The sequence below is a fragment of the Serratia sp. M24T3 genome (assembly GCF_000257645.1).
Lineage (GTDB): Bacteria > Pseudomonadota > Gammaproteobacteria > Enterobacterales > Enterobacteriaceae > Rouxiella.
Window position 1 is genome coordinate 1 of the sequence record NZ_AJHJ01000024.1, and the last position, 57,671, is coordinate 57,671.

Sequence of the window (57,671 nt, forward strand, 5' to 3'; positions counted from 1 at the left end):
AGAAGGGTTTAAGCAGGGCGCTGTTCTGGTCATCGACCGGTCCAGAACGGCAGTAGACGGCAGCCTGGTAGTGACCACGGATACGGGAGAGTTTGAGGTTAAACGCCTCAAGCTTTTCCCGACTGCGTGTCTTGAGTCTTTGGATAATGTCGATGATGTTAGATTGATTGAAGGCGGCGACCTGGAAGGAGAGGAAACGATAGTGTGGGGCGTGGTGACGTACATCATTAACGATGCGTGCACTGAGGAGTTTGATGACTGCCGATTTATTTAAACGAAAAAAACTTCTAGGTTAGCAGAGGTTTTTTCCTTCAAAACGCGCTCAGCCATCACTTCCTCCAGATTACGAAGGCTCCGGGCGTAAGCCAGATACCAGAGAAAGCATTGAGCGATGATATCTGTAAACGTTTAAAGGCTTTTCGGATCAGCGGTATAAGCAGGTAACATCGTCAAAAAACAGTGTGTTACCTGGAGCCTTACTGCGATAGAACTAAACAAATAGCCGCCGCAGGATATCCGAAACAACACCCAATGCCCAGTGTGGGGGCAGATAAACTTTGGGAAAGGCAGCTTACCGATTTTCGGTCATTCCGGTAAATCTCTCAATAAACGATGGTGGTCAGTGATTTCTTCGTATTTACCAGTCAATATAGTCTCATTTAATGTGCATGACATTATAATGTCATTGGTATTATGATGTGCATATCCCCTTAAATTACGATACGGACTTGGCCCTATGGGAATACATGAATTGCCTCTGCGCCCGGAAGATATTGCCCAGATCCTGCCACACCGCTACCCCTTTTTGCTGATTGACCGGGTGATATCGACCCGAGGTGAATTGGCAGAAGGGCGGGTACAGACGCTGAAAAACATCAGTGCCAATGATGGCATGGTTCAGGATGGATCATTGACTGGGGGAACACTGCCTTCCGTCCTAATACTCGAAGCTATGGCACAAGCGGCAGGCGTATTGGCGCATTATTGTTTACTCCCCATGGATAACGGGCAATTGTGCTATTTTGCAAGCATTGAACGTGCCCGTTTTTACGGGACCGTGTCACCTGGCGATCCGCTGTTACTGGATGTTCACTTGCGCCGACAACGCCGCAATATGGTGTGTTTTTCAGGTATGGCGACAGTCAGCGGGACGCGTATTTGCACCGCCGACTTCATGTGTGCCAGATCATAAACATCCGGAATGAAAACACGATGAATTTAGTTGATGATATCTTGGTAAAATTGTGGGACATGGATCCATTGGGCACAGAGATCGCACGTGAAACGGATGACTATGGCGACATCATTGTTTCTGAGTACAAACACTACCGCATGTTGCGGTTTGATCAGCTTTATGAACAAAGCAAGATGAGCATGAAGGCACCGGCTGCACCAATACATCACTATATCAAGGCGATGCTGATGGCCATCTCTTGGTGCGAAGGGAAGTCTGCCCTGCTGCTGGGGTTGGGCGGCGGGAGTTTATTACGGGCACTGCATGCGCATGATGCCAATATGCAACTGGATGTGGTCGAGCTTCGTCCTAAGGTACTGGACATTGCCCGTCGTTATTTTACCTTGCCGGACGTCCCACACATCACCTATTACGTGGAGGATGCCGTGGATTATTTAAGGCGTGACACAGGGCAACGTTATGAATTCATCTTTTCTGACTTGTATTCTGCATTCTGTATGGATCCACTGCAAGGCACTGAAGCGTTTCTCAAACACTGCAAAGCGTCATTGTATGAGGGCGGGTGGTTGATAATGAATTTCTTAGAAATGCCACACAGTCACACGTTGCTGCATCACGCCTTATACCGGGTATTCACTGATGTTTTTTTCTGTCTGACGGGCAGCGGTAACGTAATAATTTATGCCACCAGTTCCCGTTCCGGTTATCAGCTGAAATCAATGCAGATACAGGCGGCCCGATTGAAGGGAGAAGGGTTAGGGGAAATGGGACACTTGTCAGGGCGACTAGAGAGATTGCTGTAGTCTGGCGAAACGTGACAAGCATGATATTATCATTAGATTATCATTAGTCAGGACGATAACACCATGGAAAAGAAAACTGCGAGACTGACCATACTGATTGACCCAGAGAAAAAGAAGGCACTGGAAACACTCTGTCAACAGCAGGATTTAACCCCTTCACAGGTAGTCAGGCAACTCATTCGAGATTATTTGCAAAAACACGGGGTTGAGTATGCGACTCAAACACCGTTAACGAATACCAAAGTGGAAATGAACTGAGAATACGGTTCTGTCGCATTAAGGCTCCAGGGAACATACTGTTTTTGGGAATTTACCTGCTCAATCCTCTAATCAGAAAAGCCTTTAAACGTTTACAGATATCATCGCGCAATGTGTTCGTTGGTATCTTATCTGGCTTTAAGGCATTTCACCGACATAAGTGCCCCGCTGGATTGGATGAAACCTACATCAAATTCAGAGGAAAGTGGAAATATCTGTATCGGGTGGTCGACACTGGATGTCAGATGCTCGACTCTTTGTTGACTGCCCGGCGTGATGCGGCAGCGGCGCTTCTTTTGCAAGGCTATCCGTTCCCCACGGCGAACTTGAAGTGGTGACGATAAGGAAAAGTGGCTCCCATACCCTCGCTCTGGCAACACTCAATGCCGACAACCCTAATGAGGAAAACATCATCGTCAGGTAAAGCAAGTAACTTTAAAATCTTGTTGAGCAGGACTAACGTATTATCAAACGGCTAATACGACAGATGCTGGGGGTTCAAATCGTTTAGCCGTGCACAGACGCAGCTGCCGGCATCGAGCTGCTCCACATGAAACTTAAAGGGCAGTATCAACATCCGCAAAGTGATGCTACGTTATCTGGAATGCTCAGATTTGGATTTATTAAGAAAAATCACTCCCCAAAATGATAAGTAAGTTGTTGATCTAATTGAAATGGATTGTGAACTCGGAAACCAATAAAAACAGCCGGTAAAGGTTACTTAACCGGCTGTTTTTAAATACTAAAGATTGCTAATCCTGCACCTGCTTATGGAACAGTTCGCGGAATACAGGATAAATATCTTCCTGCTCGCGAATATGTTGCATCGCAAAGTTCGAGAAATGTTGCTGTAAAACTTCATACTCGCGCCACAGAGTCTGGTGCGCGCGGCGGGTTATTTCGATGTAGCTATAATAACGCACCATTGGCAAGATCTTCTGAGCCAGCAGTTGGTGGCAAAGTGGCGAATCGTCTGCCCAGTTATCACCATCGGAAGCCTGCGCAGCGTAGATATTCCACTGAGCAGGGTCGTAGCGTTCCTGAATAACTTCATCCATTAGCTTCAATGCACTTGAAACAATGGTGCCCCCGGTTTCCTGAGAGTAGAAGAACTCCTGTTCGTCCACCTCTTTTGCCTGGGTGTGGTGGCGGATATAGACAACATCAACGTTTTTATAAGTCCGACTCAGAAACAGGTAGAGCAGAATATAGAAACGTTTAGCCATGTCTTTGGTTGCCTGATCCATGGAACCTGATACGTCCATCAGGCAGAACATCACCGCCTGGCTGGAAGGTTCGGGACGGCGCTCGTAATTTTTATAGCGCAAGTCGAAAGTATCGATAAACGGAACCTTGGCAATTTTCTGCCGAAGTTCGGCTATCTCTTTACGCAGCCGCTCCTCCTCCAATAGTTGGGCAGGCTCAGTGTTTTCAACTTCATTGAGTGTGTTTTCAAGCTCACGCAGTTCGCGCTTTTTACCCGCAGACATCGCGGTACGACGAGCCAGCGAGTTTTGCAATGAACGCACTACGCTAATATTTGCCGGCACGCCGTTTGAGGTGTATCCGGAGCGGTGGGTTTTGAATTCGGTAAGCTGCTTGTACTGATTCTTTTTCAGATTGGGCAGCGCAAGGTCCTCGAATAACAGATCGAGATATTCATCTTTTGAAATCTGGAAGGAGAATTCGTCCTGACCTTCACCGTCCTGACTGGCATCCCCTTGACCACTTCCGCCGCCACCGCCGCCCTGAGGACGCTCGATACGGTCGTTAGTGATGAAGTGATCGTTGCCGGGATGAACACGGTGACGCAAGCCACCGCGGCCCTGGTGGAACATGGGTTCGTTGATATCTTCATTGGGGATTGAAACAGACTCCCCGCTGCTCACGTCGGTTACCGAACGCTTATTGATGGCTTCGGCGATCGACTGTTTTATTTGCGACTTATAGCGGCGCAAAAAGCGCTGGCGGTTAACCGCGCTTTTATTCTTGCCATTCAGTCGACGGTCAATAAAGTACGTCATATAGCCCCCAAACAACGTTGCCAACGATCCCCGCTTTACTGAGATTGCCTTTTACGATGACTTCCTGACACGCAGATACCACTCGCAAAGCAGGCGAACCTGTTTGCGCGTATATCCTTTTTCCATCATTCGATCGACAAAGTCATCATGTTTTTTCTGTTCATCAGTCGATGTCTTGGCATTAAAGGAAATAACAGGCAGCAACTCTTCGGTATTGGAGAACATTTTCTTCTCGATAACCGTGCGCAACTTCTCGTAACTGGTCCAGTTCGGATTACGGCCACTATTATTAGCACGGGCACGCAGCACAAAGTTGACGATTTCGTTACGGAAATCTTTAGGGTTACTGATACCCGCCGGTTTCTCGATTTTTTCCAATTCCGCATTCAGAGCCTCGCGGTCGAAGAGCTGACCGGTGTCTGGATCGCGGTATTCCTGATCCTGGATCCAGAAATCGGCATACGTGACATAACGATCGAAAATGTTTTGTCCGTACTCGGAATAGGATTCCAGGTAAGCGGTCTGGATCTCTTTACCGATAAACTCGGCATATTTAGGGATCAGATAGCCTTTCAGGTGCTCAAGGTATTTTTCGGCTATGTCCTGCGGGAACTGTTCGCGCTCGATCTGCTGTTCAAGAACGTAGAACAGATGTACCGGGTTGGCGGCAACTTCTGCATGGTCAAAGTTAAATACCCGAGACAGAATTTTAAAGGCAAACCGCGTTGACAGGCCGTTCATACCTTCATCGACGCCTGCGTAGTCGCGATACTCCTGGTATGACTTGGCTTTCGGATCAGTATCCTTGAGGCTTTCACCGTCATAAACCCGCATTTTCGAATAGGTGCTGGAATTTTCTGGTGTTTTCAAACGTGAAAGGATAGAGAATCGTGCCAGCGTTTCCAGAGTTCCGGGCGCGCATGGGGCGTGTACCAGCTCACTGTTGCTAAGCAGTTTGTCGTAAATTTTGATTTCTTCCGACACGCGCAGGCAGTAAGGCACCTTCACAATGTAAACGCGGTCAAGGAATGCTTCGTTGTTCTTGTTATTACGGAAAGTCACCCACTCGGATTCGTTGGAGTGAGCGAGAATGATCCCGTTGAACGGCAGGGCGGAAATACCCTCGGTTCCGTTATAGTTACCTTCCTGAGTAGCGGTTAGCAGCGGATGCAAGACCTTGATTGGTGCCTTGAACATCTCGACGAATTCCATTACCCCCTGGTTGGCACGGCACAGTGCGCCGGAATAACCGTAGGCATCCGGGTCGTTCTGGGCGTGATTCTCGAGTTTACGAATATCGACTTTACCGACCAGCGCAGAGATATCCTGATTATTTTCGTCACCCGGCTCTGTTTTGGCGATTGCAATCTGCTCGAGAATACTCGGCCAGACTTTAACCACTTTAAATTTGGTGATATCGCCGCCAAATTCATGCAGACGCTTCGCGGCCCATGGCGACATGATAGTGCCAAGGTAGCGGGTAGGGATGTTGTATTCTTTTTCAAGAATATGGGCATCCTCCTGAGGATTAAACAGGCACAGAGGATGATCATTCACCGGGCTGCGTTCGCCGTTGGCACTCAGTACGTAAATGGGTACTCGTTGCATCAGAGCTTTAAGTCTTTCAGCCAGAGAGGACTTACCGCCACCGACCGGACCCAGCAGATAGAGGATTTGTTTTTTCTCTTCCAGACCTTGAGCGGCGTGTTTGAGGTAAGAGACAATCTGCTCGATTGCATCCTCCATGCCGTAAAACTCTTCAAAGGCAGGATAGCGTGCGACGACGCGGTTGGAGAATAGACGCGACAGGCGTGGTTCAAGCGCGGTGTCGACCATGACGGGTTCACCTATTGCCATCAACAGGCGTTCCGCGGCGTTAACATAAGCACTGCGATCTTGCCGAGCGATGGTAAGAAATTCCTGCAGTGTGAACTCTTCATCCTTGGCAGCTTCATAGCGCTGGCGATAATGGTCAAATATGTTCATAGATGCCCGTCCTTCGTTATTTAGCACAGGTTAAAGAGAGCTTGAAATGCGGTGGAACAGCTCCCGGAAGAAAATTTCCCCAACTGACTCTGTCATACAGATTTAGCAACCCTTATGCCAACTTACTTGTTGCTCTATTTAATTTAAGTAGAGTCATGTTTACGGTCATGAGCAACACGAACAGGTTACTTTGCCAGCAGTTTTTTCTCCTAATATTAAGCGTAGTTTGACCTGCGAAAAATTTCCTGTGTTAAATTGCAGTTTTTTAAGCCATATCAAGGACTCAGTTGTTGTGAGGTTACCTACAGGCCTTGCAGCACGGGGGATACGGCGATAATGAGTACTTTTTAGACATAATTATTTCATAATCCGCATATAAATTATCTGGTTGCTTTAGGTTTATGTGCGCTATACATGAAACTTAATTACGATTCATTTACACTACGTTCGATTTTATTTTCTTACGGATGAACACATGAAAACCAACATGATTAAAGCTTTGCCAGTAGCTGCCATTATGGCCTTGCTGAGTCAGACCGCACATGCGGATACCTTTTCAGTCGGGGCCGGAGCATTGGCGGCAACTAGCCCTTACCGTGGTTACGACACCAAATATTATCCGCTCCCGGTCATCAATTATGATGGAGACACGTTCTACGTTCATACGTTAGTTGCGGGTTATAACCTATGGAAAGACCAGCAAAATCAGTTGAGTATCATAGCGGGTTATAATCCGCTCAGTTTCAGGCCTGGTCATAGCGATAACGAACAGTTAAAGCGCCTGAAAAAACGTCACGGCACGCTGATGGCGGGTCTGGCTTATTCTTATAACGCCGAATGGGGTACTATTCGCACCACGCTGACTGGCGATACTCTGGACAACAGCAATGGTATCGTAGGTGATGTTGCCTACCTTTACGCTATCAAAGGCGATAACTGGGCAGTCGTGCCGGGCGTCGGTGTGACGTGGGATAGCGCGAATCAGAACAAATACTACTACGGCATCAGCAACAGAGAATCTTACCGCAGCGGTCTTGAGTCTTATAAGCCTAACGATAGCTTCACGCCTTATGTTGAAGTCTCTGCTAAATATAGCTTTAACCCCCAATGGCAGGCATTCGTTACCGGTCGCTATACCCGTCTGACCAACGAAATCAAAGACAGCCCAATGGTGAATAAATCTTACACTGGCCTATTAATGACCGGCGTAACCTATACTTTCTAATCGCGGCTTAAACAACGCATGCATCTAATTGGTGCATGTGTTGATTGCTAATGGGGCATTTCGCTCCATTTGCACATTTAAAGAGCAGCCTGACTGACGGCTGTATTTTGAGATGTGCATCACACTATTCAACCGAGTTAATTCATTTACTTCATGGTAACGAGTTCAATCCGTGCTGATTGAGCTTGAGACTACCGCATAAAATGACCTAAACAGGAGCAGAAGATGAACGCGAAAACCGTACAGTTTCCAGATGGAACTCGGGTTCCCGCAGTCGGACAGGGTACCTGGTTTATGGGCGAGCGAGAGTCTGAATTTCGTTCAGAAGTCAAAGCGTTGCAACAGGGAATTGACCTGGGTTTAACGCTGATTGATACCGCCGAGATGTACGCAGACGGTGGGGCAGAGCGCGTAGTTGGCGAAGCGATTGCAGGGCGTCGAGACGAGGTCTATCTGGTCTCGAAAGTCTATCCACAAAACGCCGGTGGCGATCGTGCCATCAAGGCCTGTGAACAAAGTTTGCAGCGTTTAAAAACGGACAGTCTCGACCTCTATTTATTGCACTGGCGTGGATCGATACCTTTAGAAGAAACAGTGCGCGCCATGGAGTCTTTACAGCAAGCCGGTAAAATCCGTCGTTGGGGGGTATCGAATCTGGATACTGTCGATCTTGAGCAACTTTGGCAAACTCAGGGCGGTGACGCCTGCCTGACAAATCAGGTGCTTTACCATGCCGCGTCGCGGGGTATTGAATATGATTTGCTACCTTGGTGTCGTGAGCATGAAATGCCGATTATGGCTTATTGTCCACTCGCGCAGGCCGGTAAACTGCGCCAAGAAGTGCTTAATCATCCGGTCATGCAGCAACTGGCTCGGGCCAGAGGGGTTAGCAGTGCGCAAATTGCCCTGGCTTGGGTAACACGTTGGGACAATGTGATTGCCATTCCGAAAGCCGTTCAGCCTGATCATATCAACGACAACGCCGCAGCATTAACCCTGAAATTGACGCCAGAAGAAATTGCGCTTATCGATCATGCATTTCCGCCGCCTAGTCATAAAACATCCCTCGACATCGTTTGATCAAAACGCGTATTCGCTGCATCTAGTTTGAATCAAAATAAAGGGACAGCCTACGCCGTCCCTTTAATATTTTCGTCTGCGAAAGCGATTGGTTGATCAATGATTGATTAACAGGGCTACTCGATTTCGAAAGTGATCGATAAACGCGCCGGAGCAGATTCAGTGCTGATCTGTGAATGTGAAACCGCGGCTGTTTCAACGCAAACCATGGTTTTGTAACCATCGTCTGCCATGTCTTTCATTGCCGCCGAGTTTTTAGCGCCTGGATTCCAGCTCACTACGTCGCTATTACCATGATGTTTAACGCGAAGCTTGCGTTTGAAAACCGGATCAAAGATCAGGCTTTCGGCTTCAGGCTCGACAAAGATGCGATCGGTTTCGCCATCGAAAGTCAACGCGCCAGTCAGCACCGCTTTTTCCCCGCCCAACACTTTATCAATGTAAGGTTTACCCAGACCTTCAACAGACACATGGCTAATATCGCCGATTTCAAAATAGGCGTGCAGCGCGCTGGTGGTCTCAAAATCACCGTGCGACTCAAGCTCGATGTGGCATTGATCACCCAGAGTGAAGTGCGCGTGCAGAGTAAAGGCGTGTGGCCAGTGCTTGCGCGTTTCTTCGCTGTCTTTCAAAGTCAGAGTGAGTTTGACCGACTCGTCAGTTTCGCTTTGTGCGGTGAGCTGCCAAGGCAGATTGCGCGCAAAACCGTGCGATGGTTTACCCGCCGGACCAAACCACGGCCAACAGACCGGCACTCCGCCGCGAATCGCAGTTCCTGGTTCGAAAGCAGTTTCACTGCTCAGCCAGATGACCGGTTTTTGCCCCGTAGGTTGCCATGCCAGCAAATGCGCGCCCTGTAAAGCGATAGCGGCCCGTCCTTTCGGATGCGTGATAACCAGCACTGGCAGCTCTGCCATTTGACATTGGCTCACCGCAGGAGACAGTTGTTTTAGTACCGGTAGGGAGAAGAGATGTTCAGTCATTATAAAGTCCTATGCAAAGTATATGAACTCAGACAGGGAGGAACTGACCGGATTTTTATCCAAAAAGAAAAGGGCGACACAATGTCGCCCTCTGTCAGTTCGCCATAGCGCTTGCCGTTAACTTCCAGGTTGCCCATGAAAGCGTAGTGGCAAAAACTTATTTGTTAGCGATATGAGTAATCAGATCCAGAACTTTATTTGAGTAGCCAGTTTCGTTGTCGTACCAGGAAACCAGTTTCACAAAGTTGTCGTTCAGAGCGATACCAGCTTTAGCATCGAATACTGAAGTCAGTTTTTCGCCGTTGAAATCGGTAGAAACAACTTCATCTTCGGTGTAGCCCAGAATGCCTTTCAGCTCGTTTTCTGAAGCGCGTTTCAACTCGGCACAAATTTCTTTGTAAGTTGCTGGTTTTTCCAGACGTGCAGTCAGGTCAACCACTGAAACGTTAGGAGTTGGTACGCGGAAAGCCATACCAGTCAGTTTGCCGTTCAGAGCCGGGATAACTTTACCTACTGCTTTGGCAGCACCGGTAGAAGAAGGAATGATGTTCTGAGATGCACCGCGGCCGCCGCGCCAGTCTTTGTGAGACGGGCCATCAACAGTTTTCTGAGTAGCGGTAGTTGCGTGAACTGTGGTCATCAGAGCTTCAACGATACCAAACTTGTCGTTGATAACTTTAGCCAGCGGTGCCAGGCAGTTAGTAGTACAAGAAGCGTTGGAAACGATTTCCTGACCATCGTAAGAGTTGTGGTTAACGCCCATGACAAACATAGGGGTGTCATCTTTAGATGGACCAGTCAGAACCACTTTCTTGGCGCCAGCAGTAATGTGGGCACGTGCGGTTTCATCGGTCAGGAAGATACCGGTCGCTTCAGCGACAACGTCAACGTTCACTTCATTCCATTTCAGGTCAGCTGGATTACGCTCTGAAGTACAACGGATGGTTTTGCCATTCACAACCAAGTGACCGTCTTTAACTTCAACGGTGCCGTCGAAACGACCGTGAGTTGAGTCATACTTCAGCATGTACGCCATGTATTCCGCATCTAACAGGTCGTTGATTGCAACGATTTCGATGTCAGAACGTTCCTGCGCAGCACGGAAAACGATACGGCCGATACGGCCAAAACCGTTGATACCTACTTTGATAGTCATATATTCCACCAGCTATTTTTCAGTGAATAAAAGGTTGGTTGTAAAATTACAAAAACCTTGGTGAGCGTCAAGCGGAATCGTGTCAATTGTTGCGGTAGGTCAATCCTTGCAACCACGATTGCTCGCTTATTGTACGTTCCGTTTCTAAATCAGCTGTTACGCATATTGGGGCCAAATGGCGAGGTTTAAACTCTCCTCAATCAAATATGTGATCACAGTCACACATGTTCTGAGCCCCGCACCAATGGCATAGAGTTTAAGCCAAAACCGGCTGACTCGTTGTTACTTTTTTGTTATTATTAGCTGTTATTTTAGTTGATTTTATTATCTCGAAGAGAACGGCAACTATGGCCAATGAATTCAAAGATACACCCGAAAATCCACAACTTACTGATATTCAAAAGTATGTGACGCAAGAACGCGGCACCGAACGTCCTTACACCGGCAAATTGCTGCACAACAAGCGCGATGGGATTTACCACTGCCTGGTTTGCAACACGCCACTGTTTTTCTCGGACACCAAATACGATTCCGGCTGCGGCTGGCCGAGCTTCTACCAGCCGGTGACGCACGATGCTATCAATTATCTCACTGATAATACGCACGGCATGGAGCGCGTTGAAATCCGCTGTGCCAACTGTGACGCGCATCTTGGCCACGTTTTCCCTGACGGCCCAGAGCCTACCGGTGACCGTTACTGTGTAAATTCGGCATCAATGAGTTTTATCGATGGCGAAAACGGCGATAAAATCGCAGGCTGATTAGTCTAAAAGATCACTTTTCGGATAAATAATCGGTGAGTTATTCGAAAGCTATTTTTTTAAATAAATTTTAACAAAATCGATTCAGCTCATTATTCATTCATCTTGAATAATTTGATTAAATTTTCTGTTAGGCAGGAGAGTTTGCAATGGAAATCCGTGAACTGGTTGACGTCATGACGCCGGAAATTTATCAGCGTTTGGCATTGGCGGTTGAGCTGGGTAAATGGCCTGACGGTGTTCGTCTCACCGAACAACAGAAAGAGCACAGCCTGCAAGTGGTGATGCTTTATCAGGCGCGTCACAATGTCGATGCCCAGCACATGACGGTAGGCACCGACGGGCAAATCGTGACCAAGAGCAAGCAAGAGCTTAAGCAGCAGTTTAAAGATGATCTGATCCGCATCAAGCCAGAGTAAAAGTATTATCAACGACCTGATGAATCTCAGGTCGTTGGATTATCGAGGTTTTATCTTCAGATGAGCAGGGCTAAAGTTTCTGACTCCTCAATCTATAATCCTTTTATTGTTAAACCTTCATCACCTTCAACATATGGTCTGCCAACCGCAAACTCAGCGCAGCGCCGGTTAACGTCGGGTTCATACAAGAGGTTGACGGCATGACTGAGGTCCCGGCAATAAACAGATTGGGATGATCGTGGGTCTGGCAATCACTGTTCACGACGGAGTTTGTCGCATCATCGCCCATAATGGTGGTGCCCATAATGTGCTGCCTGTCCTGATAACTGGTATCAATTTTAAGGACCTCGGCGTTCAGCAAGCTGGCAATTTTGTCGAAATCCTTGAGTGCCGCTTCTTTACCCGCCTGCCAATAATCCGTGACGCTGTAATAGATTTCAGGCACTGGCAATCCAATGCCGTCAGTTTTGGTCTTGCTCGGCACAATACGATTTTCTGGCAAGGGCAGCGTTTCTAAATCAACGGCAAAGTTGAGCGAACGAGCCGACTGGCGACGCAGTTCTTCATCCAGTTTCGATCCCAAAATTCCCTTGGCGATCAGCGCCGAAGCAAAATCCGAGGTGGGTACGGTATTTCGCACCTTGGTTTTATAACTCGGAAAGTCTTTGCGAAACTCACCGTCGCGATTGTTTAGATACACCAGCAGCTCGGTCGGCCCCTGACCCGGCCAGACATCCTCCTTCATCATGACGTTCATGCTAATCCCGGTATGCCCCATCAGATTGCGCCCCACTTGATCGGAACTGTTGGCGATGCCGTTGGGATATTTTTCCGAAGTCGACATCAGAAGCAGTTTTGGTGATTCAATACCGTAAGCCGCGAGCACGAAGTAGCGGGCGGTTAAATGATGCTCGGAGCCATCCGGTTTTTTGTACCAGACACCGCTGATTTCACCCGCTTCGTTGGCTTCGATTTTATATACCACTGAATTATCAAGTAATTTCACCCCCAGACGCTCTGCCTGGTCGATATGCACCGTGCCATCATATTTCGCACCAATCGGGCATACAGGATTGCAGTTGTTGTTTCCGGCACAAACCGGACGATCGCCATAAGGCCGCGTCGCACGCCCATTGGGCTCATACACTGGATGAAAATCGCCTTTTTGTAGCAACTCGGCCAGGCGAGTAAACAGATAGCTGGGAGTCAGGCCTTTCATCGGGAATGGCGTGGATCGCGGTGGCCACGGGCGTTTGCCCTGACCGCTCTCGTCCTGACCGTCAACGCCAGAAACGCCCAGTTCATGTTCGGCTCGCCCGTACCACGGTTCAAGTTCTTCATAACCAAACGGCCAGTCGCGCCCACGGCCATACAGGCTTTGCAGTTTGAAATCATTGGGGATCATGCGCCACAGCGCCGACCCAAAGTGCCAAGTCGTTCCCCCGACCACGCGCAAGTATTTGGTAGGGTATTTAACCGGTCCGGTTTGCTGAAGATAGCTGCCATAGGTTGAAGGTACGTGTGGCAAATCCGGATAAGGGGAGCCCGCGCCCTGCAGTTTCATATTGGTCAGCGAGACTTTTACCGGCGAATTTCGAAAACGCTCGACGATCTCTGCGCGCTTAACCCGCGGACCGGCCTCGAGAATAATCACCGACTTGCCAGCCTTCGCCAGCTGAGTCGCAATCAGGCCACCCATTACGCCGGAACCAATAATGATGACATCGGCATCAACGGTTTTATCAGTCATACATTTGCTCCTTCAGCGGCGGGTGGATCGACAGGTTTTGGTCCCCAGCTGTCCGGGCCCCCGCCATAAGTCGGGATCACCAGAATGCCGCGAATTGGCAGATACATCATCGCGTCGGCATAGGCGACAAGCTCAATATTTTTGTCCTCGCCCACGATGCCGGTGTACCAGGCTGAAACGATAAGCCTGGCCGTTGTATAGCGTGGATCGGCGTGATCGATGGCGGCAATAAAGTCGTCCATGTGTGCAAAGTGCTGGCCGTCGAGATAAGTTTTTAACGCACTGAGGCGGGTTGGAAAATCTGGGTAGTTTTTGATTAATGCATTGTAATAACGCTGGCTCAGCAGTGGGTTGGCAGGGCGGCTAACCAGAAAAGAGCTAATAGGAGCAAAACCGCTGCTGTTCATTTCCTGCGCCTGCACTTTAAGTGCCGGGAACAGCGAAGCCGTCAGGGCGCTCAAAGACAAGACGCCGATCCCCTGTAACAATCGGCGACGGGTGACTGATTCGGGATGATTATTTTCCGACATGCTGCCTCCTTCTTTTTTTCACCAAAAACGCCAACAGAATGATTATCAGGATCAACACGACGCCGCCGGTTAACATCACCGCTGGCGAGGTCAATCTGGCCAGCAGTGGTTTTTTGCCGCCGTTGCGGATTTCTTTAACCTGATCTGCGGTGACGCTGACTTGAGGGTTACCGAAGTTTTTCAACACATAATTGCTGACGTCGGCAATTTGCCGATCGCTCAGTTGCACACTGTAATTGCCATCTGGGCCAAAAGCGGGCATTGCCACCTGTTGGCCGTTGATATCGCGATGCACGCCGTAAAGGATAGCGGCGACCAGATTGGCAGGATTATCCGCTCCGGTAGCAGAGTTATGGAACAGCGAAGGGTAGTAAGCGGTGCCTTGCCCCTGTGCCTGATGACAGTTCGCACAGCTGCCGCTGTAGATTTGCCAACCGGAGTCGACAGCCGAGCTGTTGCCACGCAGCGCAAGCTCAGTGTTGGCGGGCTGCCCATAGCTATCGCGGGATTTTTCTGCGCCGGTATCTATCGCCGGAATTTGCTGCAGATACCCGACCATCGCCTGAATATCGCTATCGTCAAGATGTTGGGTGCTGTGTTCGACGGCTTCAGCCATTGGGCCCGCTGCCTGAGCTTTACCGGCGAGATGGCCCGTTTTCAGATACTGCGCCAATTCGGCGGCAGACCAGTTACCAATACCCGAGTGTTTATCGGGCGTAATATTGGGGGCGTACCAGCTTCCCAGTTCGCCGCCGGAGAGCGCCTTGCCGTCATCCTGTCCCATCAACGCGTTACGTGGGGTATGGCAGGTATCGCAGTGTTCAAGTGCATTGACCAGATAATTACCGCGATTAACCTCGGCAGAGACATCCTCAGCCGGAGCAAACGGTTTATTACGGGAAAACAGGGTATTCCACAGCGCCATAGAACTGCGAATGTTGAACGGGAAAGCAAGCCGAGTCGGCGTTGAAGGTTTATCCACCGGGGCTACGCCGTGCATGAAATAGGCGTAAAGCGCATGAATGTCCTGGTCGGTAATCCGCGAATACGAGATGTAGGGCATGGCGGGGTAAAGGTATTGCCCCTGCTTGTTAATGCCTTCTCGAACAGCGCGGGCAAAGTCCTGCTCGCTATAATTGCCGATCCCCGCCACTTTCGATGGCGTAATGTTGCTGGCATAAATGGTGCCCAGCGGTGATTGAATCGCATACCCGCCTGACATCGCTGCGCCGTCATTTGGTGGTGTATGACAAGCGCCGCAGTCTGCGGCAATAGCGAGATACTTTCCCTGCGCAATAAGTTTCTGCGGACTCGGGCTGTCCGCCGCCTGGGCATTAAAACCGCTGGCGAAAAGAATACCTATCGCGAGAGACAAACAGTGTCTTCTCACGGCATTGCTCCTGTATAAAAAATCAAAAAATTATATTTTTATTATGTGTGGTCGTTATGTATTGAAAATCGAGCCTTCCTGCTGATGATTAACGAGAAATAGCCCGCAGAAGCTCAGAGCCACTGCGGTATGATTATCTTATGAAAATGCTGATTATGAATTCAGTACTCACTTCAGTTCATAGTCATTGAAAACCAACGGCGTATCACCACCGTTGATAATTTCAACCGGTCCGGCGGTGGTCAGCGCGGCGTCACCTTTATGTACCCAAATTTCTTTGTTGCGATTAGGGCGACCGGGAATGGCCTCCAACACGCGCCCCTCGGTAAAGAACACCCTGACACCCGGCCCTTTCTGCTGATAAACGCCGCTGCTTTCACCGGGTTGCAGTGTCACTTTCCAGCCGTTAACCGATTTCTTGTCCAACACCTGCTGAAAGGCGGGAGTCGACGGGCGAGAGGCGGTGCCAAAACCTAGCGGGCCGGCCTGTTTGATCTCAAAGGCAATCTGCATATTGAGGCTGGAACCGGTGTTAGTTATCTTGTCGACCTCGGAATGCCCCTGGTGCGCGCCAAATTTTACGTTGCCGCTTTTCATTGCAAAGTCTTTGGCAGGTTTGTTCGGGTATGACGCCTGCACCGGGCTGCCATCAACGTGAGTATTAACGTAATCCAGATGCTGCTCGTGAAACAGGGTCGACTCCCCGGGGCGAATCATCACCCGCATCACCGTGACATACTGGTTTTCGAGTATGACGTGGTGATGAGGTTCAAGATTGGTCGGCACGATAGGCTCGGCGGCAAAGGCTGCGGGTAGGGCGTTTGACGCGAGCAAAATCGCCGACAGGGTAATATTGGCAAATTTCATGATGTTTCTCCTTGGGTTAGTCCAGCTTTCCGTAAACACTACTGTTCAACTATTGATACCCAGTTGCCGCCTTTGCCGGTCGGATAACGGCCAAGCAGGGATAATTTACCGCTGGTTTGATCCATGCTGTAGAGCGAAAGCTGGTTCGACTTTTGGCCGGATTCAATCAGGAAACGGCCACTGTTATCGATAGCGAAACCGCGTGGCTGAGCCTCGGTTTTAATGCTGTTTAAATAAGTCAGATGCCCGTTGTCTGGATTAACGGAAAAAGAAGACAGGGTGCTGCTGGTTCTTTCCGTGGAATAAAGGAAACGTCCATCAGGAGTTAAATGGATATCTGCCTGCCAGATTCGCGGCTTGTGCGAAGGCGGCAAATCATCGTCTCCGGTTAGCGGACGAGCCTCTCCGCGCTGCATATCTTCCTGCGGCGAAACTGAGCTTACCGATTCCTGCTCGTGAGCCTTGCCTTCAGCATCCAGCGTCACCCGTGTGATATTGCCCGCCATCTCAGTCAGGATGTACATGTTTTGGTCGCCCTGCCTGTCGCGTTGCGGGGCAATAACAAAGTGACGCGGACCGGTTGCGGCCTCTTTCTGAATATTGATCGACGGCGGACTGTTGGGTGTCACCTTGCCTGTAGCAGGGTCAAAGTGGAATTGCAGCAATTGGTCCGCGCCTAACAAGGTGACATACAGGAAACGGTTGGTCGGGTCGGTTTGTATCGCGTGCGCGCGCTTACCGGTGTGGACGACTTGCACTGGCGGCGTCTCGACCTGGCCCTGAGCATTAATGCGGTTGATGGTAAATAAATCGCCGCCGTAAGAGGCACTCAGCAGAAAATGCCCGCTCTTATCGGTGGAAAGATAGGCCATGCTCTCTTCCAGCGGCGACTGGCCGACCTTTTGCAGCTTGCCGTCGGGCTGGATTTTATACACCACCACGTGATACGGCTTGCTGCGAACTGACACATAAAGCAGTTGCCTGTCTTTCGCAACGGTAGATGACATCACCTTGTCACCCGCCGGAAAATCTCCCAGCGGCTCGAGTTTTTTGGCGTCTTTATTCAGCAAATAACCTGAAACTGTACCGCTGTCCGCGTTGGAGACGTAGACAAAGCTGCTGGCCCTGGCGGCCCCGGTGACAGCCATCAGTGATATTAGCGCGAGGGCGCAGGCACTTTTCTTCATGACGATGATCCTTTTATTCAATGTAGGGTACTGCGGTCTTGTCGCGCAGCTTTAGTCTTACTAATGTTTTGGTCAATCATTGGCTAGAAATTGATGCTTGTGGCTGATGTTTGATTCTGGCATTCGGTTTGCTTTTTGGCGTATCCAGCGGCTCGATTTTGCCGATCACAAACAGGAAGTTAAGTGCTCCCAGCAGGCAGATGCCGCCCGCGACGCACAGTGGTATCACAAACGAGCCGTGGCTCAGTCCCAACATTAAACCGGTGAACGACGCGGTAACAATACCGGCCAGATTACCGGCAAAGTTCTGGATGCCGCCCAGCGTGGCGACATAGCCAGAATTTGGCGCAACGTCAGCGGGCAGAGTCCAGATATTGGCAGCGGTGAACGCCAATCCGGCATAGGTCAGAGAGAAAAGGGTGAGGATCACCGTGATATTGCTGGTGAAGGCCGCAAAGGCAATCACTGACGACAGCACCATACCGCCGACCAAACAGGTTTTACGCGCGGCGGTCAGGCTGAAACCTTTGTTGAACAGCCAGTCAGAGGTCAGCCCACCGAGCAGGCTTCCGGGAATACCCATCAGCGCGGGAATTGCGCCCAGCGTGCCCAACTCCTTCAGCGAAAAGCCCTGTGACATAGTGAGGTAGGTCGGGAACCAGGTCACAAAAAAGTAGGTCGCAAAATTCATGCAGAAGAAGCCAATCATCATGCCCCAAACATTGCGATAACCGAACAGCGTGCGCAGTTTGATTTTCTCGGTGCCTGCAATGTGGCGCTCGCCGCGATCGGCGATCAGGTTGTTTTTTTGCTCCTCGTCGAGACCTTTCATCTGCTCGGGTTCGCGGTAGAACACCAGCCACAGAGCCACCCACACCAGTCCGATGCCACCGGTGACCACGAATGAGGTTTCCCAGTCCCAGGTGCTGATAATCCAGGCGACCAACGGCAGAGCCAGCGCGGTGCCGGCTCGTGGACCCGCGTCAAAAATACCTGATGCGGTGCCGCGCTGCTTTTTGGCAAACCATTTGTAAACCACTTTGGCGCAGCCTGGATTGCCGCCAGCTTCGCCGACGCCCAGCAGCAGGCGCGAGATAAAGATCGAGCTAAAACCTTTACCAAAGGCGGTCAGGACGGTAAACAGTGACCACCAGCCCACGGCGATGGCCAAACCGGCGCGCGCGCCTAGTTTGTCGATCATACGCCCGGCCGGGATTTGCATCAGCGCGTAGGTCCAGAAAAAAGCGCCGAGGATCAAGCCCATGCTGGCATCGTCCAGCCCGAGATCTTTTTTAATGTGCGGAGCAGCAATGGCCAGATTAACGCGATCGATATAATTTATAGCGATCGCGAGGAAGCAAAATACAATCATCATCCAGCGGATTCGAGGGTATCTACGCATGGTGAAATCCTTTATTATCGTTTGTCTATTAGTAGGTTATGAGTTTCTCAAGCAGAAACTCCGTTATGAGGACATTCAGCCAAACAGACCGCAGAGTGGCCTTCTCCGATTCGGTTCTGTTATTATTTGGTGAACTTAGAGCCTCAAATTTGATAATGTGATGTTAAAAGTAAGCGATTACAAAATTCAGTCAAGCCAAAAGTAAGCGCTTTCAAAGCAAGGCGGGAAGTGTCTGCAATTTTTGTGGGCGACATCACTAATTTATAGGGATCACGGCAATGAATGATAAGACCCTGCCTCAGGGAAGAGCTTCACTGGAGGACGTCGCCAAACTTTCCGGCGTCTCGACCGCCACCGTTTCTCGCGTGCTCAACGGCAGCGCCACCGTGCGTCAATCGCGCCGCGAGGCGGTAGAGCGCGCCTGTGAAGAGCTTGGGTATGTCATTAATAGGGCGGCGCGAACGCTGGCGTCACGGCGTAGCATGACCATCGGGGCCGTGGTGCCGACTCTGGCAACTGAAACCTTCTCCCGCACCCTGGCGGCGTTTCAACATCATATTCATCAGTCAGGTTATACGCTGCTGCTGGCCAACTCGGATTTCGACCCCGATATTGAGCTGCGCGAAGTGAATAAATTGCTGGAGTACGGCATCGATGCGCTGATGCTGGTGGGGCACACCCATCATCCGCGCCTGTGGGAGCGGATTCGGCAACATGCGATCCCCTGCATTCAGACTTTTTCGATTGACCCGCAATATCCAAGTATTGGTTATGACAGTATTGAGGCAGCAAGCCGGGTTGCCGGGCATTTGATCACGCTGGGGCACAGGCGGTTTGGTATGATAGCGGGCACACCGCCGACCAACGACCGGGTGTCCGATCGCCTGCGAGGAACTCGGGAAACGCTGGCTGGGGCGGGGCTTTCACTGCCGGATTTTAATCTGATTGAATGCGCGTTCACCATGAACGACGCCCGTAAGGCGATGTTCACCTTGCTCGATGGTCCCGAGCCACCCACGGCGGTTATCTGTGGTAACGATATGTTGGCTTTTGGCGCACTGCGGGCGGCCAGCGAGCGTTATTTGCGGGTTCCCAACGATATTTCGATCACCGGATTCAACGATTACGAGTATGCCGAGCATCTCGAGCGCCCGCTGACCACCATGCGCGTTGAGTTGGATCAGATTGGCCTGCGTGCGGCCGAGTATCTGCTGGCAACGTTGAACGGCGAGGCGGCCGAGCCGCAGGCGGTAATGACTCCCGAGCTTATCGTGCGTGGCAGCACCGGCTCTGCGCCGCGAGCGTCGCAGTAATTTTATCTATTTCAGCCAGCACAAAAACTCCGCACCATTGCGGGCGGAGTTCGGTTTTAGGGGTGGCAGCACTCAATCTGCAATCAGAATCATCAAAATTTCAATAAGTTATCTGCGCAAGGGCGGATAATACTTCAGGCCGCTACCGCTCGGGTTTTACAAATTGACGTCATAAAACGGCGCCCGACGCAGCAGCGCCGAGTTCAACTCTTGCGGACTGCGCACGCCAACCAACGCTAAATCGCGGTCAATTTCGTCACGCAGGATATGCATCGCGTGTTCCACTCCGGCCTGACCGCCGATCACCGCGCCATAGAGGAAAGGGCGGCCAAGGAAGGTAAAATCGGCACCCAGCGCAAGGGCTTTCATCACGTCAGTTCCGCGTCGAATACCGCTGTCGATAATCACCTTCATATTGCCTTTTTTCGCCGCAATCTCAGGCAGGGTGTGCAGCGGTGGCACGGTATAATCCAGCTGACGGCCTCCGTGATTGGACAGGATAACCGCATCTACTCCCAAATCTCGCGCGATAAAAGCGTCGTCCGGCGACATTAATCCTTTCACCACCAGATTACCTTTCCACTGCTTGCGGATTGCTTCGACGTGTTTCCAGTTCAACTTATCGCGAGCGTTGGTATTGCGCACCTTGCTCGACATCATCGGCGGGCCGCGCTCGGCGTCGGTATTTTCAAAGTGCGGCGCACCGTGGCGAAGGAAAGTCTGCGCCACGGTGCCCAGCAGCCAGCGCGGGTTCATCGCGCTTTCGAAACAGACTTTAGGCGTGACCTTGATAGGCATGCTGAATCCGCTGCGGGTATTGTGCTCACGATTGCCGAGCATCGGCGTATCGCCGGTGACCACCAACGTTTGATAACCGGCCTGGGCTACCCGATCAACCAGCCGGTCAATGCGCGGCTGATCGCCTGCCAGATAGGCCTGGAACCAGGCATTGGGATTCGCCTCGTGAACGTCTTCGAGCCTGACCAGCGAAGACGCGGAGAGGATCATCGGCGTATTCATGGCGCGGGCGGCTTTAGCCAGCGAGATATCGGCACGGTAGGCGACAAAAGATGCGCCTCCCAGCGGCGCTACGCCAAACGGATGGCTGTAGGTGTGGCCGAACAGTTCCACGCTCTGACTGCGCCCAGAAACGTCACGGAACATGCGCGGTACAAAAGCATACTGTTGATAGGCTTCAAAATTTCCTGCTATGCCGCGTCCGGTTTCAACGCCGCCGGCAACATATTGATAAATCATGTTAGGCAGACGACGACGGGCGTGGCGCTCAAAGTCTTCCAGCGCCAGTAAATCGCGAAACTCGCGAGGGAGTTTTGATGCCGCCACGGCCGGAGCACTAACGTTGCCTGCCGGGCTTACGCTGCTGCTTACCCCGGACTGTAAAGAGGATTCGTTGGCAGATGTTGTCATGATGCGTTCCCACAATCTTTGCTTAATGAGTAAGTTGCCTGCATTTCAGGGCGGATTCTAACACCCGGAAGAGACATTAAATTTGAAAGCGCTTACAATGGTCATTGCAGTATCTATCAATTCTGCTTAAACGTAACAGGATTATAACTTTTTTATGTGACGCAGCTCACTTTACAGAATCATTTGTAAGCCCTTACATTATAGGTGTAGGTTTGCAGTGACGAGAAAACTGATCGTGCTGTGAACGCATCCACGTCTGTCAGGGGGTTTTATGTCACACCGCATCGTATTACTTCACGCCACGCCGGTCGCGATGGCACCCATCCATAGCGCGTTCAAGGAAGAATGGCCAGAAGCAGAGATAATCAACCTGTTGGATGATGGCTTATCGATTGACCGCGCACGTGAAGATCAATTGAGTCGTTCGATGATTGACCGCTTTGTACGATTTGGTCGCTACGGCTATGACATGCAGGCGCAGGGGATTCTGGTGACCTGTTCGGCGTTTGGTCCGGCAATTGACCAACTGGCGGCAAGTTTGCCGGTGCCGGTGTTGAAACCTAATGAAGCGATGTTCCACGAAGCGCTGGAGCAGGGGAAAAAGATTGGCATGCTCGCCACTTTTGGCCCGGCAGTAGAAACCATGACCGAGGAGTTCGACAGTTACGTTAAGGAACATGGCCTTAGCGCCACGCTGACGACCGTCCTGGTCGAAGATGCGATTGACTTGCTGCGTAAAGGCGATGCCGACAGCCACAATCGGCTGGTGGCTGCACGCGCCAAAGAGTTGGCACACTGCGATGTCATCATGCTGGCACATTTCTCCACCTCACGCGCCGCCGCCAGCGTGCGTGAACAGGTTTCTGTGCCGGTGCTGACTGCGCCCCACGCGGCGGTAAAACGAATGAAAGCCAGTATTCTGAGCGGGAAGGAATAAGTTATGTTAATTGGCGTGATTGCAGACGATTTTACCGGGGCCAGTGATATTGCCGTAACCCTTTCAAAGGGCCTCCCGGGCGAGGGCGGATTACACACCACGCAATATCTCGGCATTCCACAGCAGCCCGCCGACACTAGTGTCGAGGCGGGGGTTGTGGCACTTAAAAGCCGATCAATTCCGGCGAAACAGGCCGTGGAACAGTCGCTGGCTGCCTGTGAATGGTTGCTGGATCAGGGTTGCCAGCAGATCGTCTTTAAATATTGCTCGACATTCGACTCCACTGCCGAGGGCAATATTGGCCCGGTCACCGATGCGCTGGCCGAGAGGCTCAATGCGCAGCGCGTCGTGATGTGCCCGGCTTTTCCTGCCATGGGGCGCACGCTGTATCAGGGGCATTTATTTGTCCACGACAAGCCACTGAATGAGTCGGGCATGGAGCATCATCCTTTAACGCCGATGAAAGATGCCGATCTGCGTCGCGTTTTGCAACAGCAGACGCGCAATGCCGTGGGGCATATTGCGTGGCACAAGGTTAACGAGGGCAGTGAACCTTTGCGTCAGGCGATTACCCGGCAGGGAGGCAGTGAGCGCATTCTGTTACTGGTCGACGCGCTGAACGAAAACGATTTACGCACCTTGGGGCAGGCCTGCGAAGGGTTACCGCTGATTACTGGCGGGTCGGGCATTGCGCTGGCCCTGGCGCACAATTTTATCGTCCGTGGCGAAGCCAAAGGGCATCACGCAGGCGTCGCTGCGGTTGCCGGTCCTGAAGCAATACTGGTCGGAAGCTGCTCGGGGGCGACGCGTGGTCAGATAGACGAGCATCAAAAATTGCATCCGGTGCTGATGATTGATGTTAGAGATGTACTGACCGGCGTTACCGATGCTAACCGGCTGGTGGCATTTATTGAGCAGAATCAGGGGCGCGCTCCGCTGGTCTATTCTTCGGGCACGCCAGAATCCGTTAAGCAAATCCAGCAAGAGTACGGGCGTGAAAAGGTGGCGGCTGCGCTGGACAATCTGTTTGGTGACACGGCTAAAAAACTGGTGGCCAACGGCACGCGGCGGATTGTGGTCGGCGGTGGCGAAACCTCGGGTGCGGTGGTAAGTGCCTTGAATCTCGGGGCATTAATCATTGGCGAAGAAATTGATACCGGCGTTCCTGCAATGGTATCTCAAGGGCAGGACCCGATTGCTCTGGCGCTGAAATCCGGTAATTTTGGCGCAAAAGATTTCTTTGCCCGCGCGCTTAACACACTGCGAGGCGACTAATATGCAGGGCCTGCATTTTTGCGCCAACCTGAAATGGTTATTCACCGAGTTGCCGTTTGAGCAGCGTTTTGCCGCCGCGGCGCAGGCAGGTTTCGAGGCGGTAGAGTTTGGATTGCCTTACGACTATGAGGCCGATTTTCTCCTCCAGCAGTTAAAAGAAAACGGCCTGCGACAAATATTGATTAATACGCCAATAGGTCCGGCGGACTCTGTGATGCGCTCGGGGTCCGCTTGCCAGCCACAATCCAGCGAATTCTTTAGAAACGGCATGCGCGAGGCGCTACGCTATGCCGCCGCGCTGGACTGTCCGTTCATTCATTTGCAGGCCGGGATTTTACCCCCCGGTGTAAACGAGCGCGAGGCATTGCAGCAGTTTATCAGCAACATTAAATGGTCACTGGAACTGGCGGTTGAACAGGGCGTGTGCCTGTTGCTTGAGCCGATTAATCTGCGCGATATCCCCGGCTTTTTCCTGCACGATTTCCATTTGGCGGCCAATATCATCGAGCAGTTTAACAGCCCACATCTGCGGCTAATGTTTGATATCTACCATTGCCAGATTTCGCACGGCGATATTAGCCACAATCTGCTGCGTTATCTGCCATTAACCGGGCACATTCAGGTTGCCGACGCGCCCTATCGCAGCGAGCCGGGCAGTGGGGAGCTGAATTGGGATTTCATCTTCAAACTGCTTCGCCAGCAGGACTATCAGGGCTGGATCGGCTGTGAATATAAACCACTCACCAACACGACAGAAAGCTTGTCAGGTGGATGGTCAGGTTTGGGCGCAGGGAAATAAATGCCGAAAAAAGAGTTGAGCGGGAGGCCCTGAGAAAATGTGCCGCACTCAGCCAGCATAGTCTCCGCCCAGCGCCGCATAGAGCTGTAGCGCATTATTCTTGCGAGCCAGCACATTCTCCAACTGCCTAATCCTGGCCTGACGCAGGGTTCTCTGCGCCTCCAGCCAGGGTTGGATATCACTGCCTCCCTGCTGCCAGCGAGTCAGGGTCAGCCGTTCGACCTGCTGCGACAGCTTCAATGATTGCGCTAGCTCTTTTGCCTCTTCCGCCAGCTGCTGACGGGCCGTGAGCGCGTCTTCGGTTTCTCGCAGTGCGTTGTATAAGGTCTTCTTAAAGCTAACCGCGTTGGCCTGATAAACCACCTCGGCGCTTTGTCGCGTGTAGCGAGCTGTGTTGAATTGCACCATCGGCAGGGTGAGTACAGTGGCCAGCGCAGCTACGGGGTTAGCCAGATAATCCGTAAGACTCGGACTGGAAGTGCCATAGCTGGCGGTTAGGTTGAGTGACGGGTAAAAACTCAAACGAACGGCATCGGCATTAGCCAAACTGCTGAGCAACCTTAATTCCGCCGCGTGCACGTCCGCACGGCGCGACAGCAAATCGGCGGGTAAACCAGGGGCGGGAACGGGAAGCGCGATATCGTCGAGATTGGTTAATTCAGATTGTTTTTGCTGTGGCGCATCGCCCATCAGCAATGAAAAGGCGTGGCGCGCCTCCTCGCGCTGTTGAACGAGGGTTAATAGTATTGTTCGCTGCTCACTAAGCTGGCGCTGGGCAAAAATAACCTCTCCTCGCGACGTCGCACCCGCCTGATAGCGCACCTCGGCAAGATGTGAAGTGTCTGCCGCAATTTTTAGATCGGCTTGAGCATTGACCAGCAGCCGATTCAGATAAGCAATTTGCCAACGCGACTGAGCCACCGAAATACGTATTGCCAGTCGTGCTGAATGCCAGTCGTCCTCGCTGGCCTGAGCATCAAGGTCGGCGGCTTGCCGTTGCGCTTGAGTACTGCCCCAAATATCTAACGGGTAACTCAGCGCTGCGTTAAGCCCGGCGTTGCGATAGGTTTCTGGGGAAAAATCCCCGGAAGACTTCAGCGGTCGCGATACTCCAGCATTCAAAGACACTGAGGGCGTTGGCCAGCGCGACAGCCCGGTCAGAGCAGCCTGCAAACGGGACAATTTGAGCTGCAACTGACTGAGTTTAAGGTTGTCGTTTTGCCGCAGGGCAATTTGCAATACACGCGGTAAATCAGGGTCGCCGAGTGAGGACCAAAAATCCTTAACCGCTGTCAGAGATAGATTATCCGGCGCTGTGGAGTCTGAAATCCTGTTTTGTCCCGACAGGCGATTAACTCCTGTGGCGATGTTGACTGGGGAAGTCATCGTTGCAGCCTGCCAGTTTGCGGGAATGGCAGGGCGTGCGGGCGGCTTGCTGCGCAGCAGGTGACAGCCGGATAGCTGCATCATAATCCCCAAAATAGCTGCTGAACAAGACGCCCGAACAAGTGGCTTTTTCAGCGAGAGTAAATGTTTCATTCGCGGGTTAGTGCCTCTGCCGGGTCTAACTTGGCGGCTTGCCAGGCGGGCAGCCAACCTGAAATAACCCCGACCAACACCGCACAGCCCACGGCAGTCAGGATTGCGGGCAAAGAAAATATCAGCTGCCACGGATGAATCAGCCAGGACAGCGAGATGCCCAATACAAGTGACAGCGTCACTCCAACCAGTGCGCCTGATAAGCACAGCAATACTGCCTCGGTTAAAAATTGTCGCTGGATGTCCCACCGACGCGCACCGACCGCCATTCGGATCCCGGTTTCACGTGTTCTCTCGCTCACCGAAACCAGCATGATGTTCATCACACCGATCCCGCCGACCAGTAAGGAAATCAGTGCAATCAGCGACAGAAACAACGACAGGGCAAAACTGGTCTTTTCCACCGAATTTACAAAGGCGGCGCTGTCCAGCATATAAAAATCCTGTCGCCCATGCAGTCGCGTCAGCATGCGATTTATTGTCGATTTTGCTGTTTCCGCAGACACCGATTCAGGCAGCGAAACTGCGATGGAATCAAACCAGTCCTGGCCCAGCAGGCGGCTGGTGGCCGTGCTCCACGGCAGCCAAAGATTTAATGTATTGCCACCTGAAAGTGAGCCACTACGCGCCACGCCGACAATTTTAGCCGGTAGGGTGCCGACCAGAATGATTTCGCCCAGTGGATTGCTACCGCGAGGAAACAGCTTATCTTTTAACAATTCACCCACCACGACCACGGAGGACTGTTGTGTAATATCGCGAGGCAGCAGTGAGCGGCCCTGCAGCAAATTCATATTCCCGATGGACATAAATTCGGCGCTGACGCCGTTGACGGTGGCATTGATATCTGTTCGCTGTCGGCGAATGCGCAAGTTTGTGCTGACGTTAGGCGTCGCGGCTGTGATCCAGCGTTGCGGTGCCAGCACAGATAAATCTCGGTCACGCAATGAGTGAATGCTGGCGGCTTGATCATCGCCGTACCCTTTGCCCGGATAGAGGGTCACGACGTTGCCGCCCAGTGATGAAAGCGTATCGAGCACGTATTGCCGAGCGCCAGCCCCGGCGGCGTTGAGCGAAACAACCGAGACGATGCCAATGACGATACCTAATAATGTCAGGCAAGAGCGCAGGCGATGAGCGGCCAAGCTGCGACCGGCACTGCGAAAGGCATCCTGATATTCTTGCCATCGGGTGCGCCAGCCTCGATTATTGGCAAAATTATGTGACATTGTCACAAATCGCTGTGGTAATTTTTCAGTAATCTTGCCGTCGCTATCGCCATCATTGGGTAAATCAGAGACAATTTTTCCATCAGCCAGGTGAATAATACGTTCGGCGTAATCTGCCACTTTAGCGTCGTGAGTAATGATGATAACCGTGTGGCCTTGCTGGTGCAGGCCTTGCAATAACTGCATTACCTCGCTGCCGCTGCGACTGTCTAACGCGCCGGTGGGTTCATCGGCAAGAATCACCTCTCCGCCGTTAATCAGCGCGCGCGCAATGCTGACTCGCTGCTGCTGGCCGCCGGACAAACGTCTGACGTTGCGATCCTCAAAGCCTTGCATCCCCAGCCGGTCTAGTAATCTACGGGCGTGATCCAGGCGCAACTGGCGGGATTGATGGGCATAGCGGGCGGGGATTTCAATATTTTCGCGCACTGATAAAGAGGGGATTAAATGGTAACGCTGGAAAATAAAGCCGAATCGCTCCCTGCGAAGGCCAGCTCGCTGGTCGCTGCTTAATTGCTCTACGTTTTGCCCGTCAACCTGATAATGACCGCTGCTCGGAGTATCCAGACAGCCGAGAATATTCATCAGTGTCGATTTACCCGAACCAGAAGGGCCGACAATCGCCACCATTTCACCCGCTTTGATGCTGAGAGAAATATTGTCGAGCACACTAATCAGCGCATCGCCTGTCTTAAAACGACGGCTAACGGCGGTCAGGCATAACAGCGGCGGCGGGGAGAGTGAGTTCATAGTAGGCCTGCCGAGTCGTTCACTAATAACACCTGTTCGCCGTCACGTAATCCCTGTTTCACCTCAATAAAGGTGCCGTCATCAATGCCCGTCATAATGATTCGTTCAATCGTTTTGCCATCAAGGTTTATGGCCTTAAGCTGATAGTGATCGGCTGAGACCGCGCTGCCCAGTGCGGTCAACGGGATTGCCAGCACATTTTTAACCTGATGCAGTTCCACACTGACTTGTGCGGTCATCTCTGGGCGCAGGAAACCCTCCAGGTTCTCAACGTCAAACAGGGCGTTATAAAAAACCGCATTGTTTATCTTCTCGGCAGCGGGTTCCAGCTTTTTGATTTTGCTGCAAAAAGGCTGATGCGCGGCCCCTAAAGTGGTAAAGCACACCGGCTGACCTTGTTGAATGAGGGTTATATCTGCTTCGGGGATCTGTGCGTGGACGGTCATCACACTCAAATCAGCAATTTCAAGGATCACCGGCACCTGATAAGACGCGACCACCGTCTGGCCTGCCTGCGTTGTGACAGAAAGCACGGTGCCGCTGACCGGTGCAATAATCTGTGTGTAGCCGAGATTGGTTTCTGCGGTGGCGACCCGGATTTGCTGCTGGTGAATTTGCGCATTCATGGCGGTCAACTGAGCCTGCTGGACCTGCAAGTCAGCCTCGGCGGCCTCCACGTCTTGCCGGGCTGCGGCATCTTGACGGTACATCGCTCGCTGACGTTGCAGCGCCAGAGTCGATCTTTTCACCAGCGCCTGATTGGCATTCTTTTGCGCCAGTAAACTGTTCAGCGCGACCTGAGCATCCTGTAGCGCATTTTGTGACAAGGCGGGATCGATCTCTCCCAGCAGCTGGCCCTTAGTGACAAAATCACCGGGACTGACCCACAGTGAAGTCAGTTGACCTGATGCCTGCGAACCCACATCGACTTGTTTAATAGGCTGTAGAAAACCGCTGGCCAGCACTGTTTGTTTAAGCGTTTGGCGGCTTACAATAAATGTCGGTGGCGGGGGGGGATTTTGGGTGTTTGAAATTAATATCCAAACAATGAGCAGAGAGAATATGATTATCGTGATGGAAAAATAAAGTTTTTTCTTATGGTGGTAAAAACGCACTGGCATTATAAATAAAATCCTTATTATTTAATTTATCAATGATCGCATCAGGAGTCTTGACGGCTTTAATTATAATTCTTGTGGGGTTTTTATAGTGAAACATATTTATAAAATATATAAAGCCCTCCACGTGGAGGAGGGCTGGAAATATACTACAGGCAGGAGAGCACTTGCGAAACAGAAGTTCCGGCAGGGAGTTGGCTCAAAATTTTGATAATCTGGTCATAAGTCAACTCGCTGGCCGGAACACCAACCGGCAGCAGGCCAGGCAGGATTGAACAAAGGCCTGGGATTGGCAGCGGGATTGGCGGGATAGGCAACAGATCGGCGTTGGCTGTTGAACTAAAACCTGCGGCGGCCATTAAAACGAATGCAGCTCCGAGCAATTTAATTTTATGCACAATAATTTTCCTTATTCCTTAATGGAAATAAACGTTTTAGTTGAAAAGATTGCAGAGTTATTTAAGTGTGATGAAATGATCATGCTTAAATAACACTGGAGTTACTACGCCTAAGATTAAGAGGTGATTAACTTTGGCAAAACAAAATTTAGCTGATTGATTTTTTGTGTCATCTATTATTTTTAAAATATTAGCCCAGACATGATCTGAGTCATGCTTTTAAGAAATAATGACGTTTATTTTGCATTAAGCTATTTATAAGGAAAATGATTAAGGAATTAATTATATAAAAATACAATTTTAATGCGCTGAGTTTACGTTTTTATTTAAAGTCTCAATGTCTATGCCGCCATTAATCATGACGGCAAAGAAGCTCGCACGGCGTTAAATCGCCTCGTAGTCACCGGTGCCTTCCGGCCACGGGGTCAGCAAGTCGTAACCGGTGTCCGTTACTGCAATGGTATGTTCCCACTGAGCAGATAAAGAACGGTCTTTGGTTACCACAGTCCAGCCGTCCGACAGTACGCTGGTGGCTGCCTTACCGGCGTTGATCATCGGTTCAATAGTGAAAATCATCCCTGCTTCAAGTACCAGTCCTTCTCCGGGGCGGCCATAGTGCAGCACTTGCGGGGTGGTGTGATACTCCTCACCTACGCCGTGACCACAGTATTCACGCACTACCGAGAAACCGTTGCTTTCAGCTATGTGCTGAATAGCCGCACCCACGTCACCCAAGGTTGCGCCGGGACGCACGGCCTTGATGCCTGCGACCATCGACTGATAAGTGACTTCGACCAGACGTTGACCGCGAATGCTTGGTTTGCCCACGTAGTACATGCGGCTGGTGTCGCCATACCAGCCGTCCTGAATAATGGCCACGTCGATGTTGACGATATCACCGTCTTTAAGCTTTTTGTCAGCCGGAATACCGTGGCACACCACGTGATTCACTGAAGTACATGAGGTTTTTGTATATCCGTGGTAACCAATATTGGCTGGAGTGACTTTAAGCTCATTGACAATGTAGTCATGGCAAAGCTGGTCAATCTCGTTGGTTGTTACACCGACCTTAACGTAAGGCTTGATAAACTCCAGCACTTTAGCCGCGGTATTGCCTGCGGTGCGGGCTTTTTCAATTTCCTGCCGGGTATGAATTTTTACTGAGCTCATAGTTAATCGACTTCTTTTGGTGAGGAAACGGGGCACGCATTCTCCATGCGACCCGTTTCAAAGTGTTTATAACCGCATCGTTGACGGCAAAATTATAGCGTGAAATCCAGATTGCTCACCCATTGGGCGAGGCTTTGTACTTTGGCACCGGCGAGCTGCATCTGTTCAACGGCTTTTTTACTGTCATCGGCGTCGAGGTTCACGCCGCGGCAACCGTCACTGATCAACGTCACCTCATAGCCCAATTCCAGGGCATCCAGCACGCTGAATTTCACACAGTAATCAGTGGCGAGCCCCATGATGACCAAATGTTCGACCTGCTTATTCTGCAACCAATCGTGTAGCGGGGTCGCTGCCCGTTTACCGTTATCGAAAAATGCGCTGTAGCTGTCGACTGACGAGTCTTTGCCTTTGTGCACGATGTAGTCCAGCCCGGCGGTGTTTAGACTGGGATGAAAGTCTGCCCCCGGCTGATTCTGCACGCAGTGAACCGGCCACCACACCTGTGGCAGGCCTTCAAGCTCACCCACTGTACCGACCTCTGCCGAGGAATTGATTGCAAAGCTGCGATGATCGGCAGGGTGCCAGTCCTGAGAAGCCGCTACTGGAATATTGGCGTGGCGACAGGCGGCGATGGCCAGATTGGCGACGTTTATTGTGTCATCACCCTCTGCAACGGCTAGCGCGCCGCCGTGACAAAAATCATTTTGCAGGTCAATGAGCAACAGTGCAGAGTTCATGTTATCCCCTTAAACGGTTAATTCACCACGCAGGTCTTGTTGCATCTGCTCACGGATTTCAGCAGCGGAAAACGGCTGGCTGAGTAAATAATGTAGCTTGGTCAGGGTCGCTTCTACGGTCAGGTCAAAGCCGCTTATCACCCCGGCGTGGGCCAGCGCGTTACCGGTCGCGTAGCCGCCCATGTTGACCTTGCCTGAAATACACTGCGTCAGGTTGACCACCACGATGCCGCGCTCGGAAGCATCTTTCAACACCTGAAGCAGATCGCCTTTTTGTGGCGCATTACCTACGCCGTAAGACCGCAAGATCAAAGCTTTTACCGGCTGTTGTACGAAGTTACGCACAACCTCGGCCGAAATTCCAGGATATATCGTCACTACGCCAATGGGCTGCGGGGTGATGTTATGCACACGCAGCGGGCCGGTGGCGGCAGGAATTGACGGTGTTGCCAGGCGGCGGATATGAATACCGGCTTCCAGCAACGGCGCCATATTCGGCGAAGCAAAGGCGTCAAAACCGTCGGCGTGGGCCTTGGTGCTGCGGTTACCGCGATAGAGTCGGTTATTGAAGAACAACGTCACTTCATTCACCGGATGGTTAGCCGCAATATACAGTGAATTAAGCAGATTAATTTGACCGTCCGAGCGCAGAGCCTCCAGCGGGATCTGCGAACCGGTCACAATGACGGGCTTGCCGAGGTTTTCCAGCATGAACGACAGCGCGGAAGCGGTGAACGCCATGGTGTCTGTGCCGTGCAAAATAACGAAACCGTCGTATTGGTCATAATGGGCCTGAATATCATCGGCGATATGTTGCCAGTCTTCCGGCGTCATATCTGAAGAGTCCATCAGCGGTGAATATTCTTGTATGTGAAAATCAGGCATTTCAGGGCGATGGAATTCTGGCATCAGCGCCAACTGGCGCTGTAAATGGCCAGAGACAGGAATGTAGCCCTGTTCGGAACGCGCCATGCCGATGGTACCGCCAGTGTAGGCAACGTAGATCGATTTTTTAGTCATTTGCATAATTCTTTTTTTAATCAGCCAGACAGGCCAGGTGGGGCGATTATAAAGCTAGTGAGGCAGGAATAAAAATGTGAATGCGAATTGATAAAAAAAATGGCCCCGCGAGCGGAGCCATTTAAGGTTTATTGTTCAGACATTAAGCAGCGTTTATTTAACGTCGCCGCAGGTCAGGCACATTGCGTAGCGGTTTTGCGGATCGTTCATGTTGCTGAACAGGTCCGCCTGAGTGCTCATTTTCAAAGCGATATCGGCAACCGGCGCAGGCAAATAGGCCTGAGCAACGGCGGGCAGCATCGCGTGAACAGACGCATTCATCTGCGAGAAAATCAGGTCAGTCATGCTTGGCTGGTCGACATACCAGTTCAACTGCCAGGTCGGCAGTTTAGCCAGCTCTGCGGCTTTCTTCACCGCGTCGTCGAAATCACCCAACTCATCAACCAGGCCGTTGTTTTTCGCATCGGTACCGATCCAAACGTGGCCCTGAGCAATCTGGTCAATCTGCTCCGGCGTCTTGTTACGGGCCTTGGCGACCAGTCCCAGGAACGTTTTATAGCCGTTCTCGATGTTCAGTTGCATCATCTGCGAGAACTCCGGCGGCAATGCCTTGGTGACGGCAATATCGGCCAGCGGCGAGGTCGCAACACCGTCAGTATGCACACCAAATTGTCCCAGCGTGTCTTGATAAGTATTGATCACCCCAAAGATGCCGATAGAACCGGTAAGGGTGCTTGGGCTGGCAATAATGTAGTTGGCCGGCGTTGAAATCCAGTAACCGCCCGAAGCCGCCATGCCGCCCATTGAAACGACCACCGGTTTGCCCGCCGCGCGTGCCGCAGCCAGCTCGGAACGGATGACTTCAGAAGCGCTGACACTGCCTCCCGGACTATTTACGCGGAACACGATAGCTTTAACTTTCGGGTCCAGACGCGCCTTGCGGATTTGTTCGGCCGTGGTATCGCCACCGACTTCACCCGCCTGGCCTTCACCGTCTACAATGGCACCGTTTGCGAAGATAACCGCAATCTGCGCAGCATTATTGTCCTGTTTCGGTTTCGGCGTGTAGTCGTCAAGACTGGTGTAGTTAAAGTCTTTCTTGTCTTTGTCATAGCCAAAAGCTTTGATCATCGCCTCATCGGCATCGCCGCGCGAAGCCAATACGTCGACCAGCTTGCTCTTCAGCGCGTACTCGGCCGTGTCGCCGCCTGCTGCCTGCAAACCGGTTAACATCCCCTGTGCGCCAGGGAACAGCTGCTCAGGCGTCAACTGGCGATTCGCCGACACAGTATTGAGGTAGTTGTTCCACAAACCACCGACCCAGCGGCTGTCTGCATCACGCGCTGCTGCAGACATATTGTCGCGCATCAAAGGCTCTACCGCAGACTTATAGGTGCCCACGCGGAAGATATTGGTGGTCACTTTGAGTTTGTCGAGCAGGGTCTTGTAATAAAGGGTATTGGTGGCGAAACCGTGGAGATCGACCGTGCCCATCGGCGAGAGGTAAATCTTGTTGGCAAAGCTTGCCAGATAATACTGCGTCTGGTTATAGCTATCGCCTACCGCATAGATTGGCTTACCGGCATCGCGGAATTCGCGCAGCGCCTTGCCAATATATTGCAGTGAAGACTGATCGGTGCCGGTGAAGTCAGTGAGAGACAGCACCATGCCGGTAATATTTTTATCGTCTTTGGCAGCGCGGATGGTATCAACCAAATCAAACAGCGAGGTTTCCTGCAGGCGATTGCTGGAGGTGCCCAGCAGTTCTCGGCCCAGTTGGCGAACCTTATTGTTTACCGAAGGTTTGTCGACCACGGAACCGCTTAAATCGACCAGCAGCGCGCCCTTGGTTGGGGTCTCGACCGGCTTGGATTGCAGCTCGTAATAAATTCCTGCGCCGACCAGAATGATCAGAATCAGGAAAAGGTTAAGAATAAACTCTCTTACAAAGTTAAGCAGACGCCAGGTCCACCTAAAAAACCGGCGATGATTCGCCACAGTATGCGCATGTTCTCTCCATCTAGAGCAACTAGTGCAGCTATCCTAATGACCTGACGAAGAAATGTCAGCATTAAATCATTTCATAATTTGGCAGACAGCACGGGGTCGAATAGCCACGACGAGGGGGCTTATGCTACGGTTAACAGATTACAACTGATACCAAGGAGAGATTTATGGACGCTCTGGACCTGCTGCTCAACCGTCGTTCCGCCTCACGTCTGGCGGCCCCTGCGCCTTCAGGCAAAGTGCTGCAAAACATCATTAATGCCGGCATGCGCGCACCCGATCACGGGGCTTTGCAGCCGTGGCGTTTTGTGATTGTCGAGAACGACGGCCTGATTCGTTTCAGTAATTTGCTGAGAAGTGCGGCCGAGAAAGATAAAATGGACGATAAGGCCATTGAAAAGGCGACTCAGGCCCCGCTGCGCGCGCCGCAGATTATTACTATTATCGCCGATATTAAAGACAGCCCTAAAGTGCCGGAGTGGGAGCAGGTTGTTTCTGCCGGATGTGCAGTGCAGGCAATGCAAATGGCCGCACTGGCGCAGGGCTTTAATGGCATCTGGCGCACTGGCGCATGGACCGAGCACGCCGCCGTGCGCAAAGCTTTTGGCTGCGCCGAGAAGGATCAAATCGTCGGCTTCCTTTACCTGGGCACGCCGCAGCTTAAATCAAGCACCCAAGTCATACCGGCGGATAGCGCCGCGTTTGTCAGTTATTTCTGATCATTGCCAAATGTGCTCTGGAAACTCCTCTGCAAAGGGGAGTTGTCAAATTTTTCAAAATATTGAATTTAGCGGACTATTCCTATATTTTGCTTGAAATTCATACAGTAATAAACACCCGGCGAAAACCCCTTACGTAAAGTATTGTAAATCAGTGTAATTATGTTCCTCACGCTATTTAGCCCTTTGATTTTATAGGCTATAAATCCTTATCGATTATTTTCATCACCCGGTAACATCAATGAAGTCTTTAAAATCATTCAAATACGTATTCTGTCTTTCATTGTTGATTCTGGCCGGATGTGCCTCAAAAAAACCTTCAGATACTGCTAATTCAGGTAATGCCTCGCAAATTACCGACCAGCAGTCAGATCTCATTTCCGTTGTTGCCGCACTCCACGATCAAATGCATTCATGGCAAGGCACCCCTTACCAGTGGGGCGGCACGAACTTGCAGGGTGTAGACTGCTCCGGTTTTGTCTGGCGAACCCTTAAAGATCGCTTCAATATTCCGATGGACCGTGTGACCACCGCGCAGCTGATTCACATGGGGCAGCGTGTCAATGAAGACCAGCTACAACCGGGCGACCTGGTGTTCTTTCGCATTAACCACGAGATGCACGTCGGGTTCTACGACACCGATCATAACTTCCTGCATGCCTCGGTTAGCAAAGGTGTGATGCGCTCCTCGTTGAATAACCCTTATTGGAAATCGGTGTTCCTCGAAGCCAGAAGGCTGACCCGCGAATACGACGCGCAGATCACCTTTAATCCTACAGGCTCTGAGAGCCAGTTAGCTAAAAACTGATCCCGCATTAATCATTTCAGGGAGACGGTTATTTGCAACCCCTGAAATCAACGATTGCTCTGCGTCTCTGGCACGATTTTTAATCATCAACGGGGCGCACGGCAGTGGGTTGCTTGCTGTCAAAACGTGCAGTTATTTCCTGATTTATCCTATAAATCCTTTTTTCGCCGTTTTTGTGAGCGAACGTCCTGCCTCTACCCCGATCGCGACTTATCAATTGTTTGCCTAGCGGCTAACATAGGGGGATGACCTAGTTTGTGAGCCATGCCTGATGCGATTGTTTATTGCCGAAAAACCCAGCCTTGCCAGAGCAATAGCTGATGTCTTGCCGAAACCGCACAAACGCGGTGATGGGTTTATTGCCTGTGGGAATCAAGACGTCGTGACCTGGTGTGTCGGGCACCTGTTGGAACAGGCTCAGCCTGATGCTTATAACAGTCGCTTTGCACGCTGGGCACTGGAAGATTTACCGATTATTCCAGAAAAATGGCAGTTGCAGCCGCGCCCCTCAGTGGCCAAACAGTTAAATGTAATTAAACGATTGCTGCTGGAAGCCAGTCAGGTGGTCCACGCAGGTGACCCGGACAGAGAAGGGCAACTGCTGGTGGATGAGGTTCTGGACTATCTTGAGCTTAACGCCGAGAAACGCCAGCAGGTTCAACGCTGCCTGGTTAACGACCTGAACCCGCAGGCGGTTGAGCGTGCGATTTCCCGTTTGCGTGACAACCGCGATTTTATTCCGCTTTGTGTCTCCGCGCTGGCGCGTTCGCGCGCCGACTGGTTGTATGGCATCAACATGACGCGCGCCTATACCATTCTAGGGCGCAATGCGGGATACAACGGCGTGTTGTCAGTCGGCAGGGTGCAAACGCCGGTGCTTGGGCTGGTGGTGCGTCGCGACGAAGAAATTGAAAATTTCATCCCCAAAGACTTTTTCGAGGTTAAGGCGCACATCGTCACTCCCGCTGATGAGCGTTTTGTAGCCGTCTGGCAACCGAGTGAGTCATGCGAGCCTTATCAGGATGAAGAAGGACGATTGCTGCATCGTCCGCTGGCCGACCACGTTGTCGCTCGCATCGGCGGTCAACCCGCGATCGTCACCGGTTACAACGACAAGCGTGAGTCAGAAACGCCGCCGTTACCGTTTTCGCTTTCAACGCTGCAAATCGAGGGCGCCAAAGCCTTTAACCTCAGCGCGCAGAAAATTCTCGATATTTGTCAGCGCTTGTACGAAACCCACAAACTGATTACCTATCCGCGTTCTGACAGCCGTTATTTGCCAGAAGAACACTTTGCCGGGCGTCATTCCGTGCTTAACGCGATTGGCGTTCATCAGCCAAACCTAATGCCGCAGCCTGCATTGGACACCGACAAGCGTAATCGCTGCTGGGACGATAAAAAGGTTGATGCTCACCACGCGATCATTCCTACCGCCCGCAGCAGCAAGGTCAATCTCACCGATGATGAGAGTAAAATTTATGGCCTGATTGCTCGCCAGTATTTAATGCAGTTCTGTGCCGATGCGATGTTCCGTAAATGCGTGATTGAGTTGGAAATTGCCGGTGGCAAATTTGTTGCCAAGGCACGTTTTCTTGCCGATGCCGGCTGGCGCACTTTGCTGGGCAGTAAAGAGCGTGACGAAGAGAACGAAGGTACGCCGCTGCCGGTGGTAGCCAAAGGTGATGAGCTGCTGTGCGAACGGGGCGAGGTGGTTGAACGCCAGACCCAGCCGCCAAGGCCGTTTACAGACGCCACACTGCTTTCTGCAATGACCGGTATTGCGCGCTTTGTGCAGGATAAGGCGCTAAAAAAGATCCTTCGTGCCACCGACGGTTTGGGCACAGAAGCGACGCGAGCGGGCATTATCGAGCTACTGTTCCGCCGCGAATTTCTCTATAAGAAAGGGCGCTATATTCATTCTAGCGATACCGGTCGTGCGCTGATCCATTCCTTGCCGGACATTGCGGCTCGCCCTGATATGACTGCCGACTGGGAGTCGAGCCTGACCCGTATCAGCGAGAAAAACTGCCGTTATCAAGATTTTATGCAGCCGTTGGTTTCGACCCTGCAAAGCCTGATTGTGCAGGCCAGACAAAATCGCGTCTCACCCGCGTTTCGCAGCCTGCCATCCAAGCCGAAAGCTGAGGCGGGAGCCAGGCGCAAACGGGCACCGGCCAAGGCGAGCAAGCGCAGCGAAGAATAAGTTCAAGTCAGTTATTTAAAAAGATGTAGATTGGAAAAGCTGGGCGACAGGTTTTTGTAATACAAACACTGCGCTGACAGAAAAGGAAAGGTGACATCGTCACCTTTTTTTTAATGATTATTTTCAGTGCGTTGAGCGATATAGGCCTGGAGAAGAGGGAGGTCTGCCGGGGCTAGATTGTAGTCCAGAGCCTGCTGCGGAGTGACCCAGGTAAACTGACTGTGACAACGTAACGTTATCTCCCCGCTAAACGCACTCACACGCCAGGCGTGTAAATCAATTATTCGCTCACCCTGATGCCAGGCATAATTAGCAATCCAATCGTCTACCCGAGCCTGAATATTCAGCTCCTCAAACAGCTCTCTGCTCAGTGCTGCGGGCTGAGTTTCACCCGTTTCAACTTTACCGCCGGGAAACTCCCACCGCCCGGCCAGAGAGCTCTGAGCATCGCGCTGAGCCAGAAGAATAAAGTCGCCGCGTTCAATGATTGCGGCGACCACTTCCAGCTTGATTAGCGGATTCACTTTAGGTCGAACTCAGCCCAGATGGGGGCGTGATCGCTGGGTTTTTCCATTCCGCGAATAACATAATCGATACCCGTGGCCTTGCAGCGTGCCGCCAGCGGAGTACTCGCCAGCACGAGATCGATGCGCAGCCCGCGGTTGTCATCGAAGCCTTTTGAGCGATAGTCAAACCACGAGAACTGATCGTTGGCTTCTGGATTGGCGGCGCGGAAAGTGTCGACCAGGCCCCAGCCTTTTAGCCTGTCCATCCATTCGCGTTCTTCCGGCAGGAATGAACATTTGCCGGTGCGCAGCCAGCGCTTGCGGTTGTCTTCACCGATACCAATGTCGAGATCGGTTGGGCTGATATTCACGTCGCCCATGACCACAACCGGTTTTTCTACCGACAGTTGCTGCTGCAGATAGTCCTGCAAATCTTGATAGAAACGCTGTTTGGCCGGGAATTTGGTTGGATGGTCACGGCTTTCGCCCTGCGGGAAATAGCCGTTAATCACCGTCAGCACGCCCTGAGGGGTTTCAATGTCGGCCATGATGATACGGCGCTGGGCGTCTTCTTCATCATTGGGGAATCCGCGGCGGACCTCAAGCGGTTTTTCCTTGGTCAGCAGCGCGACGCCGTAATGACCTTTCTGCCCATGATAGTAAACGTGATAGCCGTATTGGCTCACGTCTTCCAGTGGGAACATATCGTCGTGGACTTTTGTTTCCTGTAGCCCGATGACGTCTGGCTGATGTTGTTCGATGATCGCCGCTAGCTGATGTGGGCGAGCGCGCAATCCGTTGATATTAAAAGAGACGAACTTCATAGTCGGGAACCATTTGGCGTTGAATTCAGGCGATGATGTTAGCAGAGTTTTTTGTGTAATGTAACGAGCCGCCCGAGCTGTTCATCTGCCTTCACACCGTTACTCCAGAGTAAAGACGGCGTAGTTGGCGACGAAAGCGGCAGGTAGACAATTTTCTGTCAACATTTTGTGACAGTCTCTTTTTACACCCAGCCTGACAGGGTATTATACGTTTAAGAAATTTTTGTTTTCCCTGAAAAAGGTCAAAACTGATGCGCCTGGAAGTTTTTTGCGAAGACCGCCTGGGTCTTGCCCGAGAGTTGCTCGATTTATTAGTGCTGCGCAGTATTGATTTGCATGGGATCGAAATCGCCCAGATTGGCCGCATCTACCTGAACTTTACTCAGCTGGACTTTGATACTTTTCGCGCGCTGATGGCCGAAATCCGCCGAATTGAAGGCGTGACCGACGTCAGAACCGTGCCGTTTATGCCGTCTGAACGCGAACACCGCGCCCTGCGTGCCTTGCTGGTCTCAATGCCGGAACCGGTATTTTCCATCGACATGAAAGGCAAGGTCGAGCAGGCCAATCCGGCAGCACAAAGCCTTTTCGAGCTAAGCGAAGCCAAAATCCGCAATTACACCGCCGCCAGCCTGATAAGCGGCTACAACTTTACCCGCTGGCTGGAGCATGACAGCAGCCTGCCATACACCGAACGGGTCGTGATTCAGGGGCAAGATTTCCTGATGGACCTCACGCCGATCAAACTCGATGACGAGAATCAGGCCAGCGAAGTGGTGGGTGCGGTTGTGATGCTGAAATCGGCGGCGAGAATGGGCCGCCAGTTGCAGGATTTAACGATTAACGATGAGCGCGAGTTTGACCATATCGTTGCAGTCAGTCCTAAAATGCGTCAGGTGCTGGATCAGGCTAAAAAGCTGGCAATGCTCGATGCACCGTTGCTGATTATTGGCGATACCGGCACCGGCAAAGATTTGCTGGCCCGCGCCTGTCATCTGCGCAGCGCGCGCGGAAAAAATCCGTTCCTTGGCCTTAACTGCGCTTCCTTGCCTGATGACGTGGTGGAAAGTGAGCTGTTTGGCTATGCCCCCGGAGCTTACCCCAATGCGGTTGACGGCAAGAAAGGTTTCTTCGAACAGGCCAATGGCGGGTCGGTTTTGCTGGATGAAATCGGTGAGATGTCTCCACGGATGCAGATCAAACTGCTGCGTTTTCTCAACGACGGCACTTTCCGTCGGGTCGGGGAAGAGCACGAGGTGAGGGTTGATGTACGCGTGATTTGCGCCACGCAAAAGAATCTGGTGGAGCTGGTGCAGCGCGGTGAATTTCGTGAAGATCTCTATTATCGCCTTAACGTTTTGACCGTGACATTGCCGCCGTTGCGTGAACGGCCAACGGATATCATGCCGCTGACCGAGCTGTTCGTGGCGCGTTTTGCCGATGAGCAGGGGATGGCACGTCCAAAGCTCAATGCACAATTAGGCAGTTATCTGACCCATTACGGTTGGCCCGGTAATGTGCGCCAGCTTAAAAACGCCATTTATCGCGCATTGACCCAGTTGGAAGGCAATGAGTTGCGACCGCAGGATATCGCGCTGCCAGACTTTGATGTTGAAGTCACGCTGGGAGAAGAGGCGTTAAACGGCTCACTGGATGATATCAGCAAACGTTTTGAACGCTCAGTGTTGACCCGCCTGTATCGTACTTATCCCAGCACTCGCAAACTGGCAAAACGACTGGGGGTTTCGCACACCGCTATCGCCAATAAACTGCGCGAATACGGCCTAAGCAGCCGCAAGCCAGAAGGGGATTCCGAGGAGTAATTTCCAGGATTTTGTTTCGCCGAGGCAAAGCTAGCCGCTGCGATGCGCATTCGAACCTAACGTAAACAATTCTTTGCTCGAAAAAAAGCCGGTCAGTTAACATCACTGACCGGCTTTTTCATTTTCTACTTTGCACAGCTATTTCAAATGCCCGATCACTGAATTTCTGGATGCTGATCGATCAGGTGTTTTCTTTTGGATTGCAGCTCGGCTATCTGTACATCAATATCTTCGATTTTTTGCTCGATATTATCATGATGCTCCTGCAGGATTTCCTTGGCTTCAGCACGGTCAGAAGCTGCAGGTGTCTCGCCTTTCAACGGTTTGTTGGCGGTTTCTTTCATATAAATACCGGTAACTAAACCAATCACGGCCACGACCATCAGGTAGTAAGCCGGCATAAACAGATTATGAGTTGCCTCAACTAACCACGCTGCGAAAGTGGGCGTTATACCGGCAACCATCACCGAAACGTTGAAGGCAATCGCCAGCGCGCTGTAACGGATATTGGTAGGGAACATCGCCGGTAGGGTCGAGGCCATCACGCCAATAAAGCAGTTAAGCAACACGGCGAGTATCAGGAATCCGAGGAAAATCAGCCCAATCACGTTACTCTGGATCAGGATAAAGCTCGGGATTGCCAGAATAAACAGCCCGATGCTGCCGATTATCACAAACGGTTTACGACCAAAGCGGTCACTCAGCAAGCCCATAAATGGCTGAACAAACAGCATGCCCACCATGATGGCAATGATGATAATCAGGCCGTGATCTTCAGAATAGTGAAGGCTGTGCGACATATAGCTTGGCATATAGGTCAGCAGCATGTAGTAGGTCACGTTAGTCGCGATGACCAAACCTACGCTGACAATCAACGCTTTCCACTGCTTGGTAAAGATTTCACGGAACGAAACCCTTGGCGGCTCGGCAATCTCTTTGCGCGAGTTGCTGTCGATCTTCTCTACGTGCTGCTGGAAAGTCGGAGTTTCCTCGAGCGCGTGGCGCAGATAAATCCCGATCAGCCCCAGCGGTGCGGCAATAAAGAACGGCAAACGCCAGCCCCAGGAGAGGAAGTTTTCATCACCCACAATGCTGGTGATTAAAATAACCACGCCCGCGCCGAGAATAAAACCAGCGATTGAGCCGAAGTCCAGCCAGCTGCCCAGGAAGCCACGTTTTCTGTCGGGTGAATACTCGGCGACGAAGATGGCCGCGCCGGTATATTCACCACCAACCGAGAAGCCTTGCGCCAGCTTGGCTGCCAACAGCAATACAGGGGCCCATATGCCGATGGAGGCATAGGAGGGTATCAGTCCGATAGAAACGGTACTGATCGACATAATAATTATGGTAATCGAAAGCACTTTTTGACGGCCAAACTTGTCGCCAAGACGGCCAAAGAATACGCCACCCAGTGGGCGAACCAGGAAGGGCACCGAGAAGGTTGCCAGAGCGGCAATCATTTGCAGGCCGGGATCGGCACCTGGGAAGAACACTTGACCCAGCGCGACGGCGACGAAGCCGTAAACACCAAAATCGAACCATTCCATAGCGTTACCCAGTGCTGCTGCGGTAATCGCTTTTTTGAGTTTGGCATCATCAATGATCGTGATGTCATTGATATGCATTGGTTTAGCACGTTTCTTTCTTAGTTTAAGCATAGTATTCCCTTGTCTAAGCTCACTCCACTATTTACAGCGGGAGAAGCTTAAAATCTTAATAAACTTCCATAGGCATGAATAGTATAGGTTATTTCCAGAAAGAGGAAAAATGCAAACGAGGGGTAAAATTAATTACCAGGGTAACAAAAGAGGGAGCCTAATATAAATATATATAGGGGGATTTATCATATAAATAGCCGATGACTCTTTGATACCCAAGCCGATTCTACAAGGTTATAAATCGTTGACCTCACGTCCCTAATTGATGAATAATAAAGCAGGTTGTTTGATTTTTGTGCCGAAATAAAATTTACCCTCTCGAATATTTTTTTGAGAGGGCAGTTTTAATATCTGAGCAGGCGTGAAATGATTAATTTCCTTATGGCTTACACTTTACGGATAATGTTTATCCGCGTTGCCAGAACTAAAAGTCCGAGTCGTCTGGCGTTACGCCGAGGACTAACTCCAGCGCGTTGCGTAAAATATCCTGCTGTACCACATCGCGTGTGATCTCAAGCTCAGAGATCAGACGTAAAATGATATCCTTATTGGTCAGGTAACCCTGAACAGCAATAATGTTTCTGGCAATAGCACCAATAACCTCACGTTCACTATCGAACTTGTTATCGATATGACGAATACTGTCCATAACCCGTTTTTCCCGCGTGCGTTGTTCACCGCAGAGAAGGCCGTTGGAATTCAGTACATCGTTGAGTGCAAGGTTACCGGTGAATTCTGAATCAGTGGTTCTTTTTGCCATCTTGCTGCCCTTCAGCTGTAAAATGATGTAGCACGTTGTTCGTGTCTCGAACATTGTAGCTTCTCGTGGCCTGCGTTAAGGTCACAGTTTGATTGACCTCACCTAAGGTTCGCTCACAGGCGCGTTTAATTACGTCGTTTTTAGCGCTTGCCGCCATGCTTTTCAGTTGGATAACAACACCCGCGATGGTGACATCACCCCCTGATTTCAACACGGCCAGCACGGCCTCGCCCAACAGGCTGTCGTTCAGTTTTTCTTCGTCATTTCTTTGCATATATACAACCCTGAATGGCCTGGCTGACTTTACAGTCGCAGCCAAGTTCATTCCCGGTACATAATTAACTTCTCAGCTTAACCACTATGCGACCCATAGTTACATCATCTGAAAACGAGGGCGCAATGTTAAAATGGTGAGCCGCGCCAGTGGCCGTTACGCTGTGTGGGTCTCCACGCATGTCATGTCCTCATTCAATAATTAGTTAAGTAACAATCACTCTGATGCATATAAACTTATACAACAATTCGAGTGTTGTACAGGTTTTTATGTGCAAAATTGCGAGGGAGTTGCTTTTTGTGGTGGCAATTTTTCTGTTAAATGCGCACTTAACAGAAATTAATTCATTACGAAGTGTTGAGTGGTTAAATCATAGAAAAATTGGGTGCAGAAGTAACTTATGTGATTGGCATACTTTTGGGTTGAATACAAAAATAAAACGATAATTTGACTGGAATTAATTTTTAAATACCTGATTTATGCCTGAGTGAGCGGAGTGATGGGGCTTTTAAACGTTTATTTGGATAACCTCTGGATATTGTGCGAGCTTTAAAAAATTTGACCTGATTAATTATAATTTCTCTTTAGGTTATATACCTACCAATACAACACATTGCATTGCAGGTCGACCAGCAAGAATTGTTGAACATAATTGATGTCTAGAGGCTATATTGGAGCTATGTTTGTTATTAACCAGGAGAAGTAAATTGATTAAACTTAGCGTGATGTATCCGTATAGCCCAGAAGCGCATTTTGATTACGATTACTATCGCGATTCTCATATGCCATTGCTAAAACAGCGTCTGGGTGAAGTTTGCCGTTATTACACTATCGACAAAGGTTTCAACGCCGTAACTCCTGATAGCAATCCGGCCTTTATCGCCATGTGCCACGTATATTGTGACTCCGTCGAAGCCTTAATGACCGCAATTGGCCCTTATGCTGAAGAGTTGGCTGCCGATGTCGCCAACTTTACCAACGTGACGCCGATACAGCAGATAAGCGAAGTGATTATCGAGAAGAGCGAATAAGGCATTACCGCGTTTGACTCGCGACCCATAAAAAAGCCCCGCATCAATGGCGGGGCTTTATTTTGTCTCAATAATAGCTAACTGAGTAAATCGCTAATCGCTTATTTCAAAGCCGCCAGCGCAGCATCGTAATTAGGCTCTTCGCTGATTTCGCCAACCAGTTCACTGTGTAATACGTTGTTTTGCTCGTCCAGTACCACCACTGCGCGCGAAGTCAGGCCAGCCAATGGGCCGTCGGTGATTGCCACGCCGTAGGTCAACTTAAACTCGTCACCGCGCAGGGTTGACAGAGTCACGACATTTTCCAGACCTTCTGCACCACAAAAACGTGACTGGGCGAATGGCAAATCTGAAGAGATGCACAGCACCACGGTGTTGTCGATTTCGGACGCGAGCTGATTAAACTTGCGCACGGAGGTAGCGCAGGTGCCGGTATCAACACTTGGGAAGATGTTCAGGACTTTGCGTTTGCCGGAGAAGCTGCTCAATGCAACATCAGAGAGATCTTTTGCCACCAGAGTGAACGGCTTGGCCACGTCGCCTTTCTGCGGCAGCTGGCCTGCAACGCTAACAGGATTGCCTTTTAGATGTACGGTCTGAGTCATGATTTTTCCTTATTGCAAAGTAGCAAGATGATTTTTTTCAGTGGTTCACTCAGATAGTAAACAAGTAATTGTTTTTAATTGCAAAGGCAATTTTTATCTGACCCCAAGCTATACTGACAAAAGCCTCCTCGCATGGTGCCCGAAGGTGTTTTCATGGAGTGGTTAATGAGAAGCGTACGCTTTTATCCTGAAGCCTGGCCGTTACACACGGCATTTGTTATTGCTCGCGGTAGCCGCACTGAAGCGCGCGTTATTGTGGTGGAAATCGAAGAAAATGGCGTAGTGGGCAAGGGGGAATGCACCCCGTATCCACACTTTGGCGAAAGTGAAATTTCGGTGATGGCCCAGCTCGGCGTGGTTGACCAGATTATTGCTCAAGGCACTGACCGGCCCGCCTTGCAAACCTTGTTGCCCGCGGGGGCAGCGCGTAACGCCCTCGATTCGGCACTGTGGGATTTGCAGCGTCAGCAGAGTGGGCAAACCCTGTGGCAACTCAGCGGTACACATCCGGTTGCGTCAATCAGCATGGCGCAAACCTTGAGCGTCGATACGCCTGAAGCTATGGCACAGGCTGCGATGGCCCATCAGCAGAAGGGGGCCACCTTGTTAAAAATTAAACTCGATGACCATTTTATCACCGAGCGCATGGTGGCTATTCGCAGCGCGGTACCCAATGTGTCACTGATTGTCGATGCCAACGAGTCCTGGCAAAGCGAGGGGTTGGCCGCACGTTGTCAGCTGTTGGCCGATCTTGGCGTACTGATGCTGGAGCAGCCGCTGCCCGTTGGCCAAGATGACGCGCTGGCCAATTTCATTCATCCGCTGCCAATTTGTGCGGACGAAAGCTGTCATACGGTTGCGGATTTACCCAAACTGGTGGGGCGTTACGAGATGATAAACATCAAGCTGGATAAAACGGGCGGCCTGACAGCGGCACTCGAATTAGCGGCAGCGGCGCGAGAACAAGGGCTTGAAATTATGCTCGGCTGCATGCTGTGTACTTCAAGGGCGGTAAGAGCCGCTCTGCCGCTAACCGCGGGCGCGAAGTTTATCGACCTTGATGGGCCAACCTGGCTTGAAAAAGATGTCACGCCGGGGCTGGCTTTTCACTGCGGGGTGATTGATTTGCAGGCGACAGGGGATTAATAAAAAGCATCAAGCCCTGATGCGCAGGCAGCAAGGCTTGAATGGCCGGTTTGAGATAAACCGGCAAGGCGGATCCCGCAGGGTAGAATTACTTTTTAGCCAGCGGATCAAACACGGTATAGGGCGTACATTTGTACTGCTGACCGGCCATGCTCAGCTGATAAAGCTCGGCGCCGCTGTTGCCCGCAGGACTTTCGTTAATACCAAAACGAATAGTGGTATTTGAAGGGTCTGGAGTGAAAGTTCTGTTATCCGGGTTGTAAGTCGACAAGGTATATTTAACTTTGTCGCTTTCATCTGCGGTACGGTTACCGAAATAGATCTGTGAAGCATTGGTTTTCGGATCGGTAATCTGCAGAACCATCGTGTCATCACTGGCAATCGCGCTGGTGAGTACTTTCATACCGCCGCAATGAGTAAAACCTGCTGCCGTATAATCGCCAATCATGTCTGCGGCGTGCGCCATGTTGGCCAGAGAACCGACGACCAGCAATGACAAAAGCATTTTTTTCATTTTAATATTCAACCTGATGTTTAGGCCAGGCATCACTTGTGTCTGGCTTGCTACTTATACAATAGGGTTCGATGAGCATATGTAACAAAGTATCAAATGCTGTTACCCCCTTGAAGGTTAATTCACAGAGGACTTTTTAAGCAGCAAGGATACTTGCAGCATCCCTTGACCAAGTCAAGTTAAGCGGAACTTATCGGCCGATTCTGGTAGCGAGTCTTTTGGCCGGTAAACTTGTCACCAATGCCGTGCTGCGGATCACCGGCTGCAACCATTGCCGTCATCACGATTGCTGCATCGCTAAGCCACGACTGCACCGAACAACGCACCGACGCCCGAAGAGACTCCCATGGCCAGCGCGCTCCAAAAGGTTACTCTGATCACCGCAGGCAGCAGCCGCGCACCGCCGGCTTTTGCTGCCACTCCGCCCAGCACCGCAAGGGACACCAGCGCGGCGATTGCAATCGCCGGAAGAGCCCACTGCCCGGCGAGCACAATGGTCACGATGAGTGGCAGCGCGGCGCCCAAGGCAAAACTCATTGCAGAGGCAATGGCTGCCTGTAATGGCCGCGCGGTGGTGATTTCAGAAATGCCCAGTTCGTCTCGCGCATGTGCGCCCAAGGCATCGTGGGCCATCAGTTGTCGGGCGACTTCTTTGGCCAACGGCAGTTCCAATCCCCGGCTGGAGTAAATCATTGCCAGCTCGTGCAGTTCGCCGTGAAAATCAGCCGTAAGCTCCTCCCGTTCTTCAGATAATGCCGCTTTTTCGGTATCTGATTGCGAGGAAACCGAGACATACTCTCCCGTGGCCATCGACATCGCGCCTGCCACCAAACCTGCCACGCCGGTCAATAACACGCTGTGCTGTGCCGCATTGGCCGAGACAACGCCCATCAACAAGCTGGCAATAGAGACAATTCCGTCGTTGGCGCCTAGCACGGCCGCCCGCAGCCAGCCAATTTTTTCAATGCTATGCGGTTCTCTATGCATCTGTTTGATCCATTTTTAAGTGCGGTACCGATGTGGTGTGGATTGCGCAACACATCCGACCACACAAATTGCTTGCCGAATACCTGTACAGATATAAGTGTAGTGTATAAGTTTAAAGCCAAACATCGACACGCTGGCGACGTTAAACGCAATAGCGTTAATTCTGAAACCCTATCAGCTGTGGGCGTTTTCAGAATTATTGCCGTTAGCCAAAGTGTCATTCCTGCAACTTACTATAGTTTTTCTGATATACGACTGGAGAATACTAAAATGTACGATATGTTTTCTACCGATCTGAAATTAGCTGACTATATTCATGTTTCAAATCCAGAAAATTACTCGGGTAATCAAGTGGTTTCCTCTATTTGTCGTGAGCTGAAACAGCATAGGCAATCTGTCAGCAACAAAGACATTATTCTTCGTCTGATAACCTTGATTGAGGCTGAGCAGGATGCCAACCAGCACGATGCTTATCTTAAGGCGCTGGAGTACGTGGTTTACAGCACTCCTGACGATTTGGATTAAACATGAATGAAGTACGCAAAGGCCTGGCCTACCGGAGTCAGGCCTTTGCGTTTTCTCATTGCCAAGAAACCGTTTCCGACTGTTATCTACAGCACTGATTTTTACCGTTCAGCAGACAGATCAATCAGCGTCAACATATAATGATATAAACCTTATCTGCGTACTAAATCCAACCATTGGCGTTAAATTTATTTATCAGCATTAAATTAGCTCAATATCGGTGAGCATTATTTGTTTAACTGAGAAATTCACACCTGTTGTTTAATCACCGGGTAGGAAACTACACGCGAAAACATCATTATTATTGCACTCTTTCCAAGTACAGCTATGTCATATATGCTTTATCGCATCGCTGTACTTGTTTTTTTCTTAACTTTTCCGAAATAAATTCACATTCTTTTATTAACAAACTCTCGCCTAATAATGAGCAATCTCATCAATTAACTTTCTAAACACTTATCTTCTTTTATCTCTTAGGTTTTATGATTAAGTGCTGCTATTAATAATAACGCACGGATTGATAAATTATAACTGCCTGAAAAGTAAATGGGTTGTTATTTAGGCAATGCCATAAGTAAACAATAATAGTTACAGTTTGAATTATGGTTTCCTCAAAATTAGTGAAGAGACTAAAAATAACACAAAGAGTTAGCGATGCGTGCCCTCGAAAGTCGTTAGCAAAGAATGTAAGCATTTTTTGATAAGATCCCTGCTAATTGCCCGTGCATCCTTTAATGCAAATAGGGAAGTCCTGAGTTAAGACCCTTATCTATAACGAGTAGTTCAATTCTTTAAATATAAAAAAGCAAAGAGAGATAAATTAATGAAACGTTCAACGCTGGCTTTATTAGTTTCATGCGGACTTTTTTCCGCTATGAGTCATGCAGCTCCGGTGCAATTATCTTCTTTTGGTAATGTGCCAGCTGACAGCAAGGTGAATGGCTTCCATGGCACGTTTCTTTATGGCAACACGGGTACTGTAAACGGATTTGATTTGCCGATTCTTGGTTATGACGAGTTGGATAAATTAAATGGTTTCCAACTGGGTGTCGCGGCAGGCTCACATATTCGTGAAGGGATGAACGGCGCGGCTGTTGGCCTGTTTAACTGGCACGGTGGCGATGATAATGGCGTTAACATCGGTCTGGCGAATCAGGTTGGCAATTTGGACGGGGTCAACGTGGGTCTTTACAGTGGCACAGCGAACGTTACTGGTCTGAATCTGGGCCTGGCCAACTACACTGCAGACGTTACTGGGTTCAACCTTGCTGGCCTTGGCAACTATACCACCGGCTCCGTAACCGGCCTGAATATCGCGCCTTTCAACTGGACACAGGCTAAAACCACCGGTACCAATGTGAGCCTGTTGAACCATACCGGCGATGTTACCGGTTTAAACATCGGTGCCGTAGGCAACTGGACTGAGGGCAATGTTAAAGGTGCCAACATTGGAATCATCAACAAAATTGGCAATGTTAAAGGCCTGAACCTCAGCGCCCTAAACTGGTCAGAAGATGTCACCGGTGCCAACATTTCTGCAATCAACCGCACTCATAACGTGACGGGTTTAAACCTGGCGGCAGTTAACGTGGGCTGGAACATTACCGGCGCAAATATCGGTGCCTTGAACTATTCATACGATGTAACGGGTATGAACCTGGGCGCGATAAACATTGCCCATAACGTGAAAGGTGCCAACATCGGTGCTATCAACGTTTCTGTCAGCAGCTCCAGCGATTTCGGTGTGATTAACTATGCCGACAGCACCTCGTTCCAGTTCGGCCTGTTCAACGCCACCAAAGATCTGGAAGGTTTGCAGATTGGTTTAATCAACGTTGCAACCAACGCCACCGTACCTGTTTTACCGCTGGTCAACTTCCACCGTTCATTCTAAAAACATTGGCAGTCACAAAACTCACGGTTTGACAGTAAAAGCTCCCCATCATCAGGGAGCTTTTTTTATTACTACGGGTCAAGGCACGCTTTTATGCTCTTGATAATCATCTGCTTAGGTCAGAACTCAGCACATTTTGAAACACTCTGCCTGGCGTCACACACATCTTCAGCTGATTCTCATGGCATGATTGGCGCGTTTATCGGTTATCTACAATGAGTGTTTTAAACCGATTTGTTGGAGCTTCAAAGAGTTAACGCTAAACTTAGTCAAACAAAAAAGAGTGAGAAATAACGTGGATGTCATCAAGGGTGAAGAACTGCAAGTTTCAGACGCTGTCTATGCATATCAGCTAGATGGCAAAGGTGGCGTAAGCGTAATCGAAGAAGATAGCGTAGCCAGTACCGAAAACCCCTGCTGGTTGCATCTCGATTATTCGTTGCCCAATAGTGAAAAGTGGATCAACAGCACGCCGCTACTGCCGGATAACGTCCGTGAAGCGCTGGCGGGGGAAAGTATTCGCCCGAAAGTCCTGCGCATGGGCGATGGAACACTGGTAACACTGCGCAGTATTAATCTCAACGCCAATGCACGGCCGGACCAGTTGGTCACCATTCGTGTTTATCTGACGGATAAAATGATTATTTCAACGCGACACCGCAAAGTGTTCTCGATGAATGAAATCATCAATGATATGCAGCACGGCAGTGGTCCTACCGATACAGGGAGCTGGCTGGTGGAAATGTGTGACGGGCTGACCGATCACACCAGTGACTTTATCGAAGACTTGCACGACAAAATTATTGATTTCGAAGATGCCTTGATGGACCAGCAACTGCCGGAACGCGGCCAGATGGCATTGTTACGTAAGCAACTTATTGTATTACGTCGTTATATGTCGCCGCAGCGTGACGTGTTTGCTCGATTGGCAAGTGAACGCCTGCCGTGGATGACTGATGATGAACGCCGCCGGATGCAGGAAATCTCAGACCGACTTGGCCGCGGCCTTGACGATCTCGATGCCAGCATTGCACGCACCGCGGTACTTTCGGACGAAATCAGCTCGTTGATGGCCGATGCGCTCAACCGCCGCACTTACACGATGTCACTGCTGGCGATGGTGTTCCTGCCGACGACCTTTTTGACTGGCCTGTTTGGGGTCAATTTAGGCGGCATACCTGGGTCCAGCAATCATTTGAGCTTTGCTATTTTCTGCGGGCTGCTGGTGTTGCTGGTCGGGGGCGTTGCCCTATGGATGAAGCGCAGCAAGTGGTTATAGTTCAAGAACCGCTTTTCATAGCATAAAAAAAAGCCGGTCATTGACCGGCATTATGTGAATCAATCGCTATGCAATTATTCTAAATTATTAAAATAGGACAATATGGAGCACAACGCCCATCGCTTGACGTTGCATTCACCTGCGTTATAGATACTGCTCCACTTAGCGGGTATATTTATTGATTTAGAACAAATTTTTCCGAGAAAGCAACGTTTTCAAAATTAAATACCAACCAGATAGAGTGAAGTGCCAGTTTCTGCCTCGTCATTAAAGGTTTGATCAAACAGGAACCAGGCTTTTAACATGTCATCGTTAGCACCTTGCGGATGATGCTCAATATAAATCTCGCATAGCAGTGCAAATATCATCTCACGATCGATGAATAGCAGATTGACCATCAGTGTTGCACTGTCGAATAGCGCCTTAAACATTTCTCGATATTTTTGCTTATCAAGTTGCTCAAGGTTTTTCTCTTGTAAAAATTCCTTTGTCGAAGGGGAAAGGTAAAATGCCCGCTCTTCATTGCTCCAATTATCAACGTCAGAGGACATTGTTTTGATGATGCGCATCTGCAAACGGTCTAAAAATGCTGGACCCGATAATTCTGCAAGCATAAAGGCGCTGGAGAGCCGGTTTCTGTTTAACGCCGCAAAATCCTTTGCATTAACGGGGGAGTACTTAACGCCCGCTAAAGGTATTTCTGGGCTGAAAATGTAGCGTGGCCCTTCATTAACCAACAGCAATTCATCCTGCTGCTCTAGTGTTAGCACCCTCGGCGGGGCTTTATTTGATATTGCAAACTGCGAGACGTTACCGAAACCTGCAGAAACAATCAGGCGAATGGGCCACTGATATTTTTGCGAGAAAAGGGGTAAGTTTTGCGCAGAAGTTTTGGGCCTCAGTAGCAAGATATCTTCGGCCTTACGCGGCGTCTGCCAACTGTTTAAGGACGTATTTATACCTTTTTGCCAGCGGATTACCCCTAACCGCAAGCTTGAGTCAATAATGGGTTTATTAGCTTGTGGCCAGTAACGGTTTAATAAATCGTTTTCATTCGCCGCGCCGCGGCTTAATTGATAAAGCCTGTCCAAAGCAAATTGCCATACTGATTGAATGTTTTCTGGCCAGCCATTATTAATACAATATTCCCAAGGCCATAGAAAGATTTCTGCGCTTGCATGCGGTTGTTGATGATAGAAGCTAAAGAAGGTGTTTTCCCCATGTCGGTGATGCATTAAGAGCTTACGTGAAAGTAGATCATGTTTTTTATCTATCGAGAAGAAGTCTGCATTCAAATGATTTAAGTTATCAATGAGGTTCATAGATTTTTCCAAGATACTAATACTTTGATCAATCCATTTAAGTAAATTGAGATACAAATTCCCCTGAGCATGTTTGTTTATTATCAGTGCTTTTAAGATGTTATAGTCATTCATTTTTAACGCTAAGTATTGGAGCGTTTGATGGCGTTCTGTGGCATTATAAATATTCGCATCCCGCCAGGTGAAAATATTCCAAAATAGGGTGTCAACCTGTTGCTCACCGGTAATATGACTATTGACCTCATCATAAAAATTACTTCCTTGATCTTTATACAGTTGACGTAAGTGATCGCGTTCAAATTCGGCACTGCCGCTAAGCTTGAAACGCCAGGGTAATATTACACTGGCGTTATTCAATACCGCGATGCGGTTTTTATTATCTTCATAGTGTTTTAATAAATTTTCTTCAGTTCTAGACAATGAGTTATGCCGCAGCACGGGCCAACAGTCGGGTGAGGGCAGGTTTATTTGTTTATTATTGAAATCATTTAGAGTGGCATCTAATCTTGATACCGCGTAAGAGTCCTCAAAACCTGTAGTATTCACAGGCCATTGAGTCGGTTGAGACGGAGATATTTGCAAATTTCCCTGCATGTCTAACGAACGGTAACTGATACGATCGACTGATTCACTGAAAATAAACACAATGCTGTCATCATTACGTAGCAAAATTCGGGAAGAGGGCACCATTAACATTGCCGGCGAAGGTTTTTTAGGCCACTGCAAATACTCCCGCGGAGCAAAGTGTCCGTTTGCCATTAGCTGCTGTGCTTTATTGGAAGAAACCAGGCGCCACCTGTTATCTTTATAGAGTTTCCAGTGATTAACCCCATGAGTGGAGGTGTCTAGATTGATGGATAAAGAAAAATGCTGATCCGGTGATGCATTACCATATTGAGGATGGAAATCAAGCTGATAACCGAAGGTGGAAAGTTGAGTTATGCTGACGGGTAGCCCAGATTGGTCATTTTCTGGAGCATAATAAAATTGAACGGGTGAAGCACCATTGATAGAGACAACTTCCGGTAAAATTGGATGCTTGACTACGCCTGAGGGTAATGAAATAACGTCAACTTTTGTACAGTGTAATTGCCAGGCCAAAGGAATGGATAACTCGAAAAATTCGACTGCTGTGATTTCATCCCGGCGCAAGGCTGCCAAGTCTTTATCCAAACGATTGAACCTGTCCAGGCTACGCCACACGTTTTCATGATGCTCAATGTCCTCAATTTTATAGAATATTTGGCGGTCGTCTCCTACACTGGCATATAAATCTTGCGCGGCATCTTCCTGCCAGCCTAAATAACAAAAATGTGTTAAAGGGTCCCACCAGAATCCGACGAAACCCGTGCTTGGTAAATTCTCTAATAATATTCCTCCTTTGATAGCCGTTTTATCCCTCAGTCGAGAAGCAAGTGTTGGAAAGTTTGTTTCATTGCCCATTACGGAGTCTAACGCGTTTGAAAATGCGCCAGCCGAGGAATGATTGAGTTCCGCGAGAGGAATGTTACGGGAAGAAGCCCATGTTTGTAATAACGGATGGGTAGCAATTTGACTCAGGCGCTGTGCCTGATCGGGAATAAGGTCAAACTGCCTTTTTTCCGATGAACAAAAGAAGAAAAATTGTCGTGTTAGCCAGTTATTTAGTTGCGTTTTCGCTAGGGAAAATTGAAATTCATTAGTGGCATCACTGAGTGCGGTTAGCAAGATATCTGACTCTTTACGCACTCCATTCAGCAGTGCTTTATTAATATCGACAATGGAAGAGGCCAGGGCGGCAGGTAATAAATGCAAGGTCGGATTAATAAAACGGGACTGTTTATCAATATCACCAAAACATAAACGGCTTAACGTTAGGTTGTCAGGTGATTCAGGGAGTTGCCTAAATAGTACCGGAATCTCCTGCGGATTACCCAGCGGCAGAAGCAAACCTTGTGACGTAATATCAGTTCTCAGTGCCAACCCGGCAACGCTTTTAATTTGGCTCAAAGTATTAATTACGTGATAAAGACTGACTGCCAATTTCCCCTGTCGTAATGCAGCAATAAGCCAATCAACGTTGAGTTGAGGGAGTTGTCTCAATGCGAGATCGATTAATCCAGACTGTTCATTGATGGCATTGCTGAGCATCAAGTGAAAGTTTTCATACTGCATACCCAATGAGGGCATGAACATCAGTTGTTTCAGGCTTGCGGCTAATCGCTTATCGGCAGTTAGGCTGGCAAAAAGTGTGTTTTGCAACTCTGACGCCTGAATGATGTTTAATCCAAGATTTTTAAGTGCCGCAGCGAACAGGGGATGAGATTGAGCAGGCAGTCGGTCGCCATCCAGCAAAGCGATTTGTCGGATAGCAGTCAAATGAACGGGCATCAATCCGGCATCGATAAAAGCGCTTTTGGCTATTTTAAATAGATCTTCCACGGTGGCATAGGATAAACCCAGCTGGTTGGCAATAATTGCGCCGAAACATAACCACTGTGAAGAGAGTGATTTAAGGGGAGCGAAGGTGAATAAAGATTCAATACCAGGCAGATAGTTCGAGAATGCCAAAAAATGATCGGCTAATGCAGCAATATATCTTTGTAGTCCTTGTTGGCTAGTCGCATTTGACTTCCATAAACGAGATGAGAACTCAGCCACAACATCAAGGATAAGACGACTTTTAAAAGCCTTATTATAAAGTGTAGATAAAGTGCTCTCAGGCGCGGATAAATGCTTTTGAAGACTTGTAAACACCAAGTCAACTATTCGAGGGCATTCAGGGAAAATAAGGCCCATAATATCGCTAATCAAATGCAACACGAATTCATCATCAATAGGAGTATCAACAGGCAGAAATCGTTGTAGTACTTTAATCTGATAAGCAACGCTCTGATTATCTTTATTCAAGAGGCTATTAATTAGAGGAAATACCGCATCGATAAGTTCGTTATCAGTTAATTGTAGTGCGCCAGTGCGTTGTTCATAAAGCCTTTGATGGAAAGGTTCCCCAAGTAACTGGCTATAATCTTGGACCAGGTTGGTCAGGAGTTGGCGATACAGCGAGTCATTATCTTCATGGCGATAAAGTTGATGGTTTTGTAATGGTTGCAGCATGGCTTTTTTCAATGAAAAATCCTCGACCCCGTCGAGGGGAGAAAGAATGGTCGAATAAGAAGACAGTGTTCTTTTGTTACGTATAGAATTACTTGATAAATAGTCGATATTTAAAAAGGTGAACCAACTGCCATCGTCTTTTTGATAAAAATCACAAAAAAGTAACTCCGGAAACTGTAAGCAGCTTTCAGTCAGAGATTTTTTTACCCCCAAGATAAATTCCGGATCAATTAAACCATTGACGAGAACACTTTCATGCAGGCTATCCGTTGTTTTTCTCCGCGCATACCAGTAGCTTTTTAAACCTTGCGTTGCAGATAGCAAAAAAGGTTTTAGATCCTGATATTTCATTGCGCCATAAAGAAAGTGTTGTAACTTTGTTAACCATGCCTTTTGTACTTCCGCTGAGCTCCAATCCCAGAAATAATGTTCAGAAAATACCTTGGAGGTGTATTCAACGCGCGCCATGGAGCAGTAGGTGTAATTAATGATTTTGGAAACTTTGAACCAGTTTTTGATAAAATCCGTATGTGACGGTAGCCGTTGATTAGATTCTGAATCACGGTATTGTTCAAGCTTATTTTTAAAGGACTGATAGTCTTGGGTAAATAAAATGATAAATTTTGGATTGTCGATGATGACGTTTTTTATGTGTTTTCCCAGCTTGCGTATGACTTTTTTATGGAATTTTTTTTGTACTTTCGAACTATGACTGTCGAAGATAGTAAATTTATCTAGCTGGAACGATAAAGATTTATCAAGGTCTTCTAAAACGATTTTTGCGCGCGAGATATTACGGCCAATGACAGTCAAAAAATCATTTGGATTTTCTCTCATTAATAAGTTCTGCACCATAAATCGATAGTTTATTTCAATGCCTTTAACCTGGCTTGATAGAGTGTTAATGACATCATCATGGATTTCATTAAGCAGCAAGTCTTGCTCCGCGGTACAG

General features: G+C 49.9%; 49 protein-coding genes and 3 pseudogenes (1 of these 52 running past the window's edge). 22 read left to right on the forward strand and 30 right to left on the reverse strand.

Features of this window, described 5'->3' with window-relative positions; genetic code table 11:
* Positions 1-274, forward strand: a 274-nt coding sequence (locus tag SPM24T3_RS16635) for a DNA polymerase V subunit (protein ID WP_009637956.1), incomplete at its 5' end; no start/stop codon positions are given.
* A 44-nt stretch (positions 275-318) separates the two neighbouring features.
* On the opposite strand, the pseudogene SPM24T3_RS25530 reads toward SPM24T3_RS16635, so the two are convergent.
* Positions 319-434: pseudogene (locus tag SPM24T3_RS25530) on the reverse strand (IS6 family transposase); the annotation flags it as partial.
* A 302-nt stretch (positions 435-736) separates the two neighbouring features.
* On the opposite strand from SPM24T3_RS25530, the gene fabZ reads away from it, so the two are divergent.
* The 4 genes and pseudogenes from fabZ to SPM24T3_RS16655 all read left to right on the forward strand — a co-directional run bounded on the left by fabZ (position 737) and on the right by SPM24T3_RS16655 (position 2,905).
* Entirely contained in the window at positions 737-1,192 is a 456-nt protein-coding gene (gene fabZ / locus SPM24T3_RS16640; protein ID WP_009637957.1) for a 3-hydroxyacyl-ACP dehydratase FabZ, read from the forward strand.
* A gap of 20 nt (positions 1,193-1,212) precedes the next feature.
* The gene (locus SPM24T3_RS16645; RefSeq protein WP_009637958.1) at positions 1,213-1,998 is read left to right on the forward strand and encodes a spermidine synthase; all 786 of its coding nucleotides are present in this window, start codon (positions 1,213-1,215) and stop codon (positions 1,996-1,998) included.
* Positions 1,999-2,061: 63 nt separating this feature from the next.
* Positions 2,062-2,256: a ribbon-helix-helix protein, CopG family gene (locus SPM24T3_RS16650; protein ID WP_009637959.1), complete on the forward strand. Its 195-nt coding sequence runs from the start codon at positions 2,062-2,064 to the stop codon at positions 2,254-2,256.
* A gap of 56 nt (positions 2,257-2,312) precedes the next feature.
* Positions 2,313-2,905, forward strand: a pseudogene (locus SPM24T3_RS16655) (DDE-type integrase/transposase/recombinase).
* 103 nt (positions 2,906-3,008) lie between these two features.
* Here SPM24T3_RS16655 and SPM24T3_RS16660 read toward each other — a convergent pair.
* Positions 3,009-4,280 (reverse strand): YeaH/YhbH family protein, encoded by a 1,272-nt coding sequence (locus tag SPM24T3_RS16660; protein ID WP_009637961.1) that lies wholly within the window; start codon positions 4,278-4,280, stop codon positions 3,009-3,011.
* 51 nt (positions 4,281-4,331) lie between these two features.
* Positions 4,332-6,266: a protein kinase YeaG gene (gene yeaG / locus SPM24T3_RS16665; RefSeq protein WP_009637962.1), complete on the reverse strand. Its 1,935-nt coding sequence runs from the start codon at positions 6,264-6,266 to the stop codon at positions 4,332-4,334.
* Positions 6,267-6,741: 475 nt separating this feature from the next.
* On the opposite strand from yeaG, the gene SPM24T3_RS16670 reads away from it, so the two are divergent.
* The gene (locus tag SPM24T3_RS16670) at positions 6,742-7,491 is read left to right on the forward strand and encodes a MipA/OmpV family protein (RefSeq protein WP_009637963.1); all 750 of its coding nucleotides are present in this window, start codon (positions 6,742-6,744) and stop codon (positions 7,489-7,491) included.
* A 225-nt stretch (positions 7,492-7,716) separates the two neighbouring features.
* Positions 7,717-8,571 carry an aldo/keto reductase gene (locus SPM24T3_RS16675; RefSeq protein ID WP_009637964.1) on the forward strand — a complete coding sequence of 285 codons (855 nt, stop codon included), beginning with the start codon at positions 7,717-7,719 and terminating at the stop codon, positions 8,569-8,571.
* Positions 8,572-8,687: 116 nt separating this feature from the next.
* On the opposite strand, the gene SPM24T3_RS16680 is transcribed toward SPM24T3_RS16675, so the two are convergent.
* Both SPM24T3_RS16680 and gapA read right to left on the reverse strand, forming a co-directional pair.
* Positions 8,688-9,554, reverse strand: coding sequence for a D-hexose-6-phosphate mutarotase (locus SPM24T3_RS16680; protein ID WP_037378922.1), 867 nt, complete (start codon positions 9,552-9,554; stop codon positions 8,688-8,690).
* A gap of 157 nt (positions 9,555-9,711) precedes the next feature.
* Positions 9,712-10,710 carry a glyceraldehyde-3-phosphate dehydrogenase gene (gene gapA / locus SPM24T3_RS16685; protein ID WP_009637966.1) on the reverse strand — a complete coding sequence of 333 codons (999 nt, stop codon included), beginning with the start codon at positions 10,708-10,710 and terminating at the stop codon, positions 9,712-9,714.
* A 347-nt stretch (positions 10,711-11,057) separates the two neighbouring features.
* Here gapA and msrB point away from each other — a divergent pair, with 347 nt between their 5' ends.
* Positions 11,058-11,471, forward strand: a complete 414-nt coding sequence (gene msrB / locus SPM24T3_RS16690) for a peptide-methionine (R)-S-oxide reductase MsrB (protein WP_009637967.1) — start codon at positions 11,058-11,060, stop codon at positions 11,469-11,471.
* A 149-nt stretch (positions 11,472-11,620) separates the two neighbouring features.
* A complete protein-coding gene (locus SPM24T3_RS16695; protein ID WP_009637969.1) occupies positions 11,621-11,890 on the forward strand; it encodes a YeaC family protein in 270 nt (89 codons plus the stop codon).
* Between the two features lie 109 nt (positions 11,891-11,999).
* Here SPM24T3_RS16695 and SPM24T3_RS16700 read toward each other — a convergent pair whose 3' ends face one another.
* The 6 genes from SPM24T3_RS16700 to SPM24T3_RS16725 form a co-directional block, all read right to left on the reverse strand.
* Positions 12,000-13,640 carry a GMC family oxidoreductase gene (locus SPM24T3_RS16700; protein ID WP_009637970.1) on the reverse strand — a complete coding sequence of 547 codons (1,641 nt, stop codon included), beginning with the start codon at positions 13,638-13,640 and terminating at the stop codon, positions 12,000-12,002.
* A complete protein-coding gene (locus SPM24T3_RS16705) occupies positions 13,637-14,170 on the reverse strand; it encodes a sugar dehydrogenase complex small subunit (protein WP_009637971.1) in 534 nt (177 codons plus the stop codon). The genes SPM24T3_RS16700 and SPM24T3_RS16705 overlap by 4 nt, the downstream gene beginning before the upstream one ends.
* Complete coding sequence (locus SPM24T3_RS16710) at positions 14,157-15,560, reverse strand: cytochrome c (RefSeq protein ID WP_037378925.1); 1,404 nt, start codon at positions 15,558-15,560, stop codon at positions 14,157-14,159. Before SPM24T3_RS16710 ends, SPM24T3_RS16705 begins: the two co-directional genes overlap by 14 nt.
* A gap of 168 nt (positions 15,561-15,728) precedes the next feature.
* On the reverse strand, positions 15,729-16,427 hold the full coding sequence (locus tag SPM24T3_RS16715; protein ID WP_009637973.1) for a hypothetical protein: 699 nt from the start codon (positions 16,425-16,427) through the stop codon (positions 15,729-15,731).
* 38 nt (positions 16,428-16,465) lie between these two features.
* Positions 16,466-17,614, reverse strand: a complete 1,149-nt coding sequence (locus tag SPM24T3_RS16720) for a beta-propeller fold lactonase family protein (RefSeq protein ID WP_009637974.1) — start codon at positions 17,612-17,614, stop codon at positions 16,466-16,468.
* A gap of 76 nt (positions 17,615-17,690) precedes the next feature.
* Complete coding sequence (locus tag SPM24T3_RS16725) at positions 17,691-19,016, reverse strand: MFS transporter (protein ID WP_009637975.1); 1,326 nt, start codon at positions 19,014-19,016, stop codon at positions 17,691-17,693.
* 278 nt (positions 19,017-19,294) lie between these two features.
* Between SPM24T3_RS16725 and SPM24T3_RS16730 the strand changes: the two genes are divergently transcribed.
* On the forward strand, positions 19,295-20,329 hold the full coding sequence (locus SPM24T3_RS16730; RefSeq protein ID WP_009637976.1) for a LacI family DNA-binding transcriptional regulator: 1,035 nt from the start codon (positions 19,295-19,297) through the stop codon (positions 20,327-20,329).
* A 156-nt stretch (positions 20,330-20,485) separates the two neighbouring features.
* Here SPM24T3_RS16730 and SPM24T3_RS16735 read toward each other — a convergent pair whose 3' ends face one another.
* Positions 20,486-21,757 (reverse strand): alpha-hydroxy acid oxidase, encoded by a 1,272-nt coding sequence (locus SPM24T3_RS16735; RefSeq protein WP_009637977.1) that lies wholly within the window; start codon positions 21,755-21,757, stop codon positions 20,486-20,488.
* Positions 21,758-22,028: 271 nt separating this feature from the next.
* On the opposite strand from SPM24T3_RS16735, the gene SPM24T3_RS16740 reads away from it, so the two are divergent.
* From SPM24T3_RS16740 to SPM24T3_RS16750, 3 genes are read left to right on the forward strand one after another with little or no spacing between them, the layout of a single operon-like run.
* Positions 22,029-22,694 (forward strand): aspartate/glutamate racemase family protein, encoded by a 666-nt coding sequence (locus SPM24T3_RS16740; RefSeq protein ID WP_009637978.1) that lies wholly within the window; start codon positions 22,029-22,031, stop codon positions 22,692-22,694.
* 3 nt (positions 22,695-22,697) lie between these two features.
* Positions 22,698-23,969 (forward strand): 3-oxo-tetronate kinase, encoded by a 1,272-nt coding sequence (gene otnK / locus SPM24T3_RS16745; protein ID WP_009637979.1) that lies wholly within the window; start codon positions 22,698-22,700, stop codon positions 23,967-23,969.
* A 1-nt stretch (position 23,970) separates the two neighbouring features.
* On the forward strand, positions 23,971-24,768 hold the full coding sequence (locus tag SPM24T3_RS16750) for a hydroxypyruvate isomerase family protein (RefSeq protein ID WP_009637980.1): 798 nt from the start codon (positions 23,971-23,973) through the stop codon (positions 24,766-24,768).
* A 48-nt stretch (positions 24,769-24,816) separates the two neighbouring features.
* Here the strand turns inward: SPM24T3_RS16750 and SPM24T3_RS16755 are convergent, their stop codons facing one another.
* The 8 genes and pseudogenes from SPM24T3_RS16755 to sppA form a co-directional block, all read right to left on the reverse strand.
* Entirely contained in the window at positions 24,817-26,238 is a 1,422-nt protein-coding gene (locus tag SPM24T3_RS16755) for an efflux transporter outer membrane subunit (protein ID WP_237713091.1), read from the reverse strand.
* Between the two features lie 65 nt (positions 26,239-26,303).
* The gene (locus tag SPM24T3_RS16760; RefSeq protein WP_009637982.1) at positions 26,304-28,286 is read right to left on the reverse strand and encodes a MacB family efflux pump subunit; all 1,983 of its coding nucleotides are present in this window, start codon (positions 28,284-28,286) and stop codon (positions 26,304-26,306) included.
* Positions 28,283-29,407, reverse strand: coding sequence for an efflux RND transporter periplasmic adaptor subunit (locus tag SPM24T3_RS16765; RefSeq protein ID WP_009637983.1), 1,125 nt, complete (start codon positions 29,405-29,407; stop codon positions 28,283-28,285). The genes SPM24T3_RS16760 and SPM24T3_RS16765 overlap by 4 nt, the downstream gene beginning before the upstream one ends.
* 146 nt (positions 29,408-29,553) lie before the next feature.
* Entirely contained in the window at positions 29,554-29,802 is a 249-nt protein-coding gene (locus SPM24T3_RS16770; protein WP_009637984.1) for a hypothetical protein, read from the reverse strand.
* Positions 29,803-30,186: 384 nt separating this feature from the next.
* Positions 30,187-30,972, reverse strand: a complete 786-nt coding sequence (gene map, locus SPM24T3_RS16775; protein ID WP_009637985.1) for a type I methionyl aminopeptidase — start codon at positions 30,970-30,972, stop codon at positions 30,187-30,189.
* A 92-nt stretch (positions 30,973-31,064) separates the two neighbouring features.
* Positions 31,065-31,712: a bifunctional nicotinamidase/pyrazinamidase gene (gene pncA, locus SPM24T3_RS16780; protein ID WP_009637986.1), complete on the reverse strand. Its 648-nt coding sequence runs from the start codon at positions 31,710-31,712 to the stop codon at positions 31,065-31,067.
* A 9-nt stretch (positions 31,713-31,721) separates the two neighbouring features.
* On the reverse strand, positions 31,722-32,732 hold the full coding sequence (ansA, locus tag SPM24T3_RS16785; RefSeq protein WP_009637987.1) for an asparaginase: 1,011 nt from the start codon (positions 32,730-32,732) through the stop codon (positions 31,722-31,724).
* A gap of 153 nt (positions 32,733-32,885) precedes the next feature.
* A pseudogene (gene sppA, locus SPM24T3_RS16790) lies at positions 32,886-34,741 on the reverse strand (signal peptide peptidase SppA).
* Between the two features lie 165 nt (positions 34,742-34,906).
* Between sppA and SPM24T3_RS16795 the strand changes: the two are divergent.
* The 3 genes from SPM24T3_RS16795 (at position 34,907) to SPM24T3_RS16805 (ending at position 38,469) form a co-directional block, all read left to right on the forward strand.
* Positions 34,907-35,458, forward strand: a complete 552-nt coding sequence (locus tag SPM24T3_RS16795; RefSeq protein WP_009637989.1) for an NAD(P)H nitroreductase — start codon at positions 34,907-34,909, stop codon at positions 35,456-35,458.
* A 241-nt stretch (positions 35,459-35,699) separates the two neighbouring features.
* On the forward strand, positions 35,700-36,266 hold the full coding sequence (locus tag SPM24T3_RS16800; RefSeq protein WP_009637990.1) for a C40 family peptidase: 567 nt from the start codon (positions 35,700-35,702) through the stop codon (positions 36,264-36,266).
* Positions 36,267-36,537: 271 nt separating this feature from the next.
* Positions 36,538-38,469: a DNA topoisomerase III gene (locus tag SPM24T3_RS16805; protein WP_009637991.1), complete on the forward strand. Its 1,932-nt coding sequence runs from the start codon at positions 36,538-36,540 to the stop codon at positions 38,467-38,469.
* 110 nt (positions 38,470-38,579) lie between these two features.
* Here the strand turns inward: SPM24T3_RS16805 and SPM24T3_RS16810 are convergent, their stop codons facing one another.
* A complete protein-coding gene (locus SPM24T3_RS16810; protein WP_009637992.1) occupies positions 38,580-38,993 on the reverse strand; it encodes a pyrimidine (deoxy)nucleoside triphosphate diphosphatase in 414 nt (137 codons plus the stop codon).
* Positions 38,990-39,799 carry an exodeoxyribonuclease III gene (gene xthA / locus SPM24T3_RS16815; RefSeq protein ID WP_009637993.1) on the reverse strand — a complete coding sequence of 270 codons (810 nt, stop codon included), beginning with the start codon at positions 39,797-39,799 and terminating at the stop codon, positions 38,990-38,992. Before xthA ends, SPM24T3_RS16810 begins: the two co-directional genes overlap by 4 nt.
* A gap of 251 nt (positions 39,800-40,050) precedes the next feature.
* Here xthA and tyrR point away from each other — a divergent pair, with 251 nt between their 5' ends.
* Entirely contained in the window at positions 40,051-41,622 is a 1,572-nt protein-coding gene (tyrR, locus tag SPM24T3_RS16820) for a transcriptional regulator TyrR (RefSeq protein ID WP_009637994.1), read from the forward strand.
* A 155-nt stretch (positions 41,623-41,777) separates the two neighbouring features.
* Here tyrR and proP read toward each other — a convergent pair whose 3' ends face one another.
* The 3 genes from proP to SPM24T3_RS16835 form a co-directional block, all read right to left on the reverse strand.
* Positions 41,778-43,283, reverse strand: coding sequence for a glycine betaine/L-proline transporter ProP (gene proP, locus SPM24T3_RS16825; protein WP_037378928.1), 1,506 nt, complete (start codon positions 43,281-43,283; stop codon positions 41,778-41,780).
* A 424-nt stretch (positions 43,284-43,707) separates the two neighbouring features.
* Positions 43,708-44,043, reverse strand: a complete 336-nt coding sequence (locus SPM24T3_RS16830; RefSeq protein WP_009637996.1) for a biofilm/acid-resistance regulator YmgB/AriR — start codon at positions 44,041-44,043, stop codon at positions 43,708-43,710.
* Positions 44,024-44,317, reverse strand: coding sequence for a hypothetical protein (locus SPM24T3_RS16835; RefSeq protein WP_009637997.1), 294 nt, complete (start codon positions 44,315-44,317; stop codon positions 44,024-44,026). The genes SPM24T3_RS16830 and SPM24T3_RS16835 overlap by 20 nt, the downstream gene beginning before the upstream one ends.
* Positions 44,318-45,024: 707 nt before the next feature.
* On the opposite strand from SPM24T3_RS16835, the gene SPM24T3_RS16840 reads away from it, so the two are divergent.
* The gene (locus tag SPM24T3_RS16840; RefSeq protein ID WP_009637998.1) at positions 45,025-45,348 is read left to right on the forward strand and encodes an EthD family reductase; all 324 of its coding nucleotides are present in this window, start codon (positions 45,025-45,027) and stop codon (positions 45,346-45,348) included.
* A gap of 101 nt (positions 45,349-45,449) precedes the next feature.
* Here the strand turns inward: SPM24T3_RS16840 and tpx are convergent, their stop codons facing one another.
* Positions 45,450-45,953: a thiol peroxidase gene (gene tpx, locus SPM24T3_RS16845; protein WP_009637999.1), complete on the reverse strand. Its 504-nt coding sequence runs from the start codon at positions 45,951-45,953 to the stop codon at positions 45,450-45,452.
* 165 nt (positions 45,954-46,118) lie between these two features.
* On the opposite strand from tpx, the gene ycjG reads away from it, so the two are divergent.
* Entirely contained in the window at positions 46,119-47,099 is a 981-nt protein-coding gene (gene ycjG / locus SPM24T3_RS16850) for an L-Ala-D/L-Glu epimerase (protein WP_009638000.1), read from the forward strand.
* 88 nt (positions 47,100-47,187) lie between these two features.
* Here ycjG and SPM24T3_RS16855 read toward each other — a convergent pair whose 3' ends face one another.
* The 3 genes from SPM24T3_RS16855 to SPM24T3_RS16860 form a co-directional block, all read right to left on the reverse strand.
* Complete coding sequence (locus SPM24T3_RS16855; RefSeq protein ID WP_009638001.1) at positions 47,188-47,613, reverse strand: hypothetical protein; 426 nt, start codon at positions 47,611-47,613, stop codon at positions 47,188-47,190.
* Positions 47,614-47,792: 179 nt separating this feature from the next.
* Complete coding sequence (locus tag SPM24T3_RS26060) at positions 47,793-47,927, reverse strand: hypothetical protein (protein WP_255346526.1); 135 nt, start codon at positions 47,925-47,927, stop codon at positions 47,793-47,795.
* On the reverse strand, positions 47,911-48,600 hold the full coding sequence (locus SPM24T3_RS16860) for a VIT family protein (RefSeq protein WP_009638002.1): 690 nt from the start codon (positions 48,598-48,600) through the stop codon (positions 47,911-47,913). The genes SPM24T3_RS26060 and SPM24T3_RS16860 overlap by 17 nt, the downstream gene beginning before the upstream one ends.
* A gap of 270 nt (positions 48,601-48,870) precedes the next feature.
* Between SPM24T3_RS16860 and SPM24T3_RS16865 the strand changes: the two genes are divergently transcribed.
* The 3 genes from SPM24T3_RS16865 to zntB all read left to right on the forward strand — a co-directional run bounded on the left by SPM24T3_RS16865 (position 48,871) and on the right by zntB (position 52,298).
* Complete coding sequence (locus SPM24T3_RS16865; RefSeq protein WP_009638003.1) at positions 48,871-49,125, forward strand: biofilm development regulator YmgB/AriR family protein; 255 nt, start codon at positions 48,871-48,873, stop codon at positions 49,123-49,125.
* An 823-nt stretch (positions 49,126-49,948) separates the two neighbouring features.
* A complete protein-coding gene (locus SPM24T3_RS16870) occupies positions 49,949-51,019 on the forward strand; it encodes an LA_2272 family surface repeat-containing protein (RefSeq protein ID WP_009638004.1) in 1,071 nt (356 codons plus the stop codon).
* 295 nt (positions 51,020-51,314) lie between these two features.
* Positions 51,315-52,298 carry a zinc transporter ZntB gene (gene zntB, locus SPM24T3_RS16875; protein WP_009638005.1) on the forward strand — a complete coding sequence of 328 codons (984 nt, stop codon included), beginning with the start codon at positions 51,315-51,317 and terminating at the stop codon, positions 52,296-52,298.
* A 221-nt stretch (positions 52,299-52,519) separates the two neighbouring features.
* Here the strand turns inward: zntB and SPM24T3_RS16880 are convergent, their stop codons facing one another.
* Positions 52,520-57,671, reverse strand: the 3' portion of a protein-coding gene (locus SPM24T3_RS16880; protein ID WP_237713095.1) for a hypothetical protein. It continues 4,067 nt past the right edge of the window; only the last 5,152 of its 9,219 coding nucleotides appear in the window; the start codon falls outside the window, past its right edge; the stop codon is at positions 52,520-52,522.

Bases quoted from the DNA above. Each gene is read 5' to 3' on its own strand.
- SPM24T3_RS16760 (WP_009637982.1), bottom strand. From the start codon at position 28,286: ATGAACTCACTCTCCCCGCCGCCGCTGTTATGCCTGACCGCCGTTAGC.
- SPM24T3_RS16765 (WP_009637983.1), bottom strand. From the start codon at position 29,407: ATGCCAGTGCGTTTTTACCACCATAAGAAAAAACTTTATTTTTCCATC.
- tyrR (WP_009637994.1), top strand. From the start codon at position 40,051: ATGCGCCTGGAAGTTTTTTGCGAAGACCGCCTGGGTCTTGCCCGAGAG.
- ansA (WP_009637987.1), bottom strand. From the start codon at position 32,732: ATGACTAAAAAATCGATCTACGTTGCCTACACTGGCGGTACCATCGGC.
- fabZ (WP_009637957.1), top strand. From the start codon at position 737: ATGGGAATACATGAATTGCCTCTGCGCCCGGAAGATATTGCCCAGATC.
- SPM24T3_RS16800 (WP_009637990.1), top strand. From the start codon at position 35,700: ATGAAGTCTTTAAAATCATTCAAATACGTATTCTGTCTTTCATTGTTG.
- SPM24T3_RS16865 (WP_009638003.1), top strand. From the start codon at position 48,871: ATGTACGATATGTTTTCTACCGATCTGAAATTAGCTGACTATATTCAT.
- SPM24T3_RS16740 (WP_009637978.1), top strand. From the start codon at position 22,029: ATGTCACACCGCATCGTATTACTTCACGCCACGCCGGTCGCGATGGCA.
- SPM24T3_RS16675 (WP_009637964.1), top strand. From the start codon at position 7,717: ATGAACGCGAAAACCGTACAGTTTCCAGATGGAACTCGGGTTCCCGCA.
- SPM24T3_RS16730 (WP_009637976.1), top strand. From the start codon at position 19,295: ATGAATGATAAGACCCTGCCTCAGGGAAGAGCTTCACTGGAGGACGTC.
- SPM24T3_RS16720 (WP_009637974.1), bottom strand. From the start codon at position 17,614: ATGAAGAAAAGTGCCTGCGCCCTCGCGCTAATATCACTGATGGCTGTC.
- SPM24T3_RS16860 (WP_009638002.1), bottom strand. From the start codon at position 48,600: ATGCATAGAGAACCGCATAGCATTGAAAAAATTGGCTGGCTGCGGGCG.
- SPM24T3_RS16755 (WP_237713091.1), bottom strand. From the start codon at position 26,238: ATGATGCAGCTATCCGGCTGTCACCTGCTGCGCAGCAAGCCGCCCGCA.
- msrB (WP_009637967.1), top strand. From the start codon at position 11,058: ATGGCCAATGAATTCAAAGATACACCCGAAAATCCACAACTTACTGAT.
- pncA (WP_009637986.1), bottom strand. From the start codon at position 31,712: ATGAACTCTGCACTGTTGCTCATTGACCTGCAAAATGATTTTTGTCAC.
- SPM24T3_RS16735 (WP_009637977.1), bottom strand. From the start codon at position 21,757: ATGACAACATCTGCCAACGAATCCTCTTTACAGTCCGGGGTAAGCAGC.
- gapA (WP_009637966.1), bottom strand. From the start codon at position 10,710: ATGACTATCAAAGTAGGTATCAACGGTTTTGGCCGTATCGGCCGTATC.
- SPM24T3_RS16805 (WP_009637991.1), top strand. From the start codon at position 36,538: ATGCGATTGTTTATTGCCGAAAAACCCAGCCTTGCCAGAGCAATAGCT.
- SPM24T3_RS16870 (WP_009638004.1), top strand. From the start codon at position 49,949: ATGAAACGTTCAACGCTGGCTTTATTAGTTTCATGCGGACTTTTTTCC.
- SPM24T3_RS16725 (WP_009637975.1), bottom strand. From the start codon at position 19,016: ATGCGTAGATACCCTCGAATCCGCTGGATGATGATTGTATTTTGCTTC.
- map (WP_009637985.1), bottom strand. From the start codon at position 30,972: ATGAGCTCAGTAAAAATTCATACCCGGCAGGAAATTGAAAAAGCCCGC.
- SPM24T3_RS16645 (WP_009637958.1), top strand. From the start codon at position 1,213: ATGAATTTAGTTGATGATATCTTGGTAAAATTGTGGGACATGGATCCA.
- SPM24T3_RS16650 (WP_009637959.1), top strand. From the start codon at position 2,062: ATGGAAAAGAAAACTGCGAGACTGACCATACTGATTGACCCAGAGAAA.
- SPM24T3_RS16835 (WP_009637997.1), bottom strand. From the start codon at position 44,317: ATGCAAAGAAATGACGAAGAAAAACTGAACGACAGCCTGTTGGGCGAG.
- SPM24T3_RS16670 (WP_009637963.1), top strand. From the start codon at position 6,742: ATGAAAACCAACATGATTAAAGCTTTGCCAGTAGCTGCCATTATGGCC.
- yeaG (WP_009637962.1), bottom strand. From the start codon at position 6,266: ATGAACATATTTGACCATTATCGCCAGCGCTATGAAGCTGCCAAGGAT.
- ycjG (WP_009638000.1), top strand. From the start codon at position 46,119: ATGAGAAGCGTACGCTTTTATCCTGAAGCCTGGCCGTTACACACGGCA.
- SPM24T3_RS16715 (WP_009637973.1), bottom strand. From the start codon at position 16,427: ATGAAATTTGCCAATATTACCCTGTCGGCGATTTTGCTCGCGTCAAAC.
- xthA (WP_009637993.1), bottom strand. From the start codon at position 39,799: ATGAAGTTCGTCTCTTTTAATATCAACGGATTGCGCGCTCGCCCACAT.
- SPM24T3_RS16750 (WP_009637980.1), top strand. From the start codon at position 23,971: ATGCAGGGCCTGCATTTTTGCGCCAACCTGAAATGGTTATTCACCGAG.
- SPM24T3_RS16705 (WP_009637971.1), bottom strand. From the start codon at position 14,170: ATGTCGGAAAATAATCATCCCGAATCAGTCACCCGTCGCCGATTGTTA.
- SPM24T3_RS16700 (WP_009637970.1), bottom strand. From the start codon at position 13,640: ATGACTGATAAAACCGTTGATGCCGATGTCATCATTATTGGTTCCGGC.
- SPM24T3_RS16680 (WP_037378922.1), bottom strand. From the start codon at position 9,554: ATGACTGAACATCTCTTCTCCCTACCGGTACTAAAACAACTGTCTCCT.
- SPM24T3_RS16855 (WP_009638001.1), bottom strand. From the start codon at position 47,613: ATGAAAAAAATGCTTTTGTCATTGCTGGTCGTCGGTTCTCTGGCCAAC.
- SPM24T3_RS16660 (WP_009637961.1), bottom strand. From the start codon at position 4,280: ATGACGTACTTTATTGACCGTCGACTGAATGGCAAGAATAAAAGCGCG.
- SPM24T3_RS16830 (WP_009637996.1), bottom strand. From the start codon at position 44,043: ATGGCAAAAAGAACCACTGATTCAGAATTCACCGGTAACCTTGCACTC.
- otnK (WP_009637979.1), top strand. From the start codon at position 22,698: ATGTTAATTGGCGTGATTGCAGACGATTTTACCGGGGCCAGTGATATT.
- SPM24T3_RS16695 (WP_009637969.1), top strand. From the start codon at position 11,621: ATGGAAATCCGTGAACTGGTTGACGTCATGACGCCGGAAATTTATCAG.
- SPM24T3_RS16795 (WP_009637989.1), top strand. From the start codon at position 34,907: ATGGACGCTCTGGACCTGCTGCTCAACCGTCGTTCCGCCTCACGTCTG.
- proP (WP_037378928.1), bottom strand. From the start codon at position 43,283: ATGCTTAAACTAAGAAAGAAACGTGCTAAACCAATGCATATCAATGAC.
- tpx (WP_009637999.1), bottom strand. From the start codon at position 45,953: ATGACTCAGACCGTACATCTAAAAGGCAATCCTGTTAGCGTTGCAGGC.